General features: G+C 71.4%; 61 protein-coding genes and 1 pseudogene (2 of these 62 running past the window's edge). 30 read left to right on the top strand and 32 right to left on the bottom strand.

Annotated elements, in window-relative coordinates; genetic code table 11:
- Together ACGFNI_RS18760 and ACGFNI_RS18755 are read left to right on the top strand one after the other, a co-directional pair.
- On the top strand, positions 1-254 hold the 3' end of the coding sequence (locus ACGFNI_RS18760) for a 3-hydroxyacyl-CoA dehydrogenase family protein (RefSeq protein ID WP_393685053.1). Its footprint begins 727 nt before the window's first position; only the last 254 of its 981 coding nucleotides appear in the window; its start codon lies off the left edge, out of view; the stop codon is at positions 252-254.
- A gap of 35 nt (positions 255-289) precedes the next feature.
- Positions 290-1,777: a CoA transferase gene (locus tag ACGFNI_RS18755; RefSeq protein ID WP_393685051.1), complete on the top strand. Its 1,488-nt coding sequence runs from the start codon at positions 290-292 to the stop codon at positions 1,775-1,777.
- Positions 1,778-1,791: 14 nt separating this feature from the next.
- Here ACGFNI_RS18755 and ACGFNI_RS18750 read toward each other — a convergent pair whose 3' ends face one another.
- On the bottom strand, positions 1,792-2,901 hold the full coding sequence (locus ACGFNI_RS18750) for a glycosyltransferase (protein ID WP_393685049.1): 1,110 nt from the start codon (positions 2,899-2,901) through the stop codon (positions 1,792-1,794).
- Between the two features lie 653 nt (positions 2,902-3,554).
- Between ACGFNI_RS18750 and ACGFNI_RS18745 the strand changes: the two genes are divergently transcribed.
- From ACGFNI_RS18745 to ACGFNI_RS18700, 10 genes are all read left to right on the top strand, one after another.
- Positions 3,555-3,956 carry a gas vesicle protein gene (locus tag ACGFNI_RS18745; protein ID WP_393685047.1) on the top strand — a complete coding sequence of 134 codons (402 nt, stop codon included), beginning with the start codon at positions 3,555-3,557 and terminating at the stop codon, positions 3,954-3,956.
- Between the two features lie 90 nt (positions 3,957-4,046).
- Positions 4,047-4,502, top strand: a complete 456-nt coding sequence (locus ACGFNI_RS18740; RefSeq protein ID WP_393685045.1) for a gas vesicle structural protein GvpA — start codon at positions 4,047-4,049, stop codon at positions 4,500-4,502.
- A 3-nt stretch (positions 4,503-4,505) separates the two neighbouring features.
- A complete protein-coding gene (locus ACGFNI_RS18735) occupies positions 4,506-5,219 on the top strand; it encodes a GvpL/GvpF family gas vesicle protein (protein ID WP_393685043.1) in 714 nt (237 codons plus the stop codon).
- Positions 5,220-5,227: 8 nt separating this feature from the next.
- On the top strand, positions 5,228-5,479 hold the full coding sequence (locus tag ACGFNI_RS18730) for a gas vesicle protein GvpG (protein WP_393685041.1): 252 nt from the start codon (positions 5,228-5,230) through the stop codon (positions 5,477-5,479).
- 84 nt (positions 5,480-5,563) lie between these two features.
- On the top strand, positions 5,564-6,007 hold the full coding sequence (locus tag ACGFNI_RS18725) for a gas vesicle protein (RefSeq protein ID WP_393685039.1): 444 nt from the start codon (positions 5,564-5,566) through the stop codon (positions 6,005-6,007).
- On the top strand, positions 6,004-6,819 hold the full coding sequence (locus tag ACGFNI_RS18720; protein WP_393685037.1) for a GvpL/GvpF family gas vesicle protein: 816 nt from the start codon (positions 6,004-6,006) through the stop codon (positions 6,817-6,819). Before ACGFNI_RS18725 ends, ACGFNI_RS18720 begins: the two co-directional genes overlap by 4 nt.
- Positions 6,816-7,064 (top strand): gas vesicle protein, encoded by a 249-nt coding sequence (locus ACGFNI_RS18715; protein WP_393685035.1) that lies wholly within the window; start codon positions 6,816-6,818, stop codon positions 7,062-7,064. Before ACGFNI_RS18720 ends, ACGFNI_RS18715 begins: the two co-directional genes overlap by 4 nt.
- Positions 7,054-7,458: a gas vesicle protein K gene (locus ACGFNI_RS18710; protein ID WP_393685033.1), complete on the top strand. Its 405-nt coding sequence runs from the start codon at positions 7,054-7,056 to the stop codon at positions 7,456-7,458. Before ACGFNI_RS18715 ends, ACGFNI_RS18710 begins: the two co-directional genes overlap by 11 nt.
- A gap of 84 nt (positions 7,459-7,542) precedes the next feature.
- On the top strand, positions 7,543-8,277 hold the full coding sequence (locus tag ACGFNI_RS18705; protein ID WP_393685032.1) for a MerR family transcriptional regulator: 735 nt from the start codon (positions 7,543-7,545) through the stop codon (positions 8,275-8,277).
- Positions 8,274-8,909, top strand: coding sequence for a hypothetical protein (locus ACGFNI_RS18700; protein ID WP_393685030.1), 636 nt, complete (start codon positions 8,274-8,276; stop codon positions 8,907-8,909). The genes ACGFNI_RS18705 and ACGFNI_RS18700 overlap by 4 nt, the downstream gene beginning before the upstream one ends.
- Positions 8,910-9,012: 103 nt before the next feature.
- Here ACGFNI_RS18700 and ACGFNI_RS18695 read toward each other — a convergent pair whose 3' ends face one another.
- Together ACGFNI_RS18695 and ACGFNI_RS18690 are read right to left on the bottom strand one after the other, a co-directional pair.
- On the bottom strand, positions 9,013-10,161 hold the full coding sequence (locus tag ACGFNI_RS18695; protein ID WP_393685028.1) for an oxygenase MpaB family protein: 1,149 nt from the start codon (positions 10,159-10,161) through the stop codon (positions 9,013-9,015).
- Positions 10,162-10,493: 332 nt separating this feature from the next.
- On the bottom strand, positions 10,494-10,949 hold the full coding sequence (locus tag ACGFNI_RS18690; protein WP_393685026.1) for a PaaI family thioesterase: 456 nt from the start codon (positions 10,947-10,949) through the stop codon (positions 10,494-10,496).
- 246 nt (positions 10,950-11,195) lie between these two features.
- Here ACGFNI_RS18690 and ACGFNI_RS18685 point away from each other — a divergent pair, with 246 nt between their 5' ends.
- Positions 11,196-12,332, top strand: coding sequence for a DUF4185 domain-containing protein (locus ACGFNI_RS18685; RefSeq protein ID WP_393685024.1), 1,137 nt, complete (start codon positions 11,196-11,198; stop codon positions 12,330-12,332).
- Between the two features lie 77 nt (positions 12,333-12,409).
- On the opposite strand, the pseudogene ACGFNI_RS18680 reads toward ACGFNI_RS18685, so the two are convergent.
- Positions 12,410-12,777 (bottom strand): annotated as a pseudogene (locus tag ACGFNI_RS18680) (alpha/beta fold hydrolase); the annotation flags it as partial.
- Positions 12,778-12,822: 45 nt separating this feature from the next.
- Between ACGFNI_RS18680 and narJ the strand changes: the two are divergent.
- Together narJ and ACGFNI_RS18670 are read left to right on the top strand one after the other, a co-directional pair.
- Complete coding sequence (narJ, locus tag ACGFNI_RS18675; RefSeq protein WP_393685246.1) at positions 12,823-13,224, top strand: nitrate reductase molybdenum cofactor assembly chaperone; 402 nt, start codon at positions 12,823-12,825, stop codon at positions 13,222-13,224.
- 219 nt (positions 13,225-13,443) lie between these two features.
- Complete coding sequence (locus ACGFNI_RS18670) at positions 13,444-13,935, top strand: MarR family winged helix-turn-helix transcriptional regulator (protein WP_393685244.1); 492 nt, start codon at positions 13,444-13,446, stop codon at positions 13,933-13,935.
- A gap of 34 nt (positions 13,936-13,969) precedes the next feature.
- On the opposite strand, the gene ACGFNI_RS18665 is transcribed toward ACGFNI_RS18670, so the two are convergent.
- From ACGFNI_RS18665 to ACGFNI_RS18630, 8 genes are read right to left on the bottom strand one after another with little or no spacing between them, the layout of a single operon-like run.
- On the bottom strand, positions 13,970-14,782 hold the full coding sequence (locus tag ACGFNI_RS18665; protein ID WP_393685022.1) for a TIGR03619 family F420-dependent LLM class oxidoreductase: 813 nt from the start codon (positions 14,780-14,782) through the stop codon (positions 13,970-13,972).
- Positions 14,779-16,137 (bottom strand): class I adenylate-forming enzyme family protein, encoded by a 1,359-nt coding sequence (locus ACGFNI_RS18660; protein ID WP_393685020.1) that lies wholly within the window; start codon positions 16,135-16,137, stop codon positions 14,779-14,781. The genes ACGFNI_RS18665 and ACGFNI_RS18660 overlap by 4 nt, the downstream gene beginning before the upstream one ends.
- Positions 16,134-16,652 carry a polyketide synthase gene (locus ACGFNI_RS18655; protein ID WP_393685018.1) on the bottom strand — a complete coding sequence of 173 codons (519 nt, stop codon included), beginning with the start codon at positions 16,650-16,652 and terminating at the stop codon, positions 16,134-16,136. Before ACGFNI_RS18655 ends, ACGFNI_RS18660 begins: the two co-directional genes overlap by 4 nt.
- The gene (locus tag ACGFNI_RS18650) at positions 16,649-17,758 is read right to left on the bottom strand and encodes a beta-ketoacyl-[acyl-carrier-protein] synthase family protein (RefSeq protein ID WP_393685016.1); all 1,110 of its coding nucleotides are present in this window, start codon (positions 17,756-17,758) and stop codon (positions 16,649-16,651) included. The genes ACGFNI_RS18655 and ACGFNI_RS18650 overlap by 4 nt, the downstream gene beginning before the upstream one ends.
- The gene (locus ACGFNI_RS18645; RefSeq protein WP_393685015.1) at positions 17,752-18,156 is read right to left on the bottom strand and encodes a 3-hydroxyacyl-ACP dehydratase FabZ family protein; all 405 of its coding nucleotides are present in this window, start codon (positions 18,154-18,156) and stop codon (positions 17,752-17,754) included. Before ACGFNI_RS18645 ends, ACGFNI_RS18650 begins: the two co-directional genes overlap by 7 nt.
- The gene (locus ACGFNI_RS18640) at positions 18,143-18,691 is read right to left on the bottom strand and encodes an acyl-CoA thioesterase (protein ID WP_393685013.1); all 549 of its coding nucleotides are present in this window, start codon (positions 18,689-18,691) and stop codon (positions 18,143-18,145) included. Before ACGFNI_RS18640 ends, ACGFNI_RS18645 begins: the two co-directional genes overlap by 14 nt.
- Positions 18,688-20,073, bottom strand: coding sequence for an aminotransferase class III-fold pyridoxal phosphate-dependent enzyme (locus ACGFNI_RS18635; RefSeq protein WP_393685011.1), 1,386 nt, complete (start codon positions 20,071-20,073; stop codon positions 18,688-18,690). The genes ACGFNI_RS18640 and ACGFNI_RS18635 overlap by 4 nt, the downstream gene beginning before the upstream one ends.
- A complete protein-coding gene (locus ACGFNI_RS18630; protein ID WP_393685009.1) occupies positions 20,070-20,339 on the bottom strand; it encodes an acyl carrier protein in 270 nt (89 codons plus the stop codon). Before ACGFNI_RS18630 ends, ACGFNI_RS18635 begins: the two co-directional genes overlap by 4 nt.
- Before the next feature lie 678 nt (positions 20,340-21,017).
- Between ACGFNI_RS18630 and ACGFNI_RS18625 the strand changes: the two genes are divergently transcribed.
- Genes ACGFNI_RS18625 through ACGFNI_RS18605 form a run of 5 tightly spaced genes read left to right on the top strand, consistent with a single transcriptional unit; the run spans position 21,018 to position 25,935 of the window.
- Positions 21,018-21,533, top strand: a complete 516-nt coding sequence (locus ACGFNI_RS18625) for a nucleoside 2-deoxyribosyltransferase (RefSeq protein ID WP_393685008.1) — start codon at positions 21,018-21,020, stop codon at positions 21,531-21,533.
- A 1-nt stretch (position 21,534) separates the two neighbouring features.
- Entirely contained in the window at positions 21,535-22,428 is an 894-nt protein-coding gene (locus ACGFNI_RS18620) for a dihydroorotate dehydrogenase (RefSeq protein WP_393685007.1), read from the top strand.
- Positions 22,425-23,207, top strand: a complete 783-nt coding sequence (locus ACGFNI_RS18615) for a creatininase family protein (RefSeq protein ID WP_393685006.1) — start codon at positions 22,425-22,427, stop codon at positions 23,205-23,207. The genes ACGFNI_RS18620 and ACGFNI_RS18615 overlap by 4 nt, the downstream gene beginning before the upstream one ends.
- Positions 23,204-24,499: a hypothetical protein gene (locus tag ACGFNI_RS18610; protein ID WP_393685005.1), complete on the top strand. Its 1,296-nt coding sequence runs from the start codon at positions 23,204-23,206 to the stop codon at positions 24,497-24,499. Before ACGFNI_RS18615 ends, ACGFNI_RS18610 begins: the two co-directional genes overlap by 4 nt.
- The gene (locus ACGFNI_RS18605) at positions 24,496-25,935 is read left to right on the top strand and encodes an MFS transporter (RefSeq protein ID WP_393685004.1); all 1,440 of its coding nucleotides are present in this window, start codon (positions 24,496-24,498) and stop codon (positions 25,933-25,935) included. Before ACGFNI_RS18610 ends, ACGFNI_RS18605 begins: the two co-directional genes overlap by 4 nt.
- 110 nt (positions 25,936-26,045) lie before the next feature.
- Here the strand turns inward: ACGFNI_RS18605 and ACGFNI_RS18600 are convergent, their stop codons facing one another.
- A complete protein-coding gene (locus ACGFNI_RS18600; RefSeq protein WP_393685002.1) occupies positions 26,046-26,507 on the bottom strand; it encodes a DUF1348 family protein in 462 nt (153 codons plus the stop codon).
- Positions 26,508-26,594: 87 nt separating this feature from the next.
- Here ACGFNI_RS18600 and ACGFNI_RS18595 point away from each other — a divergent pair, with 87 nt between their 5' ends.
- Together ACGFNI_RS18595 and ACGFNI_RS18590 are read left to right on the top strand one after the other, a co-directional pair.
- Positions 26,595-27,161, top strand: a complete 567-nt coding sequence (locus tag ACGFNI_RS18595; RefSeq protein ID WP_393685000.1) for a TetR/AcrR family transcriptional regulator — start codon at positions 26,595-26,597, stop codon at positions 27,159-27,161.
- Between the two features lie 118 nt (positions 27,162-27,279).
- On the top strand, positions 27,280-28,152 hold the full coding sequence (locus ACGFNI_RS18590; RefSeq protein WP_393684998.1) for a PaaX family transcriptional regulator C-terminal domain-containing protein: 873 nt from the start codon (positions 27,280-27,282) through the stop codon (positions 28,150-28,152).
- Positions 28,153-28,185: 33 nt separating this feature from the next.
- Here the strand turns inward: ACGFNI_RS18590 and ACGFNI_RS18585 are convergent, their stop codons facing one another.
- Positions 28,186-28,710, bottom strand: coding sequence for a DUF664 domain-containing protein (locus ACGFNI_RS18585; protein WP_393684997.1), 525 nt, complete (start codon positions 28,708-28,710; stop codon positions 28,186-28,188).
- A gap of 231 nt (positions 28,711-28,941) precedes the next feature.
- On the opposite strand from ACGFNI_RS18585, the gene ACGFNI_RS18580 reads away from it, so the two are divergent.
- Positions 28,942-30,000, top strand: a complete 1,059-nt coding sequence (locus tag ACGFNI_RS18580) for a nitrous oxide reductase family maturation protein NosD (RefSeq protein WP_393684995.1) — start codon at positions 28,942-28,944, stop codon at positions 29,998-30,000.
- 37 nt (positions 30,001-30,037) lie between these two features.
- On the top strand, positions 30,038-31,066 hold the full coding sequence (locus ACGFNI_RS18575) for a methyltransferase (protein ID WP_393684993.1): 1,029 nt from the start codon (positions 30,038-30,040) through the stop codon (positions 31,064-31,066).
- Positions 31,067-31,150: 84 nt separating this feature from the next.
- Here the strand turns inward: ACGFNI_RS18575 and ACGFNI_RS18570 are convergent, their stop codons facing one another.
- The 7 genes from ACGFNI_RS18570 to ACGFNI_RS18540 all read right to left on the bottom strand — a co-directional run bounded on the left by ACGFNI_RS18570 (position 31,151) and on the right by ACGFNI_RS18540 (position 36,452).
- Entirely contained in the window at positions 31,151-31,483 is a 333-nt protein-coding gene (locus ACGFNI_RS18570; RefSeq protein ID WP_393684991.1) for a TcmI family type II polyketide cyclase, read from the bottom strand.
- A 57-nt stretch (positions 31,484-31,540) separates the two neighbouring features.
- Positions 31,541-32,020 (bottom strand): SRPBCC family protein, encoded by a 480-nt coding sequence (locus ACGFNI_RS18565; RefSeq protein WP_393684990.1) that lies wholly within the window; start codon positions 32,018-32,020, stop codon positions 31,541-31,543.
- Between the two features lies 1 nt (position 32,021).
- Complete coding sequence (locus ACGFNI_RS18560) at positions 32,022-32,279, bottom strand: acyl carrier protein (protein WP_393684989.1); 258 nt, start codon at positions 32,277-32,279, stop codon at positions 32,022-32,024.
- A 15-nt stretch (positions 32,280-32,294) separates the two neighbouring features.
- Positions 32,295-33,545, bottom strand: coding sequence for a beta-ketoacyl synthase N-terminal-like domain-containing protein (locus ACGFNI_RS18555; protein WP_393684988.1), 1,251 nt, complete (start codon positions 33,543-33,545; stop codon positions 32,295-32,297).
- On the bottom strand, positions 33,542-34,810 hold the full coding sequence (locus ACGFNI_RS18550; RefSeq protein ID WP_393684987.1) for a beta-ketoacyl-[acyl-carrier-protein] synthase family protein: 1,269 nt from the start codon (positions 34,808-34,810) through the stop codon (positions 33,542-33,544). Before ACGFNI_RS18550 ends, ACGFNI_RS18555 begins: the two co-directional genes overlap by 4 nt.
- Positions 34,807-35,241, bottom strand: coding sequence for a cupin domain-containing protein (locus tag ACGFNI_RS18545; RefSeq protein ID WP_393684985.1), 435 nt, complete (start codon positions 35,239-35,241; stop codon positions 34,807-34,809). The genes ACGFNI_RS18550 and ACGFNI_RS18545 overlap by 4 nt, the downstream gene beginning before the upstream one ends.
- A 92-nt stretch (positions 35,242-35,333) precedes the next feature.
- Positions 35,334-36,452, bottom strand: a complete 1,119-nt coding sequence (locus ACGFNI_RS18540; RefSeq protein WP_393684984.1) for a SchA/CurD-like domain-containing protein — start codon at positions 36,450-36,452, stop codon at positions 35,334-35,336.
- A gap of 246 nt (positions 36,453-36,698) precedes the next feature.
- Here ACGFNI_RS18540 and ACGFNI_RS18535 point away from each other — a divergent pair, with 246 nt between their 5' ends.
- The 3 genes from ACGFNI_RS18535 (at position 36,699) to ACGFNI_RS18525 (ending at position 41,394) form a co-directional block, all read left to right on the top strand.
- Positions 36,699-38,333 (top strand): FAD-dependent oxidoreductase, encoded by a 1,635-nt coding sequence (locus ACGFNI_RS18535; protein WP_393684983.1) that lies wholly within the window; start codon positions 36,699-36,701, stop codon positions 38,331-38,333.
- Positions 38,334-39,000: 667 nt separating this feature from the next.
- Positions 39,001-40,428 (top strand): hypothetical protein, encoded by a 1,428-nt coding sequence (locus tag ACGFNI_RS18530; RefSeq protein ID WP_393684982.1) that lies wholly within the window; start codon positions 39,001-39,003, stop codon positions 40,426-40,428.
- Between the two features lie 240 nt (positions 40,429-40,668).
- Positions 40,669-41,394 (top strand): class F sortase, encoded by a 726-nt coding sequence (locus tag ACGFNI_RS18525; protein ID WP_393684981.1) that lies wholly within the window; start codon positions 40,669-40,671, stop codon positions 41,392-41,394.
- 11 nt (positions 41,395-41,405) lie between these two features.
- On the opposite strand, the gene ACGFNI_RS18520 is transcribed toward ACGFNI_RS18525, so the two are convergent.
- The gene (locus ACGFNI_RS18520; protein WP_393684979.1) at positions 41,406-43,808 is read right to left on the bottom strand and encodes a glycoside hydrolase family 65 protein; all 2,403 of its coding nucleotides are present in this window, start codon (positions 43,806-43,808) and stop codon (positions 41,406-41,408) included.
- A complete protein-coding gene (locus ACGFNI_RS18515; protein ID WP_393684977.1) occupies positions 43,808-44,569 on the bottom strand; it encodes an HAD family hydrolase in 762 nt (253 codons plus the stop codon). The genes ACGFNI_RS18520 and ACGFNI_RS18515 overlap by 1 nt, the downstream gene beginning before the upstream one ends.
- Before the next feature lie 260 nt (positions 44,570-44,829).
- On the opposite strand from ACGFNI_RS18515, the gene ACGFNI_RS18510 reads away from it, so the two are divergent.
- Positions 44,830-45,285, top strand: coding sequence for a Crp/Fnr family transcriptional regulator (locus ACGFNI_RS18510; RefSeq protein ID WP_393684976.1), 456 nt, complete (start codon positions 44,830-44,832; stop codon positions 45,283-45,285).
- Between the two features lie 33 nt (positions 45,286-45,318).
- On the opposite strand, the gene ACGFNI_RS18505 is transcribed toward ACGFNI_RS18510, so the two are convergent.
- Positions 45,319-45,894 carry a hypothetical protein gene (locus tag ACGFNI_RS18505; RefSeq protein ID WP_393684974.1) on the bottom strand — a complete coding sequence of 192 codons (576 nt, stop codon included), beginning with the start codon at positions 45,892-45,894 and terminating at the stop codon, positions 45,319-45,321.
- 191 nt (positions 45,895-46,085) lie between these two features.
- Here ACGFNI_RS18505 and ACGFNI_RS18500 point away from each other — a divergent pair, with 191 nt between their 5' ends.
- Positions 46,086-46,793 (top strand): response regulator, encoded by a 708-nt coding sequence (locus tag ACGFNI_RS18500; protein ID WP_393685242.1) that lies wholly within the window; start codon positions 46,086-46,088, stop codon positions 46,791-46,793.
- A gap of 36 nt (positions 46,794-46,829) precedes the next feature.
- Here the strand turns inward: ACGFNI_RS18500 and ACGFNI_RS18495 are convergent, their stop codons facing one another.
- Both ACGFNI_RS18495 and ACGFNI_RS18490 read right to left on the bottom strand, forming a co-directional pair.
- Positions 46,830-48,560, bottom strand: a complete 1,731-nt coding sequence (locus tag ACGFNI_RS18495) for a GAF domain-containing sensor histidine kinase (protein WP_393684973.1) — start codon at positions 48,558-48,560, stop codon at positions 46,830-46,832.
- Positions 48,561-48,740: 180 nt separating this feature from the next.
- On the bottom strand, positions 48,741-49,079 hold the full coding sequence (locus tag ACGFNI_RS18490; protein WP_393685241.1) for a hypothetical protein: 339 nt from the start codon (positions 49,077-49,079) through the stop codon (positions 48,741-48,743).
- Positions 49,080-49,120: 41 nt separating this feature from the next.
- Between ACGFNI_RS18490 and ACGFNI_RS18485 the strand changes: the two genes are divergently transcribed.
- The gene (locus ACGFNI_RS18485; RefSeq protein ID WP_393685239.1) at positions 49,121-49,171 is read left to right on the top strand and encodes a hypothetical protein; all 51 of its coding nucleotides are present in this window, start codon (positions 49,121-49,123) and stop codon (positions 49,169-49,171) included.
- A 466-nt stretch (positions 49,172-49,637) separates the two neighbouring features.
- On the opposite strand, the gene ACGFNI_RS18480 is transcribed toward ACGFNI_RS18485, so the two are convergent.
- The 6 genes from ACGFNI_RS18480 to paaA all read right to left on the bottom strand — a co-directional run.
- Positions 49,638-49,937: a DUF1876 domain-containing protein gene (locus tag ACGFNI_RS18480; protein WP_393684971.1), complete on the bottom strand. Its 300-nt coding sequence runs from the start codon at positions 49,935-49,937 to the stop codon at positions 49,638-49,640.
- A gap of 106 nt (positions 49,938-50,043) precedes the next feature.
- Entirely contained in the window at positions 50,044-51,243 is a 1,200-nt protein-coding gene (gene paaE, locus ACGFNI_RS18475) for a 1,2-phenylacetyl-CoA epoxidase subunit PaaE (RefSeq protein ID WP_393684969.1), read from the bottom strand.
- The gene (paaD, locus tag ACGFNI_RS18470; RefSeq protein ID WP_393684967.1) at positions 51,243-51,764 is read right to left on the bottom strand and encodes a 1,2-phenylacetyl-CoA epoxidase subunit PaaD; all 522 of its coding nucleotides are present in this window, start codon (positions 51,762-51,764) and stop codon (positions 51,243-51,245) included. Before paaD ends, paaE begins: the two co-directional genes overlap by 1 nt.
- A gap of 2 nt (positions 51,765-51,766) precedes the next feature.
- Positions 51,767-52,633, bottom strand: coding sequence for a 1,2-phenylacetyl-CoA epoxidase subunit PaaC (paaC, locus tag ACGFNI_RS18465; protein WP_393684966.1), 867 nt, complete (start codon positions 52,631-52,633; stop codon positions 51,767-51,769).
- Positions 52,634-52,651: 18 nt separating this feature from the next.
- Entirely contained in the window at positions 52,652-52,954 is a 303-nt protein-coding gene (gene paaB, locus ACGFNI_RS18460) for a 1,2-phenylacetyl-CoA epoxidase subunit PaaB (RefSeq protein WP_227045969.1), read from the bottom strand.
- A protein-coding gene (paaA, locus tag ACGFNI_RS18455; RefSeq protein WP_393684964.1) for a 1,2-phenylacetyl-CoA epoxidase subunit PaaA crosses the window boundary here: on the bottom strand, positions 52,951-53,630 show its 3' portion. 325 nt of this gene lie beyond the right edge of the window; 680 of the gene's 1,005 nt are visible here — the last part of the coding sequence; the start codon falls outside the window, past its right edge; the stop codon is at positions 52,951-52,953. Before paaA ends, paaB begins: the two co-directional genes overlap by 4 nt.

The raw sequence follows: 53,630 nt of genomic DNA, 5'->3' as shown, positions 1-53,630 counted from the left end.
ACCTCGGCGGCGGACCCGGCGGTCTGCCGCACTTCATCGAGCACCTCGGCCGCGCGATGGAAGCCACCATGTGGCCCGCGCTGGGCAACCCCGCCTTCGACGACACCACCGTCGCCGTCCTCAACAACCAGGCGCGCGAGGCGTTCGGCGACGGCACCGTCGAGGAACTCGCCGCCGAGCGCGACCGCGCACAGATCGCTGTCATGCGCGCCCTGGGCGAGACCCCGGACTCCGGATCCACCGGCCGCGCCTGATCCCCCCGCCGCACCACGTGAGAAACGAAGAGGCCATGTCCCTCACCAAGAAGATCAACAAGGCCATCGCCCACCCGGCGACCGACGACGCGTTCGACGTCCAGGCCGAAATGGCCGAGGTGCTCGCCGAGATCGGGCTGAAGCCGGCTGACACCGGCGGCTCGATCACCTTCGGAGGGGCCGACCCGGTCGTGCCCAGCACCCTGCGTCTGGGCGCGGCATCCGGCATCGCGCTGGCCGCCAAGTCCGCCGCCGTCGCCGCCCTGTGGAAGGACCGCACGGGCCGCGGCCAGGACATCCACATGGACCTGCGCGTCGGCCCCCACCGCCTGTGCCCCTTCTACGAGCAGAAGTGGGAACTCCTCAACGGCTACACCGGCGGCACTCCGTCCGTCATCAACATGGCACTCGCCAACAACTTCTACCGCACCGCCGACGGCCGTTGGATGATGCCGTTCAACATCTACCCCAACATCAAGGTCGCCGCCCAGAAGCTGCTCGGCGTCGGTGACGTCCCCGAGCACGTCGCCGCCGCGATCTCGCGGTGGAACGCCAGGGAACTGGAGCAGGCCGGCGCGGAGGCCGGGTGCGTCATGCCGATGGTCCGCACACCCAGCGAGATCCTGACGGAGCGTCAGTACACCGATGTGCTCGCCGACATGCCGCTGGTGGAGATCACCCGCATCGGCGACAGCGCCCCCGAACCGCTGCCCGCAGGCCCCACCGCCCCGCTGGGCGGCGTACGCGCACTGGGCATGGGCCACATCATCGCCGGCGCCGGCGCAGGGCGCGCCATGGCCCTGCACGGAGCGGACGTGCTGAACCTGTGGCGGCCCTACGAACTCGAACACGACGTCACCTACCTCACCACCGGCGTCGGCGTGCGCTCCGCCACCGTGAGCCCGTACACGCAGGAGGGCCTGGCCCGCATCCACGAACTCCAGGCAGGCGCCGACGTGTTCTACGCCAACCGCCGTCCCGGCTTCCTGGACTCCACCGGCCTGTCCGAGGAAGAGGCCATCGCCCGGCGCCCGGGTCTGATCCACGCCACGGTGTCGCTGAACGGACGGACCGGACCCTGGAAGGACCACCTCGGCTTCGACCAGACCGCAGGCGCGCTCACCGGCCTGCTGCACCTGGAGGGCGACGGCGACGAGCCCGCCCTGCCGCCCATCACCGTGGTCAACGACTACCTCGTCTCCTGGTTCATGACGGCCGGAATCGCCGAGGCGCTGCGGCGCCGCGCCGTGCACGGCGGCAGCTACCGCGTCCACGTCTCCCTCTCCCGCGTGGCCCTGTGGATCCTGTCCATGGGCATCTTCGACAAGGCGTACGCGAAGCAGGTGGCCGGCACCGGCGAACTCCACGCCTATCCGGACCCCGAGGTCTTCACCGCCGAGACCCCGCTCGGCCACTACCAGGGCATCACCGACCAGGTGAAGATGTCGGACACCCCCGGCGCCTACCGGCAGATCCTCGTCCCGCGCGGCTCCCAGCGCGCGGAATGGCTGCCCACGGCCTGACCTCATCCGCGGGGCTACGCGCCCGTGCCGTCCCGCAGTTCCGCGAGGTCGAGCGGTGGCAGCTGGGACAGCTCGGCGTTGGCGGAGGCCATGGCGGCGCCGTAGGACGAGTCGCCGAGGACGGCCGTCATGGCTTCGGCGATCTCGTCGCGCGTCGCGGTGAGTTCCAGCGCGCGGCCGAGGCCACGCCGTGCGAACGTGGCGGTGTTGTCGGGCTGGTCACCGAGAATTCCCATGCCCAGGACGGGAGTTGCGCCCTGCACCGCGTCGAGCAGGGATGCCCGGCCGCCGTGCGTCACGAACAGGTCGGCACGATGCAGGAGCGCGGGCTGCGGGACGTGCTTGACGACAGTGATGCGGGGGTCCGTGCTCTGCATGTGTTCCGCGAGGTCTCCCGCGGACACGATCGCGTCGCAGTCGATCGCGGAGAGCGCGGCCATGATCTCCCGGTACATGTCCTCAACGACGGTACGGAGCCCCGACATCGCGGTGGTCAGGGTGCCGAGGCTCGCGTAGACGAGGGGGCGGGCGGAGGGGGAGCGGTCCAGCCAATCGGGGAGGGCCGTCCGGTCTCCCGCGGTGGTACGCCGGACCGCGCGTGCGGACGCCGGGGGCGTCTCGTAGAACCACGGGACCGGCGCGGGGGTGAGCATCGGAGGGAGCGCGGGAGTGTCCTGCCCGTGCTGCTTGAAGAGGGGCGTCAACGCGGGCGCGATGTCGGTGTCCCAGAGATCCAGAAGCACCGGGCCGAGGCCGTTGTCCGCTGCGAGCACGGGCAGTCGCAGGACCTTCGCCGCGAGGTGCGCGCCGAGATCGCTGCACTCGGCGATCACCAGATCGGGCCGCGACCGTGTCCACGCGGCGAGCAGATCACGGGCCTTCGCCTCGGCCTGATCCGGCCAGAGCCGCCCGAAGACGTACCGGTTGAAGGACGCGTTTCCGGACTCCTGCCAGATCCCACTCGCCGCCTGCTGAACGCCGGGATCGCAGGTCCAGTCCGTCCCCGCCCGGTGGAACTCCACTCCTCGCCGCCGGGCTTCGCGGCGGAACATGCGGGGCGCGTAGAGGGCGACGTCATGGCCCTGCTCAAGGGCCGGTCCTGTGACGTAATCGAGCGCGGACACATGCGAAGGTATCGGCTCGGCAGTGACGGCTATCCGCAATGTCACGGAAACTCCAAGGGATTGCATCGACGTGGACTGTGGCGATCCGACTGTGGTGCGCCGATGCATGTTCCCCTCGGACGGCGGTGAGCGACCTTGATCCTTACGCGTAGAGGCGCAGTTCTTTGGCCGACGGGACGGCTCGCCGAAGACGCCGGGACGGCCGCGCGGATGCTGCGCGCGGCCACCTCGTGCGACTGGAACATCGGTCTTCGCACCGGAGCGGGGTCAGGGGACGCTCTCCGGCGAACGGTTCGACGACCGCGCTTCCGGTTCGAGGCGCTCCTTGCCCTGCGCACCCGGGCGCTGCGGACGCAAAGGGCGGCGGCGCCCGTGCCGTGGGCCGGCGGGGGAGCACGCCGAACGCCATAACACCCACGACCGCGGCCTTGACCGCCCGAGACCCCGGCCGCCCACTGCCAGGTGTCACGACGCAGTTTGATCGCCTGCGCGTCGACGCACGCGGTACTCCGGCGTCACCGGAGTCACCTGCTGAAAGGGCCGTTGCACGGGCTGTCGCGGCCACGTTGCGATTTGCGTGGGCGTATATCATGTAATGGCGCCTTCTGAATGTGGCGCGGGCAGCATGTCGTCTCCGATTGAGGAGAAGGAACATGGCCGCGGGTGACGATGACGGCACAGCGCGCGTCCGGTCTCCGTCCGGTAAGAAGCCGGCCGAGAAGACCGGCGGGAAAACCCGTACCGAACGGGACGGCAGCCGGACGAGCAAGGGTGAGACGAAGCGCGCGGCCCGCCGCGTTTCGGCGCCGCGGGCCATGCGGTACGCGGTGGAACAGCTCCAGGAACTTTTGGGGCGAGCCCCCGAGTCCGTCTCCGCGATGAACCCGACGGAGGACGGCTGGCAGGCGGACGTCGAAGTCCTGGAACTGGAACGCGTCCCCGGAACCACCAGTGTGATGGCGAGCTACCGGGTGACGCTGGACGAAGAGGGCGAACTGGTGGCGTATCAACGCATCCGCCGCTACACCCGAGGGCAGGTCGACTCGCACACCTAGGGCCCCTGGGATGCCACTGCAGCACCGTTCGCCACGCGCACGACACGGCCGCTCCACCCGGACCGGAGCGGGTCGGCGAAGGGAGGCACCGTGACTGTGGTGCCGCAAGGCCAGGGAACCATGTCCAGGGGCGGCGGGGCCGGCTCCGGGAACCTCTACGACATCATCGATCTGATTCTTGACCGTGGCCTGGTCATCGACGTCTTCGTACGGGTGTCACTGGTAGGCATCGAACTCATCAAGATCGATGCCCGCATCGTCGTGGCGAGCGTCGACACCTACCTGCGCTTCGCTGAGGCATGCAACCGCCTCGACCTGGAAGCCGGAGAAAAGAAGCCCGACCAGCTGACGGACATCGTCGGCGAGATCACCGAGGGCGGCTCGCACGGCAAGACCAAGGGAGCCCTGAGCGGAGCGGCGGAGGCGGTGGCCGACGCCGTCAGGGGAGGGGGAGACGACGAGGAGGAGAACGAGGACAGGCACAAGGAACCCGTCGGAAAGCGGGAGCGCCCGGCTCGTCGGCCGGTGAGGCACCGAAAGGAATGAGCCATGGCCGTCTACGTCTACTCCATCGTCACGACCGCTCATCCGCAGCGCCTGGACGACCTGGACGGCGTGGGGAATCCGCCGTCCGCCCTCCGCACCGTACAGAGCCACAAGCTCTCCGCTGTCGTCAGCGACGCCCCGGAAGACCTCCGCCCCAAACGCCGCGACCTCGGCGCCCATCAGGCCGTCCAGGAACGCCTGATGTCCGACGGCACGGTTCTGCCGCTGCAGTTCGGCTTCACGGCAACGGACGACGACGCCGTGGTGGCGGTGCTGGAGGAGCGCACGGAGGAGTTGACCGCACGGCTGGAGGACCTGGAGGGCTGCGTCGAGTACCACCTGAAGGCCGCCCAGGACGAGGAGACGATGCTGCGTCGGATCCTGCGGGAATCGGACGAGGCACGCGAGCTCAACGAGCAGATCAAGAGCGGCCGTGGCAGCCCGGATCTGCCGCTCGCCCTGGGCGAGTTCATCGCCAAGGAAGTGCAGGACCGCCAGGAACGGCTCGCCGTCTCGGTCCTCGACGCGCTGCGTGGCCGCACCCGGGACGAACGCGTGGCAGAGCCGTCGGGGAACGACTTCCTGAGCGTGTCCTTCCTGGTGGAGCGGGATAGCGAAGACGATTTCCGCACCGCGGAGAAGCACCTCGCCGACGAACTGGGCCGCGACTTCGACCTGCGGTTGCGCGGACCGCTCCCCGCCTACAGCTTCGTATAGGACTTCTCATGGGCCTGTTGAATCATCTCGCCACCCTCCCGCTCGCCCCGGTACGCGGCGTGGCCTGGGTCATGGAGCGCGTGGTCGAGACGGCGGAGAACGAGTACTACGACCCGGCACCCGTCGAGCGCGAACTCGCCGAGCTCGAACGGGCGCTCCTGGCGGGAGAGATCGATGAGGAAACGTTCGACCGGCGCGAGGACGAATTGCTGGACCGGCTGGAGGAGATCAGGGCCCACATCCAGGGCGCCGACGGCTGAGGGAGACCGCCGCCGAGGAGGCGGAGCGGCACCGGGTGCTCCCGCCGAGGCGCCGGGACACCAGGGAAGCGAGGTGCAGAGGCCGTGAACGAACCCGTCGCCAGGAGGCTCGGCGACCTCCCGTCCAGGACCGCGTACGGCCAGGGCTCGTCGGCCAATCTCGCCGACATCCTGGAACGGGTGCTGGACAAGGGCATCGTCATCGCCGGCGATATCCAGATCAACCTCCTGGACATCGAACTGCTCACCATCAAGCTCCGCTTGCTGGTCGCTTCGGTGGACAAGGCGAAGGAAATGGGCATCGACTGGTGGGAGCACGACCCCTCGCTCTCGTCCCATGCCTCCGACGGCTACCGCTCACTCGCCGACGAGAACAGGCGGCTGCGCGCCGAGATCGCGTCACTGCGCGAGAGCGGCGAACTGCCGCCCGCCGACGACGAGGAGAGCGGACGCGCCGCGCCCCGCCCCGCCGCACGCGCCGAACGGGCCGGGCCAAGAGCCCGCAGTAAGAAGCGGGACGAGTCATGACCGGGACCGGGACCGTCAGCTACGCGTATGCGATCGCGCGGGACGTCGACGGATCGCTGGCGGAAGCGCTCTCCGAGCTCAGAGGAGTGGCTCGGGCGCCGGTGCATCTGGTGCGTGACAGCGGAGCGGTGGTGGTCGCCGTGAGCCCGGTACCCGAGCAGGACTTCCGGGAGGCCGCGCTGCGTGCCCACCTGGAGGACCTGGACTGGCTGGAATCGGTCGCCCGCGCCCACCACCGGGTGATCGAGGCGCTGGCTGCCCGGACCACTGTCCTGCCGCTCCGTCTGGCCACGGTCTACCTCGATGACGAGCGGGTACGGCTCATGCTGGCGGCCCGGCGGGAGGCGTTCGCGGACCGGATCGCCACGCTGGCCGACCATGAGGAGTGGGGCGTCAAGATCTACGTCGACGCACCTGCGGCGACCGAACCACCCGCGGAGGCGCCCACCGACCCGGGCATGAGCCCCGGGCGGGCGTACCTCAGCCGCCGCAGGGCGCAGCGACACGTCCGCGATGAAGCCTATCGGGACGCCGAAGAGGCGGCCCGGCGCGTCGAGGCCGCTGCCCGCCGCTACGCGGTCGACCGGGTCCAACACCGGCCTCAGCAGGGCGAACTCGCCCGCGGGCCGGGCGAAAACGTCATCAACGACGCCTACTTGGTGGCACAGCGGCACGCCGGGCACTTCCGCACCGACGTCACGGCGGTCGCCGATGGCCTCACCGGGGTGCGGATCGAGGTCACCGGGCCCTGGGCCCCGTACTCCTTCGCCACCCCAGCCGAGCCCGAACCGGCGAGGGGAGCCGCGCCGTGAGAGCGGCGGACGGGCCGCCGGCCACCGCGGACGCACCGCTGCCGGAACGGCAGATCGCACTGATCGACCTGCTGGACCGGCTGCTCAGCGGAGGCGTGGTGCTGACCGGCGATATCGTGCTCTCCATCGCCGACATCGACCTCGTACGCATCTCCCTGCGCGCGCTGATCGTGTCCATCAGCGAACAGAACCCCTCGCCTTGGCGCGCGCTCCCACCGCCCGTGGACACCGACCATGACGCATGAGGACGCTCGGGCCGACCGCTTCGACGACGTGTCCGACGCGGTCGCCAGGGCCTTCCGGCTGCTGCCCGCGGCGCCGCAGGACGTCCCGCCTGCGGACAGCGGCGGGACACGGAGGCCGGCCCACCGGATCAGCACCGATCCCGACACGGTGGAACGGGACCTCATCAAGCTCGTGCTCACCCTTGTCGAGCTGCTGCGCCAACTCATGGAGCGCCAGGCCCTGCAACGGGTCGACGCGGGAGACCTCACCGAGGAACAGGAGGAGCGCCTGGGAGCCACGCTGATGATTCTGCACGAGCGCATGCAGGAACTCTGCGCCCGGTACGACCTGTCCATGCGGGATCTCAACCTGGACCTCGGCCCTCTCGGGACTCTGCTGCCGCCCCCCGAATGAGCGAGGCGATCCTGCCGTCCGACAGAGGCCCGGTAAGCGGGCCACCGTTGACCTTGACGCAGCGGCAAGGTTTCTACTGAGGGCATGCGAATCGGAGAGATCGCCGCGCTCGTCGGGCTCACCACCCGGGCGATCCGGCACTACCACCACGTCGGGCTGCTCCCGGAACCGGAGCGGCGCCCCAACGGATACCGGGCCTACAGCATCCGCGACGCCGTCCTGCTCGCCCGGGTGCGCCGCCTCACCGAACTCGGCCTCAGCCTCGACGAGGTGCGCGACGTCCTCGCGGACGACGCCGGGCGCGAACTGGCCGACGTACTGGAGGAACTCGACGCCGATCTGGCGCGCCAGGAGGCCGCCATCCGGGAGCGCCGCCGCCGGCTCGGGGCCCTGCTCGCGGAGCCGCCCGGTGCGTGCGGACCCGTCTCGCCCGCCCTCGCCGCGCTGCTGGCGCGGGCCCCCGAGACGGACTCGCCGAGCGCGGCGATGGACCGCGAGTACCTCACACTGCTCGACGCCCCCGGCACCGGAGGGCGGGAGCTCTACAGGATGCTCGGGCCGCTGGCCGCCGATCCCACGATGCTCACGCTGTACCAGCGCCTCGACGCACTCGCCGAAGCCCCCGCCGACGACCCGCGGATCGCACCCCTGGCCGCGGACCTGATGGCGGCCGTCCCCGATGAGGTGTTCGCCGCGATCCCCGCCGACGGCGCGGTCGTGGCCGGATTCAAGGAGGCGCTGCTCGCCGAGCACGCCCCCGCGCAGGCGGAAGTCGTCCGCCGTCTCATGGAGGCGTTCCTGGCGAGGGGCCGAGGATGAGCGATGCCGGATCGAGACGTGTACGGGCGGCACGGGTCGTGGTACCGCGGGTGGCCCGCCGCCTGCTGCTCAACGAGCTGCGCGCGGCTGCCTCCCTGGGGCGATGGGTCCTGCGCGGCAAACACGGGGTGCGCCCGGGGGACCTCGCCGCCGCATACACCGGACCCCAGACGGCGATGATGTACGGGCTGCTCTTCGTCTCGCTGATCGAGACGGTCGGCCTGGCCTTCCTCATTCCCTGGCCGACGGTCCACCGGGTGGTCCTGGTACTCGACCTGTACGGCGTCCTGCTCGTACTCGCCCTGCACGCCGCCTGCGTGACCAGGCCGCACGTCGTGCGCCCCGACGGCTCCCTGAGGATCCGCTACGGAGCACTCTTCGACCTCTCCGTACCGCCGGACGCGGTCGCCTCGGTCCGGGTCGACCGGCGCTACCCCGAGGGCCGCCTGGTCAGCCTCTCCGATGAAGGGGTGCTCGACCTGATCGTGGGCAGCCAGACCTCGGTGACCCTGGAGCTGAACCGGCCGCTCCCCTTCACCCGCCCGTTGGGCGCACGCGGGGAGGCCCGTACGATCCGCTTCCACGCCGACGACCCGCGCGCACTGGTCGGTGCGCTCCGGCAGCCGGCCTGACCGCGCAGGTGCCCCGGGCCCGTGGAGTTCCGGGCCCGGGGCACGCTGGTTCCTCAGCGGTCAGCGGTCCGCCGGCCGGCTCGCGGCTGCGGAACCGCCGATGTCAGCGGTTGTCGTGGAGGTCCTGGTGCATCTGCGGCTGGTCGTCCTGCTCGTGGGTGAGCGCGTACCGTTCCGCGCCGTTGAACGCCTTGGAGGCGACTCCGATGAGGTCCTTGTAGGGGTTGACCCCCACGGTCTTCTCGGCGGCGCCTCCGAAGAGGCCCCCGCCCAGGCTGCTGACGACGCCGTGGCCCGCGGCAAGGGGCTTGCCGGCCTCGGCGAGCAGGCTCTTGGGCAGACCTGCCATGTCCGCGTACTTGTCGGTGAGCGCCACGCGGATCATGGCGAGGAACGCGTCGCTCGCCCCCGGCGGCAGGAACTGCTCGTAGAACTTGACGGCCTGCTGCGTCATGAAGACGCCGTCGTCGCTCTTTTGCCACTCCTTGTCCCGCTCGGCGTTCCACATCCGCTCGGTCTCGTCGGCGTCCTTGGGGATCAGCCACTTCTCCGGAGCGCCCAGGTAGTGGTTGACGTAGTGCCAGGCGCACACGAAGCCGCGGGCGTCCTCGCGGGAGACGTCCAGGCCGAGGTGCTTCATGGCCTGGAGGATCTGGGTGCTGAAGACGCAGGCGGCGCCGGTGGTGTACTTCTGCGAGACCGGCTCGCCCCACTTCTCGTAGTCCCACTCACCGCTCTTCTTGTGCAACTGCCGTACCGAGGCGTGCACCAGACGCACCTTGGTGACGCTCGCGGCCAGCGTCCCGTCCCGCATCGCGTCCTTGTTGCCCATGTCGAGGAACAGCCGGGACGACTGCGACAGCCGCCGGCCGGGGCCTTCCACACCGCCAAGCCGGCCCGTGGAGCGCAGGGTGAAGGCACCGGTGGGGGAGAGGTAGGTACCGATGAGTCCGACGGTGCCCTGAAGCATGGACACTTCGCCGTGGTGGCGGGCGAAGAAGCCCTCCGCGGCCTTCACGTCCGCGTCGCTCCAGTCCGGCGGAGGGGCGGACGCCTCGTCGAGGAACGCCCGCAAACGCTCCGGGAGGTGGGACAAGTCCTGATGCGGCTTCAAGGTCCCGATCGTGCGGAACAAGGCGTTGACCCCGTCGACCTCGCCGTTGTCGAGCAGGTCCGACACCAGTGCGTCGGCATCCGGGTCACCCACCTGGTTCGCCGCTTCCAGCTCGGGCGCGATAGATCCAGCCGTCAATGGCACTACAGGACTCCATTTCTCCGTGGAGACTTCACCTCCACGGAACAGATATCGACGCACCGCACACGGCCTCGGACGGCAGGACACGGGCGCCTCTCGCGACGGGCGGCTCCTGATGGTCATGAGATATCCCAACAACCCCTGACACAGGCCAGGTTGGGCAGCCGTGCCGGAGCGGGACCGCCGACGCGCAGCAGGCCCGGAACCGCACGGACAAGATCTCTTGGACGCGGCCGGTTCCGCGGCGCAACGCACCCGCAACAACCCATATGAGGGACCGGGCTGCACGCGGGTGACGAAAGCCGTCCGGTGCGATGACAGCCGCGGGCTCACCGCTCCGGCAGGTTCACCCGGATCAATGTCTGCTGCCCGTTGGCGACGAGTTTCCGTTGGCCGTCCTGGACGCCGAACACCTCCAGTTGGCACACGGTCAGCGTGCGACCGGACTTCAGGACGGTTCCGGTCGCCTCGATGCGGTCACCGACGGCAGGCGCGAGGAGGTTGATCTTGTACTCCACCGTGAGCACTTCGGTGTGCTCGGGGAACAGCGTGTACGCGGCGTAGCCGCCCGCGCTGTCCGCGATGGCGCTGGTGGCGCCGGCGTGGAAGTACCCGTGTTGCTGGGTCACTTCGGGCCTGCTCGGGAGCACGATGTGCACGCGGCCCGGACCGATGTGGGATATCCGGGCGCCGAGGTGACTCATCAGCCCCTGGCGGTCGAAGCTCGCCTGGATGCGCCTGTGCACCTCGGGGCTCGCCTGTTCCTGCGGTGACCGGTCGTCCATGTGCTCTCCTTCGTGGCAGGCGGGGCGGAGTGCCGGTCGGCCAGGCGTTCCAGCGGCAGGCACGCGCCGATGACGATCATCATGGCACCGGAGCCCGGTCACGGTCCTTCAGGGATTTCTGCGAAACCACCCGCGCTGTACGCAGAAGGACGGATCCTGTCTCACGGCCCTCGCCAAGGGCAGCGGCACCGAGGGCTTCTTCCGGACAACCGGACAACCGGGCCGAATCTGAAAGGTATGGATGGAATGACGCGTATACCGGGTGAGACGGACGCGGCGCCCGGCGGGTACTCCCGCCGTAAGCTCCTCAAGGCCGGCATCGGGGTCGCCGTGGGGGCCGGAGTCGTCGGTTCGGGTACCGGGGTGGCGGTGGCCGGTGGACCGAACGACCCGACCAGCCCGACGCTCGCGACCAAGGTGAAGAACCTCAGTGGCCCGGCCGAGACCGGCCCGTTCGCTTCACCGTGGACCGACCTCGGCATTCCCGCGCTGTGTCCGGACGGCACCATGCTGTTCGTCGGCGGCGACACCTTCAACGGCGACCACGTACCGCAGCCGGGCGAGCCCGCCGACGACTGGCGCGCCCCGGTCGGACTGCGCTCCGGCAGCGCCGACCTGAACAACCTCCGCATCGACGGCAGCGTCGGCGGCGGCCACGCCAACAGCCTCGTCGACGAGCCGCACAACCCGGTCGGCGACAAGGCCACGACGGCGATCCCGTCCGACGTGTTCGTCGTCGACGGCGTCATGTACATGCACCTCATGCGCGGCGTCATCTACGACACCCACCACACGGACTTCTGGCGCTCCACCGACAACGGCGAGACCTGGGAGTACCTGTGCCAGTGGCCGGGTGACCTGCACGGCGGCCAGTTCCAGCAGAAGACGTACGCGGTGGCCGACGACGGCTACTGCTACGTCCTGTCCACGGTCTTCAACCGCGAGGTGGAGTCGGGGATGCTGCTGCACCGGGTGCGGAAGGACAGCCTCGGCAACGCGGACGCCTACGAGCCGTGGGGCTACGCCGACGGCGGCTGGCGGTGGGGCGCGCCCCCGACGACCGTCTTCGGCACCCGCAAGTGGGGCGAGATCTGCTTCCGCGCCATGGACGGCAAGTACGTCCTCACCTGGCTGAACATGAACGCGCTCTCGATCCGCGCGATGGTCTTCCCGCTCCCGACGTCGGACCTGACGAAGACGCTGGAGCAGACGATGATCCTGCCCTGCGCCCCGGGCCAGGAGGCGGCCAACCTCGTCGCCAGCCCGTACGGCGGATTCGTCGTCCCCGGCTCGACGTTCGGCAACTTCCACATCGTCGTCAGCCAGTGGTACGACCCGAAGAACTACCGGTTCATGCAGTACAAGGTCAACATGCTGTCCTGAGCCGGGGCATCCGTCGGGCGCCGTTCTCGGGCGGCGCCCGGTCCGTCCGCGACCGAGGCGTACTGACCCGCGCCGTGTCAGTCGGTATGTGCCTCCAAGGCGTCGATGATCTCGGGCCGGAGTTCGCGGGGACGGTCGTGACCCATGTCGGGACCAGCATCAGCTTCGCTCCGGGCACCAGGTCTGCGGTGCGCTGCCCGCCACTGGGGTCGATGAGCGTGTCGTCCAGACCGTGGATGACCAGGGGCGGCGTCCGGAGCGTGCGCAAGGCGTCCGCGCGTGAGCCGCTGAGGATCATCGCTCCGAGCTGCCGCCCGGCTCCGGCCGGGCAGTAGGCGCGGTCGTAGCTGTCGGCGGCCGTCTCACGAAGGACTGCGGGGTCGCCGTAACGCCGGGAAGCCCACACGATCTCCCGCTCCGCCGCTGCGATGTATCCCTCGCGCTCGCCGCCCGCTACGTCGCCACCTTCGACCGCAGCAGGCGACGCTGCCTGTACCTGACGTACTACACCGACGGCGACACCCGCCGCCGCGGCGACTCACTCGCCCGCATCAAAGCCCGCTACCGGAGCCACGGCTGGCTGCCGCCCGAGGACGAACTGCCCCACTTCCTGCCCCTGATGCTGGAGTTCGCCGCCCGCAGCCCCGAGGCCGGCGTCCCCCTGCTGACCGCGTACCGGCCCGCCCTGGAAGCCCTCCGCTGCGCCCTGGTCGCCCACCGCAGTCCCTACGCCGACCTGCTTCAGGCCGTCTGCCGCTGCCTCCCGGGAGACGCACCCGCCAGCCGCGAGGAGGCACTGAAGCTGACCCGCAACGGGCCGCCGGCCGAGACCGTGGGCCTGGATCCGTATCCCGCGCAGCCGGGACCGCACGACCAAGGAGCCCGCAGGTGACGCACGTCCGGATCGCGCTGTGGGGCGTGCTGCCCTACCTCGTCCTGGCCCGGGGTCGCCACGGTGGCGGGCAGTTCCGCCCCGCGAGGGAACCCGATGGATACCGCAAGGTAACATTGCAGAGTGCAATGAAGAGGGTGTCCTGGACAGGGGAGAGGGGCCGCACCGATGGACAGCGGGACGAACCACCGCACACCGCGTACGCCGCAGCACGGGGAGATGGCCGAAGGGACGGTGCTCGCCCAGGAGACGGACGAGGTCACCGAGACCGTCATGGCCGCATCGCGGCTCCTGGTCGGACTGTCGGCCCGCGCGCTCGCCGAGGTCGGCAGCAGCCTGACGCTGCCTCAACTCCGGGCCCTGGTTGTACTCGACGGATCAGGGCCGGCCAAGCTCGCCGCGCTGGCCGCCGCGCTGGGGGTCAACGCCTCGACGGCGCTGCGGATGGTCGACCGGCTCGAAAGCGGTGGACTCGTCGACCGCAGGATCAACCCCGACAACCGCAGAGAGGTCGTCCTGCGCCTCACCGCATCCGGTACCGAGCTGGTCCGCACCGTCCTGGAGTACCGCCACCGCGAGATCGCCGCGCTGGTGAGCCGGCTGCCCGTCGATGTCCGCTCCGGCCTCGTCCTCGGTCTGCGGGCGCTGACGGAAGCCGCGCAGGAGCCGGCGGCCGGTCCCCTGGAGCCGCCATATCCCGGGATGTGCTGACGTACGACTCCCACGGCCGTCCCGTAAGGGCGCGTCATCCGGTCACCGCCGCGTGCAGCGGGGCCAGCAGGGACAGGTCGTCGGTGGTGACGGTGAGGTGGGTGGCGCCGGCGGACCGCCAGGCGTCGGCGCGGGAGCGCCAGGTGTCCGGCCGGCCGGGGGCGGGCCGGAGCCGGGCTTCCACGCCGAACGCGGCCGGATCGCGACCCGCTTCGGCCACCGCCGCACGCAGTTCGGCGATGAGCGCGGCACCACGGCCGACCCGGTCGGCGAGCAGGCCGGACATGGTGAAGCCGTCGGCGAGCGCGGCGATCCGGCGCAGCGAGCGCGGTCTGCCTCCGGTGCGCAGGGTGCCGCCGCCCATCCACAGGGGTATCGGGTGGGGCCGTGGGGTGAGGGTCACGCCGGAGAACGCGAGGTGCTCGCCGGCGAAGTCCGCTTCCGGACGTGACCACAGCACCCGCAGCGCACGGACCTGTTCCTCGAACAGCGCCGCGCGGCCTTCCGGGGCGACGCCGAGTGCGGCGGACTCGGCACGGTCGGATCCGACGGCGACACCCAGACGCAGCCGGTCGCCGCTGAGGTGGGCCAGCTGTGCGGCCTGCTTGGCGGCGAGCACCACCGGGCGGTGCGGCAGGATCGTCATCGCCGTGGCCAGCTCGATCCGGCTGGTGACCGCCGCCAGGAACGCCACCAGCGTCAGACTCTCGTAGGCGGGAGCGCTGGACACCAGGTGCTCGGGGACGGACAGATGGTCGTAGCCCAGGCGCTCCGCGGTCACCGCGAACTCGCGCAGTCCGGCGGGGGAGAGGGCCGTCGGAACGGTACAGCCGAGGCGAAGGGTCATTTGCGGAAGGACTCCGGGTCGGCGGCGGAGATGAAGACCGCGCGCGGGCGTTCGGCGGGCAGCAACTGGGAGTTGAGGAGGCGCCGCACCGTTTTCTCCCCGCCGGGAAAGGGGTCGGTGACCGACAGATGGACGTCGAGCACCTGCGCGCCGCCCTCGTCCACCACCTTGGGCACGCAGTGCACCACCCCCGGAATGGCGTGTGCTGCTTGTCTGACGGTGTTCAGCGAGACCTTCTCGCCGCGCAGCACCACGAAGTCCGACAGGCGTCCGTGGAAGGTGAGATAGCCGTCGTCGAGGGAGAAGGCGTCCCCGGTGGCGATGGTCCGCGGCCCCAGCAGGGACCGCCCGCTGTGCTGTCCGACCCGACGCAGCAGTACCGTGCCGGACTCGACCAGCAACTCGCCCACCCCGCCGCGGACCTCGCGCAGCGAGGCGCGCACCCCGGGCAGCGTGCGGCCGACCGAGCCGTACCGGTGCGCGGGCTCGGCGTGCGCGGCCAGCGTCGACACGCGCGGCCCGGCCTCGGTGAGCCCGTACGTCAGGTACAGCTCCGCGCCCGGCCGGGCGGCCAGCAGATCCGCCACCTCCGCGGGCGCGAGCCGGTCCCCGCCGACCGCAAGCGCCCGCAGGCCACGCGGCACGAGTCCGGGGTCGGCCAGCAACTGGCGGGCGATCGTCGGGGTCACCGAGGAGTGGGTGATCCCGTGCGCGGCGATCGTGTCGCGGTACCCGACCGGCGAGAACGGCGGCCCGTCGAGCACCAGCCGCGCCCGGGTCACGTACGCGGCGAACGCCTGCGCCACCAGGGCGTAGGAGTAGTACAGCGGCAGGTTCACCAGCAGGGTGTCGGCCGCGGTGATGCCGGTGGCCCCGGTGTGCAGGCGGGCGTTGTGCAGCAGTGAGGACACCCGGTGCACGCAGGCGCTGAACATCCCCGAGGTGCCGGAGGTGGACAGCAGGATCTCGCCCGGCCGGTACCGGGTGGCGGGGTGTCCGGTCGGCACGGCGAACGCGTCGCCGACCGGCGTCCGTGGCCCGGCCCCGGTCAGCCGGGTGGTCACCACCACACCCGCCCCGACGTGCCCGGCCAGCGCGCGGACCCGCTGCCACGGCGTCCCGGGAGGCACGGCCAGCGGCACCAGACCCAGCAGCAACAAGGAGAGCTGCACGCGCAGCAGTTCCGCCCCGTTGGCCAGGCAGAGCACGACCGCGTCGCCCGGTGCCAGGCCAAGACCGGCCAGGTCGTCCAGCACGTCGTCGACTCCGGCCGGCCCGCCGCCGTCGCCACCGGCCCTGGTGTCGGCGACCCGGGTCAGGAAGTCGGCCACCCCGGACCGGGTGAGGCCCGTCACCGGTCCGCTCCGGTGCCGGTCAGGACCAGGCAGCGGCACAACTGCCGCTCTTCCGCGGTGGATTGCAGGCCCGCCAGGAGCACGTGCCTGGTGTGACCGTCCGCGAGCCAGCCCTCGATCACTGTGAACGCCACGGGGGCCACCCGGTCCGGGTGCGCCGCCAGCAGCAGCGAAGGACCGCGCAGCCCGTGACGCAGGGCGGGCAGCCCGGCCAGCACCCCCGGATTCGCCCCGGCGAAGCGCAGCGGCGACACCCGGGATCTCGGCACCGATCCGGCGATGCGGCGCATCGTCCGCTCGGTACCGCTCGCGCTCATGACCACGATCCCGGTGTCGTCGGCGGCGTCGAGCACCGGCTCGGCGCAGTCCGCCAGCGCTCGGTCCACGGTCTCGGCGACCAGCCAGGCCGCCGGGTCGGCATAGAAGGACGGCTTGTTGACCGCGTGCTCGGCCGGGTCATCGACGACCACCGTCGCCGAACCCAGCACCCGCACACCAGGCGGCACCTGTGTCACTCCCTCACCCCTTCGAACAGCAGGCACGTGTTGAACCCGCCGAAGCCCAACGTCAGGCTCAACCCGGCGCCGGGGCCCACGGGTTGTGCCGATCCCGTGGCCAGCCGCAGCGGTGCCGCCGGATCGCGCAGCCCGACGACCGGTGGAACCCGTCGGTGACGCAGCGCCAGCACCGTCGCGACGGCCTCGACGGCCCCGGTCGCACCCAGGCTGTGCCCGAACGCCCCCTTGGTGGCGAACGTCAACGGGCCTTCGGCGCCGAACAGTTCGCGCAGGCTGCGCGCCTCGACCTCGTCGTTGAGCGGTGTCCCCGTCCCGTGTGCGTTGATCACCGCGACGTCCGCGGCTGCCAGGCCGGCCGACGCCAGACAGCGCTCGACGGCGCGCACCACGGCGCGTCCTGACGGGTCGGGTGCGGTCAGTCCGGCGGCGTCGTTGGCCGCGCCGGTGCCGCGCAGCCTGGCATGCACCCGGGCGCCGCGCTCCCGGGCGGAGTCGGGGTGCTCGACCACCACGAAAGCCGCGCCCTCGCCGAGCAGCATCCCGTCGCGCGTCCGGTCGAACGCCCGCAGGGCGGTGGGGCTCATGGTGCCCAGCGCGGAATGCCCGAGCCGCTTCGCCTCAGTGACCACGTCCACCCCGCCCGCCACGCAGACGCGCCGCTCGCCCGAGCGCACCAGGGCGTGCGCGATGGCGATGGCGTCCGACCCCGCGGAACACGCGGTCATCACACACACCGGCGTACCGGGGTGCCCGATGCTCGCCGCCGCGTCGTCGGCCCAGGCGTGCAGCGTCGGCTCCGCCTCGTCCAAGGAGGCGCCGAAGCTGGTGCCGAGGACCAGGCCGACATCGGGGTCGGCCGTGGACAGGCCGGCATCCGTGAAGGCGGCGCGCAGCGCACGCGCGGCGAGCAGCCGCTGGCGCTCGGCCGGCGAAGTCCCGTACGGCGGCGCATCGATGACGGCGGCTGCGGTGTTGCGCAACGGGTGCGGCGATGCGACGGGCGCCAGACCCGATGCGCCCGCGCACAGCCGCTCCCACACCGCGTCCAGGTCCAGGCCCAGCGGAGTGTCCCAGGCCAGTCCTGTGATCACCGGGGTCACCACGGCCGGGCCCTTGCCGGATCGACCTTCGCCCGGCTCATCGCGCCGCGGAACCCGGCGACCGAACGGCCCTCCACGGTCACCTTGGCGGAGAAACTGAAGGTGTGGCCCGACAGCCGGTCCGCGCGGACGTCGAGCACGACCTGGTCGCCGGGCACGACCGGGGCGAGGAAGCGGGACTTGACCGTGCCGACCAGGGTCACCTCGTCGTCGGCGAGCGGGGCGCTGCTCAACTGGTAGAGCAGCACGCCGGATTGGGCGAAAGCCTGCATGGTGTGGCTGCCCGGCAGGATCACCCCCGGGGTCAGGCCGCGCTCGGGCAGGTGCCCGGACAGCGCGCCCATCTCCGCCGACACGGCGAACATGCTGCGCAGGAAGACGCCGGGCTCATGGTCGAGCACCCGGTCGATGAACAGCCGGGGGTGGCGTCCGCGCACCAGGGCGGCGATCGCCGATGTGCCCAGCGGACGCGCCACGCGGTCCGACGCGGGAGGGGGTGCCGATTCGTTGGTGTGCCGCATCCGGGACGATTCCTCTCAGGGCCTGTCGCAGCGGCGCCGGCAGGGGCACCGCGCGCCGGGTGTCGGGGTCGACGGCGGCGAAGACGAGGGCTCCGGTCACCAGCGGGGTACGGATGCCGTCCGCCTCCTCGCGCAGCAGACTCACCGCGAGCCTGAACCAGGCCGCGCCGACGTGGTCGACCCGGCCGTCTCCGACGATCACGTCGCGGTACACGGCGCTGTGGAGATAGGTCACCCGCAGTTCGGCGGCGACCAGGTCGACACCGGCCGCGCCGAAGGCGGTCAGACCCGCGCCGTGCGCCTCCAGGTGTTCCGTGCCCGCGGTCTCCATCAGTGAGGTGTAGCGGGAGAAGTGCACGATGCCGGTCGCGTCGGTGTCGACGTGCTCGACCCGGGTGCGAAACCCCGCGCTCACCACAGCGACCCGGCGCCTGCCGCCACCCGGTCCACGATCTCGTCGGCCTGCGCCTGGCCGGTGGTCAGCGGCAGCACGATGCGCAGGGTGGGATGGATGTAGCGCCGGTCGCCCGACCGCTTCCCCGCGCCCGCCATGAACTCCGCGTACACGCCCGCATCGATCAGCTTCCTGCGCAGCGTGCCGAGCTGCTCGGCCGCCGCGGAGGTCAGCTCCACGCCGAGCATGACCCCGGCCCCGCGGACCTCGGTGAACACGTCGGGGTGGCCGCCCACCAAGGCGGTGTCGAGGCGCTCGGCCAGCTTCGCGCCGACGTCGGCCGACTGCCGCAGCAGCCCTTCGGACACGATGTGCTCGATGCCGTCACGGATCACCGCGCAGTGCGGCGGCCGTAGATCGGACGTGGTCACGGCGCCGGATGCGCGGACGGCCAGTTCCTTGCGGGCGATCACCATCGACGTGGACACCGTGCCCATGCCCAGGTATTTGCCGATGACGGTGATGTCGGTGGGGACCGGTCCTTCCGCGTCGCGCATGGCCAGCCAGCGGCCGGTCTTGGCGAACGTCAGCACCTCGTCGGCCACCAGCAGCACGTCGTCGGCGGCGCACCGCCGTGAGAGGTCGCGCAGGTAGCCGGGCGGGGGCAGGAGGATGCCCGCGTCGCCCTGGATCGGCTCCACCACCACGGCCAGCAGCCGGTCGGCGGAGGCGGCGAAGTACTCAGCCAGGGCGTCGGTGTCGCCGAACGGGATGTGGTCGACCCGGACGCCGTACGGGCCGGCGGTGTCGGGCTCGGGCAGACCGGCCCGGTAGTGCCTGCGGTTGAGCAGCTGCACCAGCTCGCCGGTCCAGCCGTGCCAGGCGCCCTGGAAGGCCAGGATGGTGTCGCGCCGCTCCTTGCCCTGACGGTGTTTCAGCCGTCGGCCGTCGAACCGGGACTCCAGCACGAGCCGCAGCGCCAACTCGTTGCCCTCCGAGCCGGAGTTGCGCCCGCTGACGTGGTACTGCCCCGCGGGGAAGTGGCCGGTCCACAGTCCGCCGGGCCCGAAGAGCCGGTCGAGGAGTTCCGCCCGCTCCAGGGAGCCGAGTTCGTCGGTGACGTTGCCGACCGCGGTGCCGCGCGCCAGCGCCCCGCGCAGGACCGGGTGGTCGCCGCCCAGCGTCGCGCTGGCGTAGCCGCCGCTGGCGTCCAGCAGCCGCAGCCGCCTGCCCCGGCCTTCCGGGCTCAGGTCGACCACATCGAGTTCCAGGCCGCGCCCGCCCACGCAGGCGAACGGCAGCCGCGGAGCGCCGTAGTGGTTGAGGTGCAGGTCCGCGCCGCGCGACAGCACACCGGTCGGATCCCCGGCGCGGTCGTCGCGGGCGGCCGGTGCCGCGCTCACGCGGTGGCCGATGACTGGCCGGCCCCCGACAGCCGCTCGACCAGTGCGAGTACGTCGCCGAGCGTGGTCAACTCCCCGGCGGCGACGGCCTCGTCGGGGATTTCGATGCCGAATGCCTCCTCACACTGGACGCGCAGCTCCACGAAGCCGAGTGAGTCCATGCCGTAGCCCTCGCGCAGCCTGTCGTCGAGCCGCATCTGGTCGATCGGCACCTCCACCAGTACATCGGAGCTGAGAATTCGCTTGATGGTCTGTAAAGAGTTCACCAGAACTTTCCCCTCTGGGCGGGACTGTCCGAAAGGCCACGGCCGGGTTTTCGGTGCGCGGTAAATGCGGACGGGAACGCGGCTGTGAAATGGGCCGGAAATGAACGGACGCCGATCGGGAAATGGCGGCGTCAGTCATGCATGCCAATCGAAGCTAGAGGAGGTTTTGGCACCTGTCAATGCGGCCTCCGATTTTACTTGCCATTCATCTTTAAGTATCGGGCCTCGAAGGCTTTTACGCGCGAGTTCTGGACTGTTCAGGCCGTTCGCATAACGCAGTGAATACGGCTGGAAGCGACGCCTCCGGGTGCCGTGCAAGCCTGCGAAATGGCCGTGGAGGCGCTTTTTCGGGGCGGCGGAATCGCGGTTTCCGCTGACCGCTATGCGCCTTATGTGATGTTTGCCGTTCATCTCCTCTTGGCGGATACGGTACTTGTGACGCCAAAACGCCCCGGACTAGTCTCGGGCCGTCTATTTGCCTACCTGATGGACGCGGAGTGCGGGACGAGTAGGCAACCGGGTGCCCCGTTGAAACCGTCGCGCCCCATACCCGGGCTCCCCCTGTGATTCACCGCAAGCGCACAGGCAATTGCGCTGCCCGTTTCCCCTTTCCGGTGGCCGAAGTCCGTCCGATTGCACGGTCGCCGGCAGACTCTTTCGAAGGAGCCTCGAAAAGTCATGAGTGTCACCCCGGACGCCCTGCACGGCGTCACCCTGTTCGTCGGCGGCCCGATCCAGCACGCCCTGGTACCCGGCGGTATGGCGGCGCCGATCCGCGACTGCGTAAGCCTCACCATCGAGCAGGCACGGCAGGCCGGCGCCACCGTGCTTTCCGCGCACGTGGCCGAGCGGTTCGGCGCCGACACCTCCTCGTTCACCCCCGAGGAAGTGTCCGTGCGCGATTACGCGTGGATGCGCCAGTGCGATGTATTCGTGCCGGTGCTGCCGGTGCTCGACGGCACTCTGCTGCGCACGGATGGCACGCACATCGAACTGGGGTGGGCCAGCGCACTGGGCCGCCCCATCGTGGGCGTCACCGACCAGCCCTTCGCCGAGTCGGCCAGCCACCTGCTCAAGGGGCTCGCCCAGGTCGCCGACGCCACGTTCCTGTCCGCCAAGGAGATCGCCGCGGACCCGGCACTGCTGGTCGACGGCGTGCTGGCGACGCTGGGCCGGACCAGGACAGCGGCCTGACGTGGCGGCCGAGACACAGGTGCTGGGACTGAGCCTGGCCAATCCGGTCGTGGTCGGCTCGGGGCTGCTCACCGACCAGGAACGCAACATCCGCAGACTGCTGGAGACCGGCGCGGGCGCAGTGGTCACCAAAACCATCCACCCCAACCCGCCGACCGGCCTGGACGAGCGCATCCTCCGGCTGCCCACCGGAATGATCAACAGCACCACCTACTCCAAACGGTCCGTCGACCACTGGCTCGGCATCCTGCGCGACCTGGCACGGGACGGGCTGCCGGTCATCGCATCGCTGCACGCCGACAGCCCGGCGGAACTGGCCGGTCTGGCGGTCCGTGTGGCGGCGGCCGGCTGCCGGGCACTGGAGCTGGGCATCTCCTGCCTCAATGAGGAGGACGGCCTCGACGACACCCCCGAGCGGGTGCACACCTACACCGCGGCCGTCCGCGCCGCGACCCCGGTGCCGTTCTCGGTCAAGCTGGCCGGCGGCGAGGGCCTGCACGCCCGTGCGTTCGCCGCCGCCCGCGCCGGCGCGGACGCGGTGACCATCAGCGACACCCTGCCCGCAGCCGTCGTGGACCAGGAGACCGGCGACCTCCGGCTCGGCGGCGTCTTCGGCTACTCGGGACCTGGCATCAAGCCGCTGGTGCTGGCCGCACTGTGGCAGCTGCGCCGGGCCGGGTTCAGCCTGCCCGTGCTGGGCTCGGGCGGCGTCCAGTCGGGCCGGGACGTACAGGACTACCTGCGGGTCGGTGCGGTGGCCGCCCAGGTGTACACCGCGCTGCACACCGACATGTACCTCACGCTCGCCCGGATCGTGGCCGAGACCACCGGAGGGGACGATCCAGGCAACACACCCGCCACCGAGGCGGGCCGGTCCGAGCGGGTGCGGCCATGACCCCCCGGTCGGCGGGGCCGCAGCTGTGCGACCTGAGCAGCGCCGAGGTACTGGACGCCACCGCGGGGCAGACCGTGGTGTGGCCGGTGGGATCCATCGAACAGCACGGCCCGCACCTGCCGCTGTCCGTGGACACCGTCCTGGCCGACGCGTTCGCCCGGCAGATCGCCTACGAGCTGACCGCCCTGACCCTGCCGGCCCAATCCATCGCGGCGCGGTCGCTGCCGCAGAGCGGGGGAGGGCTGGCCTTCCCCGGCACCGTCCACGTACGCGGCCAGTCCCTGCTGGCCTTCCTGACGGACGTACTGGAGTCGTTGTGCGCCCTGCCGTGGCACCGACTCCTGGTCGTCAACGGCCACTTCGAGAACGAGCCGTTCCTGTTCGAGGCACTCGACGAGGTGGGCAGGCGGCCGGCCGCGGCGGGAAAGGAGTTCATCGCGCTGAGCTGGTGGAGCCTGGTCGACACGGACTGGCTCGCCGGACGGATACCGCTCTTCCCCGGGTGGCACGCCGAGCACGCGGGGATCACCGAGACCAGCCTGATGCTCTACCTCCGCCCCGACCTGGTGTCGGCCGCGCGCCCCGACCACGCCGACCCGCCCCGCCCGGGGATCTACCTGCACCCCGTCGACGTCGGCCGCACGACCAACCAAGGTGTCCTGTCGAGCACTTCGGGCGCCACCGCCGACCTGGGCAAGGACCTCTTCTGGCACGTGGTCTCCGCCGCCGTTGACCTGGTGTCCGATGGCAGCGGACTGCTGCGCGAGGAGCGAACATGACCACACCCACCCTCTGCGTGTGCAACGCGGTCGACACCCTGCGCGACTTCGCCGTCCGCGCCGACGGCGTCGACGAGCTGCTGTCGGAGTGCTACGCCCAGCAGGACCAGGCGCTGTTCTGGGGACCTGTGAACAAGATGCTCATCACCTACGAGCCGATCAGCCACCTGGACTGGCAGCAGAAGTTCCTGGAGCTGGACGGCGTGCTGAACCTCAGCCCGGCGGGCAGGACCGGCTCACTGTTCGCCGACACACTCGCCGACCCCGCGCTGATGGCCGCCGTCGCCGCCCACGCGGGCCCCGGACGCAGGATCCGGCTGATCCCGCACACCACCACCACCGACCTGTGGCGGTTCGCCGATGCCCTGCGCACCGAGTACGGCGTCGTGGCCGAACTGCCGGAGAGCACACCGCAGCAGAGCCTGCGCGACCTGTTCGACACCAAGACGGGACTGCGCGATCTGGCCACCGGCCTCGGCATGACCGACGGGCCCTGCCGCATCCCGCCCGGTACGCACTGCGCCGGCCGGCAGGAGGTGCCGGCGGCGGTGCGGGCCATGCTCGCCACGGGCACGCCGTGCATCGTCAAGGCGGACCGCGGGGAGGCGAGCCTCGGCCTGCTGATCTTCCGGCCCGGCGACGACGACATCGCCGAACGCCTGGCCGCGAGCGCGTTCTACGGCGAAGACCCGGTGGTCGTCGAGGAGTTCATCGACGGCGACATCACCTTCCCTTCCGTGGAGTACCTGATCCTCGATGAGGCACCGCCACACCTCTGCTACACGACCGACATGCTCTTCGAGGGCGCCACCCACCTGCGCGGCAACGTCACCGCACGGGAACTGCGTGACACATGGTGGTACCGCCCGCTGACCGAAGGCGGGCTCCGGCTGGCCGGCGAGATGCAACGGCGCGGCTACCGCGGGCGGTTCGGCATCGACGCCATCGCCCGCGACGGCGTCGTCCACATGCACGACCTCAACGCCCGCCGCACCGGATCGAGCCACGTCCACGAATTCGGCGAGCAACTCATCGGCCCCCACTACCTCGACACCCACGCCGTCGGCAACTACGACTTCTACGACCTGCCTGACCGGCCGGATCTGCCGGAAGTACTGCGGCTGCTCGGACCGCTCGTGGCCTCGCCCCGGCACGCCGAACGTGGCGTGGTCCCCACCGAACTGACCGATCTGCGCAATGGCAGACTGAGCTGCATGTTCTACGCGCCAAGTCTCGCCGGGTTACATGAACTGATCGTCAGCGCCAGGACGGCTCTGGGCCTCGGCACGTGACCAGCACACTGCCCGCTGTCGGGGCGGTCCGGCGCTGGCTGGTGCTGACCGTGGTGCTGCTGTGCTTCCTGCCCGCCGCCATGGACGTCACCATCCTCACCATCACCGTCCCGACCCTCGCCCACGAACTGCACGCGTCCCCCACCGAACTGCTGTGGACGGTGGACGTGTACTCGCTCCTGATGGTCGGACTGGTCCTGGTCAGCGGGCCGTTGGGCGACCGGATCGGCCACAAGCGGCTGCTGCTTGCCGGGTTGGCGGTCTTCGGCGTGGCCTCCGCGCTGTGCGCGACGGCAACGGGACCACTGGCCCTGATCGGTGCCCGCGCGGTGCTGGCGGTCGGCGCGGCGATGATCATCCCGGCCACGCTGGCGCTCATCCGGCAGACCTTCGGCGACGGCCGCGACCACGCGGTGGCCATCGGGGCGTGGAGCGCGGTCGCGGCCGGCGCGTCGGCGCTTGGCCCGGTGGCGGGCGGCTTCCTGCTGCTGCACTTCTGGTGGGGCTCGATCTTCCTGGTCAACCTGCCGGTCGTGGCGCTCGCCGTGCCCGCCGTCGCGCTGCTGCTGCGCAACGAGGTCGAGTCCGAACGGCAGCCCTGGGAAGCCACTTCGCCCCTCCTGTCGATCGTGGGCTTCCTGGGCTGCGCCTACGCGATCATCGCCTTCACCCACGACGACGTCGCCGTTCCTGAGGTGGCGCTGCCGGGCCTGCTGGGCCTGACCGCACTGGTCCTGTTCGTACGGCGGCAGCAGCGCAGCGCGCATCCGATGCTGGACCTGTCCCTGTTCCGGCTGCCCGCGCTGCGCGCCGGGGTGGTGGCATCGGTGCTGCCGGTGCTGGTGATGGTCGGCTTCGAATTGCAACTCGTGCAGTACCTCCAGTTCGCCGAGGGACTGTCGGCGGAGGCCGCCGCGCTGTACCTGATCCCGATGCCGGTCGCCGCGATGGTGGCGGGACCAGCGGGCGGACTGATCCTCTCCCGTACGGGGCCGCGCAGGGGCGTGCCCGCCGGCCTGCTGCTCGCGGCGACCGGGTACGTCCTGGTCGCGTCCGGCACGGTGGTGCCGCTCGGCCTGGCCCTGATCGGGTTCGGCCAGGGCCTGGTCCAGATGGTCGCCTCGAACCTGATCATGGCCACCGCGCCCTCCGCCCAGGCGGGCGCGGCGGCGGGCATCGAGTCCGTCTCCTACGAGGCGGGCGCCGGCCTGGGAATCGCCGTTTTCGGCACGGTCACCACGGTCACCTACCGCCTGCTTCTTCCCCCGGGCACGTCGTCGTCCCCGCTGCAGGCCGGTGCCTCCCAGGAAACGGTCCGGGCACTCACCGACGCGTTCCACACCATCACCTGGCTGGCCGCTGCTCTCACCCTGGTCACGATCTTCCTGGCCACCCCGAAAGCACCGGCGGCCCACGCTCCTGCCGGGGGCGCCTGAGCCGGGGTGTGTCCGGCCTGGATTCCGGCACATGACCTCTGACATATCGCCCCGTCGGCCGGCCCGCACCGCCCCGGAACTGCGGGCCGCCGACCGGGGTCCGGCGGGCGCTACCGGAGCGGGAAGTCGGTGCCGTGTTCGTCCGCGGGCCGTGGGCCGAAGATGCGCCGGTCGGCTTCGGTGATGGCGGTGTCGTTGATGCTCGCCTCACGGCGTCGCATCAGGCCGCGCTCGTCGAATTCCCACAGCTCGTTGCCGTAGCTGCGCCACCACTGACCGCCGGCGTCGTGCCACTCGTACTGGAAGCGCACCGCGATGCGGTCCTCGTGGAATGCCCAGAGGCTCTTGCGGAGCGCGTAGTCCAGCTCGCGCTCCCACTTCCGGGTCAGGAAGGCGATGATCTCCTGTCGGCCCCGGGCGAACAGGTCCCGGTTCCGCCACGTCGAGTCGTGGGTGTAGGCCAGGGCCACCCGGTGCGGATCGCGGGTGTTCCAGGCGTCCTCGGCTGCCTGGACCTTCTGGAGCGCGGTCTGCCGGGTGAACGGCGGGCAGGGCGGGCGGCTTTCGGACACGGTGGTCTCCTCACATTGAGAACGAGCGTTCTCCATCGATGGGTCTAAGGTAGAGAACGACCCTTCTCAACGTCAAGGAGCCCCGCCATGCCGGCCCCGATCACCGAGGAACAAAGCCGCCAGGACCGTGAGGCGCTGCTGGACGCGGCGGAGGCGCTCTTCTACGAGCGGGGCATCCAGGCGGTCGGGATGGACCGGATCCGCGCGGCATCCGGCCTGCCCCTGAAGCGGATCTACCGGCTCTTCGCGACGAAGGAAGACCTCGTGGTCGCGGTACTCCAGCGCCGCGACCAGCAGTGGCGGGGCAGCCTGGCCGCTCACGTGGAACGCGTCGCGGACCCACGCGAGCGGGTGCTCGCGGTCTTCGACTGGCTGGCCGAGTGGTTCGCGGAGCCCGGATTCCGCGGCTGCGCCTGGGTCAACGCACACGGTGAAATCGGCGCGTCATCCGAGCCCGTGCTGGCTGAAGTCCGGTCGCACAAGCGGGCGTTCCACGACCAGATCGCCGGGTGGGCGCAGGCCGCCGGGATGCCGTCGGCCGAACCGGTGTTCCTGCTCGCCGAAGGAGCCATCGTCGCCGCCGGCATCAGCGGCGACACCGCCCCCGCCCGTCACGCACGCGCGACCGTCGAAACGCTTCTCGGTTCCCCATGAGCCCCTGCCTGGCTGCCGACGACACCTCGGGCCCCACCGTTCCGGCCCCGGCCGCGGGCCCGCCGCGGCGCCTCGGCCGAACGGCAGGCGGCGCCGGGGGCGTTGGTACGGTAACCGGATGACCAGCGAATTCGACGTCGCCGACGCCGAGGTGGCGGCGGAACCGCTGACCCGGGCCGTCACCCCGCGCCAGCTCATCGTCACCGTCTACGGCCTCTACTCGCGCCGTCAGGGTGGCTGGCTGTCCGTGGCCGCGCTGATCGGTCTGCTCGCCGGCCTAGGCGTCGACGGGCAGGCCGTCCGCTCGGCCGTCCACCGCCTCAAGCGGCACGGCGTACTCGACGCCACCCGCCACGACGGCGCCGCGGGCTACGAACTGTCCGAAGCGGGACTGACCATCCTCCGCGAGGGCGACGAGCGGATCTTCCGGCGTACCCGCGCCACCCTCACCGACGGCTGGCTGCTCGCCGTCTTCTCCGTCCCCGAGTCCGAGCGCAACAAGCGCCACCAGCTGCGCTCCCAGCTCACCCGGCTCGGCTTCGGCACGGTCTCGGCCGGCGTCTGGATCGCACCGGCCCACCTGCACGACGCGACCGCCGCCATGCTGCGCCGCCTCGACCTCACCGCCTACGCCGACCTGCTGCGCTGCGACTACCTCGCCTTCGGCGACCTGTCCGAGAAGGTCAGGCAGTGGTGGGACTTCGCCCAGCTCGAACCGCTCTACGCGGACTTCATCGCCGACCACGGCCCGGTGCTCGAACACCTCGGCAGCCGCACGCCCGTGGACGGCCCCGAAGCGTTCACCACCTACGTGCAGGCGCTGACCGACTGGCGGCGGCTGCCCTACCTGGACCCGGGACTGCCCGCCGAACTGCTGCCCGCGGACTGGGTCGGCATCCGCGCGGCCGACCTGTTCTTCGCGCTGCACGACGCGCTGGAGGCCCCCGCACGGGAACACGTCGCCACGGTGCTGGGGCTCAGGGAGCGCTGACGGCACGGAGAGCGCCGTCCCCCGGCGCTCGTGTCACACCCGCCCGCGGTGCCCCAACAGGCCCCGCACATACGCCGCCTGGCCCGCATGCTGGAGATCGTCGGCGATCACGCTGATCAACCGCACCGCCAGCGTGACCGGCGGATCCCAGGAGCTGTCGATGACCCGCTCCAGGTCCTTGACCTGCAAGGTCGCGACGTAATCCACCGTGGTGTCGTGCACCGCCGTGTGGTAGCCGGTGAGCTGCCGCGCGGTCAGGTCGCGTACCGCCGCCACGTCCTTGCGGGAGTGGCCGTATCCGGTGGAGCCGGCCGGGAAGGGCAGGCCGAAGCGCTTGGCCCAGCCCTGCGCCGTCCAGACCTGCTCGGTGCCGGCCGCGTCCGCGATGTGGTCGTCCTGGACGCGGGTCAGATGCCAGACGAGCCAGCAGATCGAATTGCCCTCGCCCCCACCCGGGCGCTCGGCCAGCTCTCCGGGACCGAGCCCGCTGACCACTTCCTCGACGACCTCCCGGATGCGGCCGAAGGCATCGACGAGCAGGTCCGTTCCGGCGCTCATGCGGGCTCCTTCGGATGAGGGGCGGGGCAGGACGGCCGTCCCCGGTGGCGGGCGGCAGTCGCGTGCCGTTCGGGGTGGCCCGTTCCATGATGGTCGGCCCCCACGGCACCCACCACCGGAAGCGCCCCGACCGGCCTTCGCGGCCCGCCCGGCATACCGACGGGTGTACCGACTGTGGTCATCGGGTTACCACAGGTGGCGAGCGCCGTCGCCCGCCCATAACTTCGCCTCATGGTGAAACGACAGCTGAAATACGCGGGGTGCCTGGCAACGGTCCTGGTCACCGGACTGGTCACGGCCCCACCGAGCCAGGCAGGCGACCATTACACGGTCCACCCGGGTGAGTCGATCCAGAAGGCGGTGGACGCGGCCGAGCCGGGTGACACCGTCGACATCGCGCCGGGCGTGTACCGGGAGAGCGTGCGGATCGACAAGCCCGGCCTGACCCTGCGCGGGGCGGGCGAGTGGACCGTGATCCGTCCTGCGGAGACCCGGGCGGCGGACTCCTGCGGGCAGCAGGGCAACGGCATCTGCGTCCTGGGCACGGCGGGCCACCGTCTGCGTGACGTCGGCATCCACTCCCTGACCGTCTCCGGCTTCCGCAAGAACGGCATCTGGGCCTCCGAAACCGACCGGCTGCGGGTGCGCGGGGTGACCTCACGCGACAACGGCCAGTGGGGCATCGCCCAGCAGAAATCCATCCGCGGAACCTTCCTGGACAACTCCGCGTCCGGCAACGGCGACGCGGGCATCTTCCTGGCCAACACGGTCGAGGAGGAAGGCGGCGCCCTCAACACCCGCGGTGCGCGCATCGACCGCAACACCGTCACCGGCAACCGCATCGGCATCACCGTCCGCCGTGCCCGCCACCTGAGCGTCGACGACAACGAGGTGACAGGGAACTGCAGCGGTGTGTTCGTCGTCGGCGACGAATCCCGCCCGCGCGCCGGTGCGTTGACGGTCAACCGGAACAACGTCTCCGAGAACAACAAGTCCTGCCCCGCCACCAAGCGCCTGCCCGCACTCCAGGGCTCCGGCATCGTCCTCACCGGCGCCGAGGACGCCCGCGTGGAGAAGAACCTCGTCCGCGGCAACGTCGGCAACTCCCCGCTGTCCGGCGGAATCGTCCTCTTCCACAGCTTTGTGAAGGTGCTCAACGAACGCCATGTCCTTGAAGGAAACGTGGCGCTGGACAACAAGCCCGCCGACCTCGCCAACCGCGACACCGGCAAGACCAACCGCTTCGAAGCCAACATCTGCCGCACCTCGCAGCCGGCCGGCATGTGCTGACCCACGCGCCGGTCCCGACCAGCAGAAACGAGACGGAATGACCACCGTGAGCCCCACCCCGCAGCCGGCCATGAAGCTGCGGGAACTCGTCTTCGGCGCCGCGTGCGCCGCGGCCGTGCGCGCAGCCGCCAGGCTCGGCGTGGCCGACGCACTCGGAGACACGCCCGCCACACCGGAAGAACTCGCCACCACACTGGACATCGAACCCAGGCCCCTGGAACGACTGCTGCGGGCCCTGTCCTGCTACGGAGTCTTCGAGGAGACCGACGACGGCAAGTACGCCCACACCGAGATGTCCAGGCTGCTGCGGGACGACGCCCCCAACAGCCTGCGGTACATCTCCCTGTGGTGCACCGAACCGTGGACCTGGGACGCCTGGCCGATGCTCGACCAGGCCGTACGCTCGGGCCGCAGCGTCTTCGACGACCTGTACGGCAAGGGCTTCTTCGAGTACCTGCACCAGGACGCCCGCGACTCGGCCCAGGTCTTCGACCGGGCCATGACCACCTCGTCCAAGCAGTCGGCGCAGGACGTCGCCGGACTCCTCGACCTCACCGGAGTCGCCACCGTCGTCGACATCGGCGGCGGCCAGGGCCACGTCCTGGCCGGACTCCTGGAGAAGCACCCGGACCTCGAAGGGACACTGCTCGACCTGCCCGACGTCGTCGCCAACGCGGACCCCAGGCTGCGCGACGGCGGCCCGCTCGCCGCGCGGGCCCGGATCCTGCCCGGCGACTGCCGCAGCGCCGTCCCGGTCCAGGCCGACCTCTACCTCATCAAGAACATCCTGGAATGGGACGACGAGAGCACCCGCAGGACGCTCCGCAACGTCGTCGACGCCGCGCGGCCCGGCGCCCGGGTGGTGATCATCGAGAACCTGGTGGACGACAGCCCCTCCATGAAGTTCACCACCGCCATGGACCTGCTGCTGCTCCTCAACGTCGGCGGCGCCAAGCACTCCAAGGAGAGCCTGGTGCACAGGATGAGCGAAGCGGGCCTGGTCATCGGCGACATCCTCCAGGTCAACCCGTATCTGCACGCCTTCGAGTGCACCGTCCCCGAGTAGCGCGAGCCGTCCGCGCACCACGAAGCAGGCCGCCTGCCGGAGGAGTTCCCCGGCAGGCGGCCTGCTTCGTGCGGCCTCGGCGGATCAGGACCGGCCGTCACGCTCCCAGCGGTAGAACTGGTGGGCCATCGCGTCCTTCGGGCCCCGCCAGGTCTCCGGGTCGTACGGGCTGACGTAGGCGGACAGCCGGTCGCTGATGGCGCGGAACTCGGGGTGTCCTGTCACCTTGGCGATCTCCGGGCCCGGCGGCTGTTCCGACTCGATGAGGTGCAGATACACCTCACCGAACTGGAAGAGCGTCCGCCGGGTGACGCCGACCAGATGCGGCAGTTCCGTACGGTCGGACGCGCTGAACACGTCGGCGATATCCGGAGCCGACTCCGGCGCCATACGGGCGACGATCAGAGCGTGATGCATCGGGAGGGTTCCTTCCTTGCCGCCGGTGCGGCGGTGCGAACGGGGTCCTGGGGGACGTCAGTTGGGTGTGACGGAAGCGGACCTCAGCTCGCGGTCGCGCTGTTCGATCTTGTCCCGGATGAGTTCCAGCTGGACGCGGGAGTTGCGGTTGATCATGTCGGTCATGCCCTGGTCGTCGACGGGAGCCTCCGGCTTCATCGCGAAGTCCTGCGTCCAGTGCATGGTCGTGCCGGTCTTGTTCCCCGAGTACGACCAGTGGATGTTCATGTGGTCGAAAGGACCGGTCTCCACGCGGCGGGCCCGGACGGTCAGCCCCTCGCGGTCGGTGGTCCGCTCCGAGACCCAGCTCCAGACCGTGCCGTTCTTGTCCGGGTGCATCGTCAGCCGGAAGGTCGTCTTGTTGCCTTCGCGGGAGAGCACGTCGACCGACGCGTACTCGCTGAACAGCTGCGGCCAGTTCTCCAGGTCGTTGGTCATCTCCCAGACGAGGTCGAGGGGAGCGGCGATGGTGATGGCGTTCTCCGTGTGGCCGGGCATGTCAGGCTCCTGTTGTCGAAACGGTGTTGATGAGGTCGAGGAAGGCGTTCGGTGTCTTGCAGTGCTCGGCGTCTTCCGGCAGGGGCCGGCCGTAGCGGTTCTCCAGCTCGCCCACGACACCGAGGAGGCCGAGCGAGTCGAGGCCGAAGTCGGCGAACGGCGTGTCCGGGAGGGACGCCATCTGCTTCGGGTCGACGGTGAGGCCGGCCGCCGACTTCATCAGGGCCGCCAGTTCTTCGAGGGTCAGTCGTTCGGACATGAGCAGTTCTCCTTCTCACGAGGGGGTCTGGTCGCCCTGACGCAGCACGAGCGCCGCGTTCGAGCCCATCAGGCCCCGGCTCAGTACGAGCGCCGTGCGCAACGCGGCGGGACGTGCCCTGCCGGTCACCACATCGAGGTCGTGGCAGACGTCGACGACGTTCGGGGTGGGCGGCACGACGCCGTGCTCCAGGGCGAGCACCGCCGCCGCCGTGTCCAGGACGGGGGCGCCGCAGTACGCACGCCCGATGCCGGTCTTGGGCGCGGTGACCGGAACCCGCGAGGCATGCCCGCCCAGGGCGTCCGCCAGCGCCAGCGCCTCGGCGCGGTCGGCCGCCGGCACGCCCAGCGCGTCGGCGAACACCACGTCGATCTCCTCCGGGGCGCACCGCGCGTCCTCCAACGCCCCCCGGATCGCTCGCGCGAGACCGGCCCGGGACTCCACCCACCGGGAGGGCCCGGTGAACGTCGCCGCGTGACCGGCCACCACCGCACGGACCTGCGCACCCCGGGCGAGCGCCGTCTGCTCCTCCTCGACCACCAGCATGGCCCCGCCCTCGGCGGGCACGAAGCCGCAGGCGCCCTGGGTGAACGGGCGGTACGCCCGCGTCGGTTCATCCACGTAACTGAGGTCCTCGTACCCCAGCTGGCAGACGATCGAGTACGGCGCGAGCGGCGCCTCGGCGGCACCCACGACCATGGCGTCGGTGCCGCGCCTGACCGTGCGGGCGGCCTGCGCGAGCGCGTCCAGGCCCCCCGCCTCGTCGCTCGCCACCACCCCGCACGGGCCCTTGAAGCCGCCGCGGATGGAGATCTGGCCGGTGCTCGCCGCGTAGAACCACGCGATGGACTGGTACGGGCCGACGTAACGGGATCCCTGCCCCCACAGCCGCTGGAGCTCCCGCTGACCGAACTCGCCGCCGCCGGAGCCGGCCGCGGTCATCACTCCCACCGCGAACGGTGAGCGGTCCCCGTCCGTCGCACCCAGCCGTGCGTCGTCCAGCGCGAGATTGGCCGCCGCCATCGCGAAATGCGTGAACCGGTCGGTCTGGACGAGGAATCGCTCCTCGATCAGCGCCGTCGGATCAAAGTCCCGTACCTCGCCTGCCACCTTCAGCGGCAGTTGCTCGCAGCCCTCGCGGGTGACCCGTTCCAGGACGCTGACGCCTTCCCTGGTCGCCTTCCAGAAGGCATCGGCGCTCACCCCGTTGGGGGCCACCACACCCATGCCGGTGATGACACAACGACGTTCTTGCCCAGAGCTCATCTTTCCCTCCCACCCGGTTGGCTCAGGACCACGGCGGACTGGAAGCCGCCGAACCCGCTGCCGACCGAGAGCACGGACCGCAGCTTCACCGCACGGGCGGTCCGCGGCACGTAATCCAGGTCGCACTCCGGGTCAGGGGTCTCGTAGTTGGCGGTCGGCGGTACGACCTGATGGGTCAGGGCCAGGACGGACGCCACGATCTCGATCGCGCCGATCGCGCCGAGCGAGTGGCCCACCATCGACTTGATGGAACTCATCGGCACCTTGTAGGCGCGTGCGCCCAGCGACCGCTTGACCGCCGCGGTCTCGTGCCGGTCGTTCTGCTTGGTGCCCGAACCGTGCGCGTTGACGTAGTCGATGTGCGAACTGTCCAGCCGGGCATGGCCGAGCGCGTGATTGATCGCCTCGGCCATCTCCAGGCCCTCCTGGGTGAGTCCCGTCATGTGGTAGGCGTTGCCGAAGGTGGCGTAGCCGCGTATCTCGCAGTGCACGGTGGCGCCGCGGGCACGGGCGTGCTCCAGCTCCTCCAGCACGAGGACGGCGCCGCCCTCGCCCATGACGAATCCGTCGCGGTGCGCGTCGAACGGCCGGGAGGCGTGCGCGGGGTCGTCGTTGTTCGGCGACGTCGCCTTGATCGCGTCGAAGCACGCCACCGTGATCGGGGAGATCGGCGAGTCCGAAGCGCCGGCTATGCACACGTCGGACCGGCCCTCCTCGATGGAGTGGAACGCGTACCCGATCGCGTCGAGCCCGGAGGTGCAGCCCGTCGAAACGGTCTGCACCGGCCCCCGCGCCCCGATCTCCTCCGCCACGGCCGACGCCAGCGAACTGGGGGAGAAGGCCCGCTGCAAGTGGCGGCCGGCCGGCCGGTGGTCCACATCCCACCGCGCCCCGGAACCGCTGACGGCGACGTAGTCGTTCTCCAGACGCGTGGTGCCGCCGACCGCGGTGCCGAGCGACACCCCGACCCGCCACGGATCCTCCGCGGCCGGGTCCAGGCCCGCGTCCCGCAGCGCCTCGCCGGTCGCCACCAGCGCGAACTGGATGTACCTGTCCGAGCGCGCGACCTGTTCCCCGCTCAGCCCGTGGGCCGCCGGGTCGAAGTCGCACTCCGCGGCGATCCGCGAGCGGAACCCCGTCGGATCGAAGAGGGTGATGCCCCTGGTCGCCGTCCGCCCCGCGGTCAGCAGGTCCCAGAACGCGGGCACCCCCACACCGCCGGGAGCGACGATGCCGATCCCGGTCACCGCGATACGGCGGGTCATGAAACCGGCTCCGCACGTTCGGGTGGGGCGGCCTGCGAGACGGCATCCGCCCCCTCGGTGTCCACGTGCCCCAGCTCGGGGCGCGGCGCCAGCGGGCCGAGATGGAAGACCATCCGGGCCTCGACGTCCCCGACATTGCGGAAGCGGTGCCGCATCCGGATGGGGATCAGCAGCCCCTGGTCGGGCCGGAGCGGGTGCGGCTCACCGTCGAGGTCCACCTCCAGCGCGCCGTTGACGACGTAGACGAACTCCTCCGAGTACGGGTGGTAGTGCTCGCCGATCTGCTCGCCCGGCTGCACCAGGGCCATGCCCATGAAGCCGCTCGTGGCGCCCACCGCGCTCGGTGTCAGCATCGCGCGCAGGTCACCTCCGCGGCGCCGGTTGGGCTGCGTCTCGCTGAGGTCCACGATGCGTGGGCGGTGCGTGGTCATGACTGATTCCTCCTGGTACGTGGTGCCGACGGTGGGGGGAAGCCGCGGCGGCCGGCGGGCGGTGCTCAGAGCCGGCCGCCGCGGCGGGCCGCTCAGGACTGCGGTGCCCGGCGGTCGGTGATGAGGTCCATGTCGGACCGTGCGAGGAAGTGCGCCAGTTCACGGTCGTTCGACAGACCGCCCGCCTCGTCGGTGTCCAGCAGCCGCCGCAGCACGTCCGCCTTGCGGTTGCCGTGCACACCGAGCACCAGCGCGGGATCGCTCTCCAGGGGAACCCGCAGGTCGATGAGGCGGACGACGATGTCGTCGCGCTGGAAGACGGTGCTGCCGCTGATCGGACTCGCCGGATCGTCGGCCGCCAGCTCGTCCTGCTGCGCCAGCAGCCGGGCCAGCGCCATCCCGCAGCCTTCCTTGGCCGGGTAGAACAGCGCGTGCCGCCGGACGTCCGCCGACTCCTGCCTGCCCGCCGCCACATGGTGCACGGCAGGCAGCGCGGCCCGGGTGAAGAACACCCGCGCGGAATTGGGGTCGTTGAGGTCCCGGTCCTGCTCCAGGTACGGGTTGATCGCCTCCTCGACCTCCCTGATCTCGGGCTGCTGGGCGACGTGCCGCAGCGCCGCGACCAGGTCGCCCTGCACCTCGACCGCCCGCACGACGCGGTTCTTGTGCATGAAGAGCGAGGTACGGACCAGCCGGGTGGTGTCGTCGACCCGCGCCTCGGGCGAGGTGTACCCGGCGAGGATCTCCGCGACCTGCTCCTCGCTGCCCGGCTTCACGGTGAAGGTCAGCGCGTGCCGTACCACGCCGTCGCCGACGCGCGGGGACGCCTGGAGGCGGCCCTTGAGCGGCTCGGATGCGAGCGCCGCGGTGTTCGAGGTCTCCCGCAGCACGCTGAAGCGCAGCGAGCGGGTGTCCCGTACGCAACTGTGCAGCGGCTGCACCATCTTGACGTGCTCTTCGCTGTTGACCCAGGCCAGGAACGGCGGCGCGCTCTCCCACTCGCTGGTGATGAGCCACTGCGACGGGTTCTCGATCGACTGGCACAACTGGTCGGTGAGGTGTCCGGGCACCGAAGCCACCTGGTTGCGCAGGTGCTCGTACGCTTCGAGGAAGCGCTGCTGGGCGCCGTCGTGGAGGTCCAGCAACAGGACAACCCGAAGGCGTGAGCCGTCGAAGGCGGACTGCGATACTCGTTCCGACAGCGTTGTCATCGTCTACGCAACTCCCTCGGGGCGGGAACAGATTCGGTGGCGGGCCGTCAGACCCTTGTGCGCCGCGGGCACCAGACCCGCGACTGCCGACGGCCCCCGCTCCGCGTGTGGCCGTCCTGTTGATCGTCGCCGTCCGCCACAGGCCGCGCGAGATCTGTGAGCCAAGCGGGTGAAGCATGATCGAATAGCCCGCCATCAGGGGAAACTCCAGCTCCGTACGCGCCGCCGCTGGAGCTGGAGCAGGCAATGAAGACAACGGTCGAAAACAGGGTTCCGGTAGTCATCGTCGGCGGATCCCTGGTGGGTCTGTCGGCATCACTTTTCCTGGGACGCCTGGGAGTCGGGCACGTCCTGGTCGAGAAGCATTCCGACACCTCACGGCACCCACGCGGCCGGGGCAACAACGTCCGCACGATGGAGCTGTACCGCGCCGCCGGAGTCGAACGGCGCATCCGCGAGGCCGCCTCGGTCCTGGCCGGCAACCACGGAATCCTGCAAGCCGCTTCGCTCACCGGCGACGACCAGGAGTGGCTGTTCCGCGAGATGGATCCGGGCGGCGGTCTGGCCCGCTTCAGCCCGGCCGGCTGGTGCCTGTGCAGCCAGAACGACCTGGAGCCCGTCCTGCTGCGGGCCGCCCGCGAACTCGGCGGCGACCTGCGCTTCTCCACCGAGCTGCTCTCCTTCGACCAGGCTCCCGACGGAGTGAGCGTCCTGGTGAAGAACCGGGAGACCGGCGAACACACCACGCTGCACGCGGACTACCTCATCGCCGCCGACGGCCCGCGGAGTCCCGTCAGGGAACGCCTCGGCATCGGCCAGACCGGTCCCGGCGACCTGTTCCACAACGTCAGCATCACCTTCCGGGCACCGGGCCTCGCCGAGGTGGTCGGCGACCGCCTCTTCATCGCCTGCTACCTGACCAACCCCGAAGCCGACGGCGCGCTGCTGCCCGTCGACAACCGCGAGCACTGGGTCTTCCACGCACCCTGGCACCCCGAGCGCGGCGAGACCCTGGAGGACTTCACCGACCAGCGGTGCGTACGCCACATCCGCGAGGCGACCGGCGTGCCGGGCCTGGCCGTGGAGATCACCGGCAAGGCGCCCTGGCACGCGGCGGAGCGGGTCGCCGAACGCTACGTGGACGGCCGGGTCTTCCTCGCCGGCGACTCCGCCCACGAGATGTCGCCCACCGGCGCCTTCGGCTCCAACACCGGCATCCAGGACGCCCACAACCTCGCCTGGAAGCTCGCCGCCGTCCTGGACGGCTCGGCCGGCCCCGGCCTGCTCCAGAGCTACGAAACGGAACGGCAGCCCGTCGCCCGGGAGACCAGCGCCCGCGCCTCGGCCCGCTCGGCGGAACACAGCCACCCGGGATACGACGCGGCCCCCGGCACCGGCGGCGGCCGGCAAAAGGGCGTACTCACCGTCGCCCTCGGCTACGCCTACCCCCGCGGCGCGGTCGTCGACCCGGACCCCGACCTGCCGGTCGTCCCCGCCCGGATGCAGCTGACCGGGGCACCGGGCACCAGAGCCCCGCACATGTGGCTGCGCTCCGCCACGTCCCGCTGCTCCACCCTCGACCTCTACGAACGGTCCTTCGTCCTGCTCACCGGATCGGGCGGCGCACCCTGGCGCGCCGCGGCGGACCGGGTCGCCGCGGTATGCCCGGGACGGCTGGACACCTACGCCGTGGGGACCGGCCCCGACGACGACCTGGCCCCCGAGGAAGGCGCCGACTGGGCGGAGGTCCACGGCACCACACCCGACGGCGCGGTCCTGGTGCGCCCGGACGGATTCGTGGCCTGGCGCTCCCGGGGGCACGTGGACGACCCGGAGGAGGTACTCCGCGACGTCCTGCGACGGGTCCTCTGCCACGACTGAACCACCCCGCCCCGGTGGCCCCGCACCACCCGGACCGACCACTACGCAGCGCCCGCCGCGCCTCCCCACCGGAGCCGGGGCGGGCGCTGCGGCGTTCCGGCATTCCGACGGCGAATGCGCCCTGCGAGGTCAACTTCCTTGTGCCGGAGGTGAATTAGTCGATCCTGAATATCCAACTTCCGTCATTGGTGATTGTGTTGAGGCTGATCGCCTTTGCCGTATGAGTAAGTGGCAGCACCGGAACGGTATTTGTTGTGGAAGCGTCCGGTCATTTCCGTGGGAGGGGCCGGTAATGATGGGCGTGGTGGGCGGCGGGCTCCGGCCGGAAAGGGCGGCGGGTGGTGCGATGCGCGGGTGGGGGAGAGGGGGGTCGGCCGAGGTGCGTCGCCCAGGGTGGTGGGCCGGGCCGGGTGGCTGCGGGGGTGGCCGGTGCGGTCCCGGTGGGCGGCTACCCCATCGAGATGACGTGGCTGAGCCGCAGCGCGCCGTCCAATGGGTGATTAATGGGGGCCGTACCACTCGTTGAGCCCACGGTGTACCCCGAATGCGGATCTCTCCGGTGGTGCGGAGTCGCATTTCGGATGACGGTGATCACGTCGCACTGCGATCCGATGAGCCGACGACCTGTCAGCGCTCGCAGCATCGACGCGAAAGGAAACAAGTCTCCATGCGCACTTCCCGCACCCTGTTTGCTTCCGCCGCCATTTCGGCGGTCCTCGCCATCACCACCCCCGCCGCCTACGCGCTGTCCGTCGCCGGTGACGACGGAGGATCCTCCAGCCACAGCAGCGAGCGTCACGACAACGGTGGCCGGGACAACGGCGGCCACGACAATGGCGGTCACGACAACGGTGGCCACGACAACGGTGGGCGTGACAACGGCGGCCACGACAACGGTGGCCACGACAACGGTGGGCGTGACAACGGCGGCCACGACAACGGTGGGCGTGACAACGGTGGTCGCCACGGCGACCACGATGAGCACGGCCGCCACGGCGACAACGGCCACGACAAGGGCCGCCACGGTGACAACGGCCACGACAACGGCGACCGGCCGCACGGTGGTGTGCACACCGGTGGTGGCGCCCTGGCCATGCTGATGGGCGACAACGGTGACCGTGACAACGGGCACGACAACGGTGGCCACGACAATGGCGGCCGGGACAACGGTCACGACAACGGCGGCCACGACAACGGTGGGCGTGACAACGGCGGCCACGACAACGGTGGGCGTGACAACGGCGGCCACGACAACGGTGGGCGTGACAACGGTGGCCGCCACGGTGACCACGACGAGCGCGGCGGTCACGGCGACCACGACAAGGGTGGCCACGGTGACAAGGGCCGTCACGGCGACCACGGCGACAACGACCGCGGCGGTCGCCCGCATGGTGGTGTGCACACCGGTGGTGGCGCCCTGGCCATGCTGATGGGCGACAACGGTGACCGTGACAACGGGCACGACAACGGTGACCGTGACAACGGGCACGACAACGGTGGCCACGACAACGGTGGCCACGACAACGGTGGGCGTGACAACGGCGGCCGGGACAACGGTGGGCGTGACAACGGTGGCCACGACAACGGTGGCCGCGGCGACCACGACAAGGGTGGCCACGGCGACCACGACAAGGGTGGCCACGGCGACAAGGGCCGTCACGGCGACCACGGCGACAACGACCGCGGTGGCCGCCCGCACGGTGGCATGAACACCGGTGGCGGCGCCCTCGCCGGCGTCGTCGCGGGCGACTGGGGTCAGGGCAACGACTCCGGAGACCGTGGCGGCGACCGCGGTGGCGACCACGACAAGTCCTGGAAGGGCGAGGAGAAGTCCTGGGGCGGCAAGGGCGACCACGACAAGGGTGGCCACGACGAGGGTGGCCGCGGCGAGGGTGGCCGCGGCGAGGGTGGCCGCGGCGACCACGGTGACAACGACCGTGGTGGCCGCCCGCACGGTGGCATGCACACCGGCGGTGGCGCCATGGCACTCTCCGGCGGCGGCCTGGCGGCCGGCTCGGTCCTGCTGATCGGTGGCCTCGGCGCCGGCGCGTACATGCTGCGCCGTCGCAACGCGTCGGGTACCGCTGCGGCCTGACTCCCTCCAGCGTAGATCGCTGTGCTGTCGCGGCCACCGTCCTCCCAGGCGGTGGCCGCGGCGATTGCGTTTCCCCCGTACCCGGGGGTGCGAGGAACACCCCGGGCGGACGGTCCCGTACGACGCGCACCCGGGTGGGTCACCGCCCACCCCGCCGGGCCCGCTGCCGCGTGCAGCCGCCCGCGCACCCGGCAGCCGGGCCCGACCAGCTGACACCTTGTGGAAGAAAGGCACCGCACCATGGCTCCCATGGCTCCCCAGCACCAGCAGCCCACGTCGAAACCGCGTCAGACCGGCACCGCACCCCGCCCCTTCGCCCGCGCCCTGATGTGGCCGGCGGTGGCGGCGGGGATGGGAGCCCTGCTGGTCTTCAACTCCTTCGACACCTCCGCGGACGCCAAGCCTCCGACGCCCCCGGCGGCCGTCGCCCCCGTCGTCCCGAACCTGTTCGCCCCCACCACCGGACCCACCACCGAACCCAAGAAGGATCTGGAGCTGCCCCGTTCGGCCCCGAAGCGGCTCTCGATCCCGGAGATCGGCGTCGACGCACCGTTCACCCCGCTGAGCCTCGGCGCGAAGGGACAGCTCAACGCGCCGCCGCCCAACGACAGCAACCTCGCCGGCTGGTTCAAGGGCGGTGCCACCCCCGGCGAGCGGGGCGCCTCGATCGTCGCGGGCCACGTCGACACCAAGACAGGGCCCGCCGTCTTCCTCCGGCTCGACCAGCTCAAGGCGGGCAGCACCGCCGACATCACCCGGGACGACGGCTCCGTCGCGACCTTCACGGTCGACTCCGTCGAGACCTTCAGCAAGGCGAACTTCCCCGACGAGCGGGTCTACGCCGACACCCCCACCCCGCAACTGCGGCTGATCACCTGCGGCGGCGTCTACGACAGGGCGGCCAAGGACTACGTCGACAACGTGGTGGTCTTCGCCCACCTGACCTCGACGAAGAAGGCTTCCTGAGCGCACCCGGCTCAGACGTCAGGCAGGCCGATCGAACAGGTGGTTCCGGGTGGGATGGTGACCGTGCGGCTGCCGAGCCGCACGGTCACCGCCGTGTTGTCGGGGTCAGGGACGGCGACCGTCAACCTGCCCGCGTGGAAGCGCAGTTCGACGTCACCGTGCACCCGGAAACGGAGGCGCACCCGGAACGTCGACAGCTCGGGCAGCGGCGCGGGATCGAGCCACAGGGCGTGGTCGCCGGCCTCCAGACCGGTCATGCCGCGCTGCACGAAGTCGAGGGTGCCGGCCATCGCCCCGAGATGGATGCCCTCGGCCGTGGTGCCGCCCTGGACGTCCGCCACGTCGCCGATCAGCGCCTCCTCGCAGTACGTCCACGCCTCGGCGCGCCGTACCCGCGCCAGCACCCAGGCGTGGACCAGTGCGCTGAGCGTCGAGCCGTGGCTGGTGCGGTGCAGGTAGTGGTCGACGGTGGTGCGCCAGATCTCGTCGTCGAAGGCGTACCCCAACTGGCGGAAGACGCCGGAGAGTTCGTCCGGCGGGAAGAGGTAGCCGAGCATCAGCACGTCGGCCTGCTTGGACGCCTGGTAGCCGTTGACCGAGTCGCCCTCCGCCTCCAGAATCCGGTCGAGCCGCCGGATGTCGCCGTAGCGCTTCCGGTAGCCGGACCAGTCGAGTTCGGCGAGATCCGCGTAGCCGTCGAACTGGCTGATGATGCCCCGGTGGTAAGGCACATGGAGCCGGTGGGCGACGTGGTCCCAGCGCTCCCGCTCGTCCGGCGTCAGCTGGAGCTGCTCGAACAGCAGGCCGCGCCGCGCCTCGGGCAGTTCCCGGCACAGCTCCAGGGCCCGCATCAGCACCCACGCCGCCGTCACGTTCGTGTAGGCGTTGTCGTCCACCCCCGGCTCCGCTGCGCCCGGATACCCGTCGTGATACTCGTCAGGACCGACCACCCCGCGGATGCGGTACCGGCCGCGGGCGGGATCCCACTGCGCCCGCGTCGCCCAGAAGCGGGCGATCTGCAACAGCATCTCGGCGCCCTGGTTGTGCAGGAACTCCGTGTCGCCCGCCGCGTGGCAGTAGCGCCACACGTTGTACGCCACCGCGGAGCCGACGTGGTGCTGGAGGCGGGAATGATCGGGCAGCCAGTGCCCTGACCGGGGGTTGAGATGGAAACGCTGGGTCTGCTCGCTGCCGTCGCTGCCGCTCTGCCACGGGTACATCGCCCCCGCCCCGTCCGCGTCCCGCGCCGCCTGGCAGGCCGCGGGCAGCCGGCGGTGGCGGTAGCCGAGGAGCGCCCGCGAGACCTCGGGGAAATGCAGGTTCACGAAGGGGAGGACGAACAACTCGTCCCAGAACACGTGCCCCCGGTACGCCTCGCCGTGCAGGCCCCTGGCCGGCACCCCGACGTCGAGACCCGCGGTGTGCGGCGAGAGGGTCTGCAGCACGTGGAAGAGGTGCAGCCGCAGGATCAGGCCCGCCTTGCCCGGCACGTCGATCTGCGCCCGCTGCCACAGCTGCTCCCACGCGCGGTGATGCAGCTCCAGCAGCCGCGGGAACTCCGGGGCGCGCAGCGCGTCGTCCACCGCAGCCCGCAGCGGATTGCCGATGGCCGGGTCACGGGAGGTGTGGAGCGCGACCGTCTTGTCGGCGACCGCGGTACGGCCAGGCCGCACGGTCAGTGTCACCGTGCGGGACACCCGCTGCGGGCTGAGCGCCGTGCGCGCCGTGCCGGCCTCTTCCGGTGTCCCGGTGATCCGCGCGGCCAGCGCGATGCGGATGTCCGAGTCGACGGTGCGGCAGCGCAGCCACAAAGTGTCGTCGCGGGCGGTGCCGGTGTCCGTGTCGGTCAGGTGGCGGTTGGCCAGTTCGCGGTAGCGCGCGACGCCGGTGTTGCGGACGTCCCCGTCGATGCCCGCCTCCACCTCCACGGTGCCCGACCACCCGTCGGGCGTGAACTCCGTGCGCAGCGCGGCCAGATGCGGGTCGCCCATGTGCACCAGACGGCACTGCTCGACGCGCAGCCTGCGGCCTTCCGCGTCCTGGAACACGGACCGGCGGGTCAGGGTGCCGTGCCGCAGGTCCAGGCTCTGGCGGTGCTCCGTCAGCTGAGGATGGTCGGGGGAGAGCCAGGGCCCTGGAGCCGCGCCTTCCGGGCGCATCCGGTAGCGCAGCGGCAGCCAGTTGGGCAGATTGACCATGTCCTCGTTCTCGACCTGGCGGCCGGCGACGTTCGAGACCAGCCGGTTGTAGCAGCCGGCGGCGTAGGTGCCGGGGGAGTGCGCCGGTCCCGGCGCCGACTCGGATGCCGCGCCGCGCGTCATGAAGTAGCCGTTGCCCAGCGCGCACAGCGACTCACGCAGCCGTTCCGCCGCCGGATCGTAGCCCTCGTACGACCAGGTCCAGCCTCCCGGCATCAGCTGCCCCCGGTGGCCAGCAGTTCACCGGGATCGCTCACGACGACGTCGGCGCCGCTGCGGCGCAGGCCCGCTGCGGCGATGCGGTCGGCGGTCCGGTCCACGCCCACCACCAGGCCGAAGCCGCCGCGCCTGCCCGCCTCGACGCCGGCCAGTGCGTCCTCCACCACCGCGGTGTCCTCGGGCGGCGGTCCGAGTCGCCGGGCCGCCTCCAGGAAGAGCGCCGGATCCGGCTTGCCGGGAAGGTGCAGCCGCCGCGCCTCCTTGCCGTCCACCACCGCCCGGAACAGGCCGAGCACATCGGCGGTGGACAGCAGCTCGGTCGCATGCCGGGAAGCCGAGACAGCGGCACACGGCACGCCGTGGCTCCGCAGGACGTGCAGCAGGCGCACCGTGCCGGGCAGGGCGTCGATGCCGTGCGTGCGCAGCGCCGAGGTGAACAGCTCCTCCTTGCGGGCGGCGATCGCCCACACGGTGTCCGGGCCCGGGGCGTCCGACGGGTCACCGAGCGGCAGCCGGATTCCGCGGGAGGCCAGGAACGCCGCCGCGCCGTCCTCCCGGGTGCGGCCGTCGACATGCCGCAGGTAGTCGTCCACCGGGTCGAAGGGCCGCTGCCCGCCGGCGGCGGCCAGTGCGGCGTCGAACGCGACCTGCCAGGCGGCTGCGTGTACCCGGGCGGAGTCGGTGATGACCCCGTCGGTGTCGAAGACCACGGCCCGCACGGATTGCAGACACGCGGCCAGGGGCGGCGTGGCGGCCATGGCCGGATCCCTTCATCAGGGGCTGCCTCCATGGCATCACGACTCGCGGCAACCGGCGCGTCGCCGGGGAGACGGAGCGGGGCCGGGCGGCGCGGCACGGGCGGGCCGCCGGGCGGGGCCTGCCGCTCCGGACGGGCCCCTCCGGAGCATTCCGGCAAAACTGTGCATATCGTCGAAGCAGGCGCCGGGACGCAACCGTCGGCCCGCCCCGGTGGCCGCGGCCGGTCCGTCGGCCGTCCCGGACGGAGGATGAGGAGCCCATGATCAAAAGCCTGCTCGAAGCGATGCCGGCCGAGACGCATGAGCGGCTGGCCGAAACGGCGCACGAGGTGACCCTGCCACGGGGCACCCGGATCTTCGAAGAGGGCCGCAGGGCGGACCGCTTCTGGGTCATCCGCAGCGGCCAGGTCGCCCTCGACCTGCATGTTCCGGGGCGTCGCGCGGTGGTCGTCGAGCGGCTCGGACAGGGCGAACTGGTCGGCTGGTCCTGGCTGTTCCCGCCGGGCATCTGGCACCTGGGCGGGGAAGCCGTCCTCCCGGTGCAGGCGGAGGAGTTCGACGCCGCGCACGTCCGCGCACTCTGCGACGCCGACCCCGTGCTCGGGCGCGCCGTCTACCGCTACGTCGCCGAGACCGTCGCCGACCGGCTGCACCGCACCCGGGCCCGCCTGCTGGACCTCTACGGGCCGCAGGGCAGCGGTACCGAGGACGCGTGAATGCGATGGCGCCGGGCACGGCGCGCCGCCCGCTCAGGCCGCCCGCTGCCCCCACCCCGGGTCGGCCGCCGCCCACTCCCGGTCCCACCGCGCGTAACGCCTGCGCATCAGCAGCAGATGACCGGCCCGTCCGGCACCGATGAGCGCCAGGCAGCCCGCCGCCCCGGCCACCGTGCCGACGGCGATGCTCCCGGCACCGGCCTGCGAGGGCGTGACGGGATCGGCCAGCAGCGCGCCACGGCCGTCCAGCCAGGCGGTGGTACGGTCACCGGCCTGCGCACCGGGCGCCACCGCCGTCCGCCCCTCCCTGACCGTGCCGTCCGACGCCGTCCACCGCACCGTCGCGTGCACCTGCCCGCCGACGGAGATCGCCGCATCCACCCCGATACGGGCCGGCGGGCTCTCCGTCAGCACCGCCGCGACGCTGCGCTGCTCCCGGATCTCCTGCCGCGCGCCGTCGGCCACCGCGTTCGCCGCCGCCAGACCGGCGGCCGGAGCCACCGCAACCGCCAGTACCGCCGTGACCCACACCAGCCAGAATTCCGCCACATCCGTCCCCCGGCGGAGCGGGCCGCGGCGCGGCGGGCCGAGGAAACTCACGAAGGGCATCACGCGCCCCCTTTCCCTCTGCCACGACCCTTGCACGCCACGGCGTCCTGGCGGAGAGGCCGAACGGCCCCACGGCGCGCGGGCGCCGACGGGGCGCATGCCGGGCCCGGGGCCCGTTCGGCCCTGGCACGCCCGTGGGAGCGCGGGCGACGATGAGGGCGGACGAGCCGTACCACCGCGTGGAGGGCACCATGGGCGACGCAGGCGCATTCTCACCGCAGAGGCCGATCCGGGTGTTCCTGCTCGACGATCACGAAGTGGTCAGGCGCGGTGTCCAGGACCTCCTCGACGCGGAGCCCGACATCGAGGTGGTCGGCGACGCCGGCACCGCCGATCACGCGCTGGCCCGCGGCCCCGCCCTGCGCCCTGACATCGCCGTGCTCGACGTACGGCTGCCGGACGGCGACGGGATCAGCGTCTGCCGGGAACTGCGCTCGCGGATGCCCCGGCTCGCCTGCCTGATGCTCACCTCCTTCGACGACGACGAGGCGCTGCTGGACGCGATCATGGCGGGCGCGGCCGGCTACGTACTCAAGGAGATCAAGGGATCGGACCTGGTCGCGGCGGTGCGCACGGTGGCGTCCGGCCGTTCCATGCTCGACCCGGCGACCACGTCACGGCTGATGAACAGCCTGCGCGGCGAGGAAGCCGATGCCGATCCGGAGGCGGACGTGCTGTCCACGCTGTCGCCGCGCGAGCGGGAGATCCTCGACCTGATCGGCGAGGGGCTGACCAACCGTGAGATCGGCAAGCGGCTCTACCTGTCCGAGAAGACCGTCAAGAACCACATTTCCCGGCTGCTGGCGAAGCTCGGGGTGGAGCGGCGGATCCAGGCCGCCGTCCTCGCCACCCAGGTGGCCCCGTCCGCAACGGCCGACGGCGGCCCGCACCGGATGTGACGGAGCCGGGCCATTCTCACCGGCGGTGGCGCACTCTCACAGCGGTGAGAGCGGCACCTGCCACTCCAGTTGGGTGCCGCCCTGCTTCCTGGCCACGGCGGTCAGGGAGCCGCCGGCGCTCTCGGCGCGCTTGGCGAGGTTGGCCAGTCCGCTGGTCCTGACGTGCTGCGGGATGCCCACCCCGTTGTCCCTGACGCGCAGCCGCAGCGTGCCGGCGCGGACGGTCAGCGAGATGTCCACCGACGTGGCGTGCGCATGCCGTGCGACATTGCTCAGCGCCTCGCCGAGCACCGCCACCACGTGATCGGCGAGGCCCGCCGGCACATCGGTGTCGATCAGGCCCGCCATGTGGAGGGACGGCGTGAAACCCAGTGTGCGCGCCGCCTGTTCCACGGCGGTGACGGTACGCACCCGCAGCCCGTGCCCGGAGCGGCCCGTCGGGCGCGCGCGGAGGCCGAAGATCGTCGACCGGATGATTTTGATCGTCTCGTCGAGATCGTCCACGGCCCGCAGCAGCCGCTCGCTCGCCTCCGGATGGTCCACGAACCGCACCGCGCTCTGCAGCGTCATTCCGGTGGCGAAGAGGCGCTGGATGGCCAGATCGTGCAGGTCACGGGCGATCCGGTCGCGGTCCTTGAGCAGCGCGAGCTGCTCGGCCGACCTGCGCTGCTCGGCCAGCTCCCGCGCGAGCGCCGCCTGCCCCGCGAACGTCAGCAGCGGCGCGGTCTCCGGCTCGGTGAACGGATCGCGCCCCTGGACCCGCGCCAGCATCAGCACCCCGCGCGCCCGCTCCCCGGTGATCATCGGCACCGCGACGGCAGGACCAAGACCCGCCCAGCGCGCGGGGCCCGCGGTGATCCGGCGATCGTGCTCCACGTCGACGCTGATCAGCGGCCGGCCCGCGTCGAGGGCCGCGCCGACGAACGAACCCTCGCGCGGCAGGTCAAGGCCGCGGTGCGACGCCGCGCAGACCCCGGACGCCAGCACCACGTGCAGCGCATCCCGCCCGGCGGGCAGCGCCAGTACGCCGAGATCGGCGCCGAGGATGCGCTGCGCATGATCGACGATCAGCTTCAGGACGTCCATGTCGTCCGCGCCCGGAAGCCGGCTGCCTGGCAGCAGGCTCGCGACGATCTCGCCGTTGGCCTCCAGCCACTGCTGGCGGTAGCGGGACTCCTCGTACAGGCGGGCGTTCTCGATGGCCACGCCGGCGGCCACCGCCAGCGTCGCGAGCACCGTCTCGTCCTCCGCGTCGAACGCCCCGCCGCCCCGCTTCTCGGTGAGGTAGAGGTTGCCGAACACCTCGTCGCGCACCCGGATCGGCACTCCCAGGAAGGAGTGCATCGGCGGGTGGTGCGGCGGGAAGCCGTACGACGCGGGGTGCTCGGACAGCTCGGCGAGCCGCAGCGGCTCGGGGTGTCTGATCAGTTCGCCCAGGATGCCGTGCCCGGCCGGCAGGTGACCGATGGCACGTTCCTGCTCGTCCGTGACGCCGACCGGCAGGAACTGGGCGAGCCTGGTGTCGTCGCCCACCACGCCCAGCGCCCCGTACTCGGCGTCGACCACGACGACCGCGGCTTCGACGATGCGCCGCAGCAGTTGCGGAAGTTCCAGCGCGCCGCCCACCGAAAGCACCGCTTCGAGCAGCAGGTGGGAGGACTGGCCGCCCTGGCGTACGGCGTCCAGGCGTTCCTTGAGGTCCTCCGGCAGCGCGTCCAGCCGCCGCCGGGTGTCACCGCCGCGATCCGTTCCTTCGTCGCCCACCACGCCTCCGCCGTGACCCACGCACTGCGGGCGGGGCCCTGTCTCCACGGTAGCCGTCAGGGGCGTGGGGGCATCTTGGGCGGCCGGCGCCGGGGACAGGGGGGCGGGGCCGTCGGGAGGGCGGTGGTGGGCGGCGAGCCCGCCCGGTGAGCCGGGCGGGGGACGCCGGTGCCCCGCTCCGGGTCACCGTGCCGATGTGTCCCGGTGGCTCGTGCACAGGGCCCAGATCACGAAGCCGTTCACCGCGATCAGCGTGAGGGCCCAGAGCGGGTAGTAGGGAACCCACAGGAAGTTGGCGATCATGACGATGCCGGCGAGGACGACCCCGACGGCCCGCGCCCACATAGCCCCGGTGAGCAGGGCCAAGCCGGCCACCGCGATCACGATGCCGAGGATGAGGTGGATCCAGCCCCAGCTGGTCAGGTTGAACTGGAACGTGTAGTTGCTCGTCGCGATGAACACGTTGTCCTTGGCGAGGGCCGAGATGCCCTCCAGGATCGCCATGATGCCGCCGAAGATCATCAGGGCGGAGGCGAAGGCGGTCCAGCCGGTTACCGCGATTCGTGTGGACTGGTGGGCGGTGGTACCCGCGTGGCCGGTCCCCGCATGCGTAGCCATATTTCGCTCCCTGTCTTGCTCCTTGGCGCTCGGACTCGTCGTCGACCGGCAGGATCCCGGACCGGCGACCGTCCTCAGCCTGGCACCGCCGCCGACGGCCGGTGAGGGGCGGTTCGGCCCCCGGTGCCGGGCCACATGGGGCCGATTCGGGGGCCGGATGATGTATCGAACGGCCCTTCCGGAGAGCGGGGGAGAGGGGAATGCGAGGGGGAAGGGGGGAGGGCGGCCGACGGGTCAGGCAGGGCCGGCGGGGCCGGTGCGCAGGCGTGAGCTACGGCTGGCCCGGCCGTTCGGGATCTCCGCCTGGGGGGCTGCTCGTGCCGCCCGGGGCCGCCGCCCGGGGCCGCCGCCCGGGGCCGCCGCCCGGGGCCGCCGCCCGGGGCTGCCGTTCGGGACCGCCAATCGGGACCGCCGACCGGGCCGGGCGGCGGCTCGGCCAGGCCCTTCGGCCCATGGCCGGCCTCAGGCCAAGGCGTCCGTCCAGCCGTACGCCGTCCGCCGCGGGCGGTCGGGGGGCGGGGCTCCGGCACCCACCAGATCCCGGTCGGCGACCTGGATGAGCTGCCCCGCCAGGTCCCGCAACGCCCGCCCGGCCGCCAGCTCGTCGCCGATCACCGGGATGTCGACGTCCTCGGGGCTGCACCGGGCGGTGCCGTGCCCGGTGAGCGGGGCGCTTCCGGTGTCCAGCACCGCACGCGCCCTGGTCGTGCCGCCTTCCTCGAAGAGGTACACCCGGACCTTCCACTCCGCCGTCGTCGTCATCACTTGCCTCCGCCCTGTCCGTCGGCCGCCCCGTCCCCTCACTCTCGGACAGCGGCGGCGCCGACGGGCAGGGGCCAAAGGTCCCGGTCTGGAGCGGCGCCAGGGGTCAGCTGTCGAAGTCGACGGTGAGCTCGTCGGAGACCGGGAACGTCTGGCAGGTCAGGACGTAGCCGGCGTCCACCTCGGCGGTTTCGAGGGCGTAATTGCGGCGCATGTCGGCCTTGCCGTCGGTGACCTGGGCACGGCAGGTGCCGCAGACCCCGCCCTTGCAGGCGAAGGGCATGTCCGGGCGTATGCGGGAGGCGCCGTCGAGGAGGGTGGCCTCGCGGGGGAGCGCGGAGGTGGTGGACCGGCCGTCGAGGGTGATGGTGACCTGGCTGACCGGGCCTTCGGCCACCGCGTCCTCGTGGCGAACGGTGTGGATCGGCTCGTCGTCGGCGAAGAAGAGTTCCTGATGGACCCGCTCGTCGGGGACGCCGAGACCGGCCAGGACCTGCTGGGCGTCGCGCACCATGCCGTGCGGGCCGCACAGCCACCAGTGGTCGGCGGACGGCACGTCGACGAGGCCGTCGACGAGTGCGGCCAGCCGTTCGGCATCCAGCCGGCCGGACAGCAGGTCGGCCTCGCGGGGTTCGCGGGAGAGGACGTGGCCGAGCTGGAAGCGGGAGTGGTGGAGGTCCTTGAGGTCGGCCAGCTCGTCGGCGAACATCACCGTGTCCGTGCGGCGGTTGCCGTAGAACAGGGTGACCTGGGAGCGGGAGTCGGCGGCCAGCACCGACTCGGCGATGGAGACCATCGGGGTGATGCCCGAGCCCGCGGCGATCAGGACGTGGTGCCCAGGACGGGACAGATCCGGGGTGAAGATCCCCGTCGGGGCCATCACCTCGACGGCGTCCCCGGGCCGTACCTCGCGCACCAGCCAGGACGAGAACAGCCCGCCGGGCACGACACGGACCCCGATCCGCAGGCGGGTGCCCACCGGGGAGCAGATGGAGTACGACCGGCGCTCGTCGCGACCCTCGATCTCGCGGCGCAGGGTGAGCGACTGGCCGGGCCGGAACGCGAACTCGTCGGCCAGCTCATCGGGCACGTCGAAGCTGATCGCCGCGGCGTCCTCGCACAGCGGCTGGACCGCGGCGACCCGCAGGGTGTGGAACGCCGGGCGGCGACGGGCCCGCGCGGGCACGGGGGCCTGACTGGCCGCCGCGGCGGGTGCGTCGGCCGGGGCAGGGGCCTGCGTGGCGGGGGCCGTGCCGCTGACGCCGGGCGCCGGCTGCTCGGCGAGGTCGGGCGAGGTCGGGGCCATCAGATCTCCTTGACGTACTCGAAAGGCTCCAGGCAACTGCGGCAGCGCCACAGGGCCTTGCAGGAGGTGGCGGCGAACCGCGAGGTCTCCTGGGTGTCCGAGGATCCGCAGCGCGGGCAGGGCACGGCGCGCCGTACGGCGGACAGCTCCAGGGGCACAGGGCCTGAGGTGTGCCGCGGAGCGGCTCCGGGCGGCGCGATGCCGTGCTCGGCGAGCTTGCGGCGGCCGGCGGGGGTGATCCAGTCGCTGCTCCACGGCGGATCCAGGACCGTACGGATCTCCACCCGCGCGAACCCTGCGCCGCGCAGCCGGGAGGCGACGTCGGCGCGCATCTCGGCCATCGCGGGGCAGCCCGAGTAGGTCGGCGTCAGGCAGGCGGTGACGGTGCCGTCCGCGGCCACCTCGACGTCGCGCAGGACGCCGAGGTCGGCCAGCGTGAGCATCGGCAGCTCCGGGTCGGGCACCTGCTCGGCGAGGTGCCGGGCCCGGCGCGCGTCGGTGAGCGGCGCGACGCTGGGCATCGTCACCACGCTCCTTCGGGGTGGGCGCGGGCCACGCTCTGGAGTTCGGCGAGCAGTGGCGCCAGGTGCGCGGTGTGGTCGCCCGCCCGGCCGCTTCCGGGAAGCGATTCGACGGCGGGCAGGGCGAGGCCCGCGGCGTCGAGCACCTGCCGCAGGACACCGGTCACCTCGCCTCGCAGGTCCGCCGGGTCGGTCCCCAACACCGGGTGGGAAGCGAAGAGTTCCCCCACATACGGGAAGACCGCGTCGAGCGCCGCGCGCATCCTGCGGTGCGACTCCTCGGTGCCGTCGCCCAGCCGCACCGCCCAGTCGGCGGCGTACTGGCGGTGGTACGTCAGCTCCTTGACGCCCTTGGCCGCGATGGCGGCGACCACCGGATCCGCCGTGGAGCGGGCGAGGCGGGTGAGGAGCGCCAGCCGCCAGCAGGACAGGACGAGCAGCCGGACGGTGGAGAAGGCGAAGTCGCCGTTGGGCAGCTCCGCGAGCCGGACGTTGCGGAAGGCGGTCGCGTCCCGGAAGTAGGCGAAGGCGTCCTCGCTCCGGCCGGAGCCGTCGACCTGGCCCGCCCGTGCGTACAACAGCCGTGCCTGGCCGAGCAGATCGAGGCCGATGTTGGCGAGCGCGACCTCTTCCTCCAGCTCGGGGGCGCGGGTGCACCACTCGGCCAGCCGCTGCGCGCCGACCAGGGCATCGTCCCCAAGTGCGGTGCAGGCGGCGGCCAGTTCGGCGGCGTCGGTCCCGGCGGGAACGGAGGTGTCGACGCCGTGCAGCGGATCCTCGAAGCCGGTGCCGAACGCCCAGCGGGCGTCGCTGTCGTCGTGTCCCTCGGCCAGGGACAGGTAGACGTGGTCGTCGGTGACGTCAGTCATGTCCTGCTCCTCCTGTTCCTAGATGTGGGGGACGTCTTCGGGTATGTCGTAGAAGGTCGGGTGCCGGTAGACCTTGTCGGCGCTGGGCGCGAAGAAGGGATCCTTCTCGTCGCGGGTGGAGGCCGCTATGTGCACGGACGGCACCACCCAGATGCTGACGCCTTCATTGCGCCGGGTGTAGAGGTCGCGGGCGTGCGTGAGCGCCATCCGGTCGTCGGCGGCGTGCAGCGAGCCGACGTGGACGTGGTTCAGGCCGCGCTTGCCGCGGACGAACACCTCGTACAGCGGCCAGCCGGCCTTGGAGTCGTCGGTGTTGCTCATGCCGCCGTTCCTTCCTGGGTCTGCGGGGCGTCCGGGGTGCGGGCCGCCGTCTTGGCCGCGTGGGCGGTGGCCGCCTCGCGTACCCAGGCGCCTTCCTCGTGTGCGGTCCGGCGCCGCGTGATGCGTTCGGCGTTGCACGGCCCGTCTCCCTTGATCACACGCTGGAGTTCGGACCAGTCGGGGGTGCCGAAGTCGTGCCGTCCGCGCTCGGCGTTCCAGCGCAGTTCGGGGTCGGGCAGGGTCACGCCGAGCTTGGCGGCCTGCGGGACGGTCATGTCGACGAAGCGCTGACGCAGCTCGTCGTTGGTGTGCCGCTTGATCTTCCAGGCCATCGACGCGGCGGAGTTGGGGGAGTCGCCGTCGGGCGGGCCGAACATCATCAGCGAAGGCCACCACCAGCGGTCCACCGCGTCCTGGACCATCGCGCGCTGGGATTCGGTGCCGCGCATCATCGTCAGCAGCAGTTCGTAACCCTGCCGCTGGTGGAACGACTCCTCCTTGCAGATCCGCACCATGGAGCGGGCATAGGGGCCGTACGAACTGCGGCACAGCGGGACCTGGTTGCAGATCGCGGCGCCGTCCACGAACCAGCCGATCACGCCGACGTCGGCGAAGGTCGGCGTCGGGTAGTTGAAGATCGACGAGTACTTCTGGCGGCCCTCGATCAGCCGCTCGG

This window comes from Streptomyces sp. NPDC048644, assembly GCF_043199105.1.
Lineage (GTDB): Bacteria > Actinomycetota > Actinomycetes > Streptomycetales > Streptomycetaceae > Streptomyces.
This window is presented reverse-complemented; position numbering and strand designations above follow the sequence as displayed.

What these genes read in the sequence shown, in the direction of transcription:
- ACGFNI_RS18755 (WP_393685051.1), top strand. Translation starts at nt 290, where the DNA reads ATGTCCCTCACCAAGAAGATCAACAAGGCCATCGCCCACCCGGCGACC.
- ACGFNI_RS18745 (WP_393685047.1), top strand. Translation starts at nt 3,555, where the DNA reads ATGGCCGCGGGTGACGATGACGGCACAGCGCGCGTCCGGTCTCCGTCC.
- ACGFNI_RS18735 (WP_393685043.1), top strand. Translation starts at nt 4,506, where the DNA reads ATGGCCGTCTACGTCTACTCCATCGTCACGACCGCTCATCCGCAGCGC.
- ACGFNI_RS18730 (WP_393685041.1), top strand. Translation starts at nt 5,228, where the DNA reads ATGGGCCTGTTGAATCATCTCGCCACCCTCCCGCTCGCCCCGGTACGC.
- ACGFNI_RS18720 (WP_393685037.1), top strand. Translation starts at nt 6,004, where the DNA reads ATGACCGGGACCGGGACCGTCAGCTACGCGTATGCGATCGCGCGGGAC.
- ACGFNI_RS18710 (WP_393685033.1), top strand. Translation starts at nt 7,054, where the DNA reads ATGACGCATGAGGACGCTCGGGCCGACCGCTTCGACGACGTGTCCGAC.
- ACGFNI_RS18705 (WP_393685032.1), top strand. Translation starts at nt 7,543, where the DNA reads ATGCGAATCGGAGAGATCGCCGCGCTCGTCGGGCTCACCACCCGGGCG.
- ACGFNI_RS18700 (WP_393685030.1), top strand. Translation starts at nt 8,274, where the DNA reads ATGAGCGATGCCGGATCGAGACGTGTACGGGCGGCACGGGTCGTGGTA.
- ACGFNI_RS18690 (WP_393685026.1), bottom strand. Translation starts at nt 10,949, where the DNA reads ATGGACGACCGGTCACCGCAGGAACAGGCGAGCCCCGAGGTGCACAGG.
- ACGFNI_RS18685 (WP_393685024.1), top strand. Translation starts at nt 11,196, where the DNA reads ATGACGCGTATACCGGGTGAGACGGACGCGGCGCCCGGCGGGTACTCC.
- ACGFNI_RS18670 (WP_393685244.1), top strand. Translation starts at nt 13,444, where the DNA reads ATGGCCGAAGGGACGGTGCTCGCCCAGGAGACGGACGAGGTCACCGAG.
- ACGFNI_RS18665 (WP_393685022.1), bottom strand. Translation starts at nt 14,782, where the DNA reads ATGACCCTTCGCCTCGGCTGTACCGTTCCGACGGCCCTCTCCCCCGCC.
- ACGFNI_RS18625 (WP_393685008.1), top strand. Translation starts at nt 21,018, where the DNA reads ATGAGTGTCACCCCGGACGCCCTGCACGGCGTCACCCTGTTCGTCGGC.
- ACGFNI_RS18615 (WP_393685006.1), top strand. Translation starts at nt 22,425, where the DNA reads ATGACCCCCCGGTCGGCGGGGCCGCAGCTGTGCGACCTGAGCAGCGCC.
- ACGFNI_RS18610 (WP_393685005.1), top strand. Translation starts at nt 23,204, where the DNA reads ATGACCACACCCACCCTCTGCGTGTGCAACGCGGTCGACACCCTGCGC.
- ACGFNI_RS18595 (WP_393685000.1), top strand. Translation starts at nt 26,595, where the DNA reads ATGCCGGCCCCGATCACCGAGGAACAAAGCCGCCAGGACCGTGAGGCG.
- ACGFNI_RS18590 (WP_393684998.1), top strand. Translation starts at nt 27,280, where the DNA reads ATGACCAGCGAATTCGACGTCGCCGACGCCGAGGTGGCGGCGGAACCG.
- ACGFNI_RS18585 (WP_393684997.1), bottom strand. Translation starts at nt 28,710, where the DNA reads ATGAGCGCCGGAACGGACCTGCTCGTCGATGCCTTCGGCCGCATCCGG.
- ACGFNI_RS18580 (WP_393684995.1), top strand. Translation starts at nt 28,942, where the DNA reads ATGGTGAAACGACAGCTGAAATACGCGGGGTGCCTGGCAACGGTCCTG.
- ACGFNI_RS18575 (WP_393684993.1), top strand. Translation starts at nt 30,038, where the DNA reads ATGACCACCGTGAGCCCCACCCCGCAGCCGGCCATGAAGCTGCGGGAA.
- ACGFNI_RS18570 (WP_393684991.1), bottom strand. Translation starts at nt 31,483, where the DNA reads ATGCATCACGCTCTGATCGTCGCCCGTATGGCGCCGGAGTCGGCTCCG.
- ACGFNI_RS18565 (WP_393684990.1), bottom strand. Translation starts at nt 32,020, where the DNA reads ATGCCCGGCCACACGGAGAACGCCATCACCATCGCCGCTCCCCTCGAC.
- ACGFNI_RS18560 (WP_393684989.1), bottom strand. Translation starts at nt 32,279, where the DNA reads ATGTCCGAACGACTGACCCTCGAAGAACTGGCGGCCCTGATGAAGTCG.
- ACGFNI_RS18555 (WP_393684988.1), bottom strand. Translation starts at nt 33,545, where the DNA reads ATGAGCTCTGGGCAAGAACGTCGTTGTGTCATCACCGGCATGGGTGTG.
- ACGFNI_RS18550 (WP_393684987.1), bottom strand. Translation starts at nt 34,810, where the DNA reads ATGACCCGCCGTATCGCGGTGACCGGGATCGGCATCGTCGCTCCCGGC.
- ACGFNI_RS18545 (WP_393684985.1), bottom strand. Translation starts at nt 35,241, where the DNA reads ATGACCACGCACCGCCCACGCATCGTGGACCTCAGCGAGACGCAGCCC.
- ACGFNI_RS18540 (WP_393684984.1), bottom strand. Translation starts at nt 36,452, where the DNA reads ATGACAACGCTGTCGGAACGAGTATCGCAGTCCGCCTTCGACGGCTCA.
- ACGFNI_RS18535 (WP_393684983.1), top strand. Translation starts at nt 36,699, where the DNA reads ATGAAGACAACGGTCGAAAACAGGGTTCCGGTAGTCATCGTCGGCGGA.
- ACGFNI_RS18530 (WP_393684982.1), top strand. Translation starts at nt 39,001, where the DNA reads ATGCGCACTTCCCGCACCCTGTTTGCTTCCGCCGCCATTTCGGCGGTC.
- ACGFNI_RS18525 (WP_393684981.1), top strand. Translation starts at nt 40,669, where the DNA reads ATGGCTCCCATGGCTCCCCAGCACCAGCAGCCCACGTCGAAACCGCGT.
- ACGFNI_RS18520 (WP_393684979.1), bottom strand. Translation starts at nt 43,808, where the DNA reads ATGCCGGGAGGCTGGACCTGGTCGTACGAGGGCTACGATCCGGCGGCG.
- ACGFNI_RS18515 (WP_393684977.1), bottom strand. Translation starts at nt 44,569, where the DNA reads ATGGCCGCCACGCCGCCCCTGGCCGCGTGTCTGCAATCCGTGCGGGCC.
- ACGFNI_RS18510 (WP_393684976.1), top strand. Translation starts at nt 44,830, where the DNA reads ATGATCAAAAGCCTGCTCGAAGCGATGCCGGCCGAGACGCATGAGCGG.
- ACGFNI_RS18505 (WP_393684974.1), bottom strand. Translation starts at nt 45,894, where the DNA reads ATGCCCTTCGTGAGTTTCCTCGGCCCGCCGCGCCGCGGCCCGCTCCGC.
- ACGFNI_RS18500 (WP_393685242.1), top strand. Translation starts at nt 46,086, where the DNA reads ATGGGCGACGCAGGCGCATTCTCACCGCAGAGGCCGATCCGGGTGTTC.
- ACGFNI_RS18490 (WP_393685241.1), bottom strand. Translation starts at nt 49,079, where the DNA reads ATGATCTTCGGCGGCATCATGGCGATCCTGGAGGGCATCTCGGCCCTC.
- ACGFNI_RS18480 (WP_393684971.1), bottom strand. Translation starts at nt 49,937, where the DNA reads ATGACGACGACGGCGGAGTGGAAGGTCCGGGTGTACCTCTTCGAGGAA.
- paaE (WP_393684969.1), bottom strand. Translation starts at nt 51,243, where the DNA reads ATGGCCCCGACCTCGCCCGACCTCGCCGAGCAGCCGGCGCCCGGCGTC.
- paaD (WP_393684967.1), bottom strand. Translation starts at nt 51,764, where the DNA reads ATGCCCAGCGTCGCGCCGCTCACCGACGCGCGCCGGGCCCGGCACCTC.
- paaC (WP_393684966.1), bottom strand. Translation starts at nt 52,633, where the DNA reads ATGACTGACGTCACCGACGACCACGTCTACCTGTCCCTGGCCGAGGGA.
- paaB (WP_227045969.1), bottom strand. Translation starts at nt 52,954, where the DNA reads ATGAGCAACACCGACGACTCCAAGGCCGGCTGGCCGCTGTACGAGGTG.